The sequence below is a fragment of the Candidatus Nitrotoga arctica genome, assembly GCF_918378365.1.
GTDB classification, from domain to species: domain Bacteria; phylum Pseudomonadota; class Gammaproteobacteria; order Burkholderiales; family Gallionellaceae; genus Nitrotoga; species Nitrotoga arctica.
In genome coordinates, this window is sequence record NZ_OU912926.1 from 690,432 (window position 1) to 748,102 (window position 57,671).

The 57,671-nt window shown below is 50.3% G+C and carries 53 protein-coding genes and 1 pseudogene (2 of these 54 cut by a window edge); 43 read left to right on the forward strand and 11 right to left on the reverse strand.

Going from position 1 to position 57,671, the window contains the following annotated elements; translation table 11 throughout:
* The 7 genes from MKZ32_RS03210 to MKZ32_RS03240 form a co-directional block, all read left to right on the forward strand.
* Positions 1-3,098 carry the 3' portion of a molybdopterin-dependent oxidoreductase gene (locus tag MKZ32_RS03210; RefSeq protein ID WP_239795541.1) on the forward strand. The gene continues 412 nt to the left of window position 1, outside the view, so the window shows 3,098 of its 3,510 coding nt (coding positions 413-3,510); the start codon falls outside the window, past its left edge; the stop codon is at positions 3,096-3,098.
* A gap of 112 nt (positions 3,099-3,210) precedes the next feature.
* Positions 3,211-4,368 carry a 4Fe-4S dicluster domain-containing protein gene (locus MKZ32_RS03215; RefSeq protein WP_239795542.1) on the forward strand — a complete coding sequence of 386 codons (1,158 nt, stop codon included), beginning with the start codon at positions 3,211-3,213 and terminating at the stop codon, positions 4,366-4,368.
* A gap of 7 nt (positions 4,369-4,375) precedes the next feature.
* Positions 4,376-5,497, forward strand: coding sequence for an ethylbenzene dehydrogenase-related protein (locus tag MKZ32_RS03220; protein ID WP_239795543.1), 1,122 nt, complete (start codon positions 4,376-4,378; stop codon positions 5,495-5,497).
* Positions 5,498-5,564: 67 nt separating this feature from the next.
* Positions 5,565-6,305: a TorD/DmsD family molecular chaperone gene (locus MKZ32_RS03225; protein ID WP_239795544.1), complete on the forward strand. Its 741-nt coding sequence runs from the start codon at positions 5,565-5,567 to the stop codon at positions 6,303-6,305.
* 136 nt (positions 6,306-6,441) lie between these two features.
* Complete coding sequence (locus MKZ32_RS03230; RefSeq protein WP_239795545.1) at positions 6,442-6,651, forward strand: hypothetical protein; 210 nt, start codon at positions 6,442-6,444, stop codon at positions 6,649-6,651.
* Between the two features lie 201 nt (positions 6,652-6,852).
* Entirely contained in the window at positions 6,853-7,812 is a 960-nt protein-coding gene (locus tag MKZ32_RS03235) for an Mrp/NBP35 family ATP-binding protein (protein ID WP_239795949.1), read from the forward strand.
* Between the two features lie 91 nt (positions 7,813-7,903).
* On the forward strand, positions 7,904-8,359 hold the full coding sequence (locus tag MKZ32_RS03240; protein WP_173053174.1) for a tetratricopeptide repeat protein: 456 nt from the start codon (positions 7,904-7,906) through the stop codon (positions 8,357-8,359).
* A 419-nt stretch (positions 8,360-8,778) separates the two neighbouring features.
* Here the strand turns inward: MKZ32_RS03240 and MKZ32_RS03245 are convergent.
* Positions 8,779-9,155, reverse strand: a pseudogene (locus MKZ32_RS03245) (helix-turn-helix domain-containing protein); the annotation flags it as partial.
* 234 nt (positions 9,156-9,389) lie between these two features.
* On the opposite strand from MKZ32_RS03245, the gene MKZ32_RS03250 reads away from it, so the two are divergent.
* From MKZ32_RS03250 to MKZ32_RS03315, 14 genes are all read left to right on the forward strand, one after another.
* The gene (locus MKZ32_RS03250) at positions 9,390-11,168 is read left to right on the forward strand and encodes an ABCB family ABC transporter ATP-binding protein/permease (protein WP_239795950.1); all 1,779 of its coding nucleotides are present in this window, start codon (positions 9,390-9,392) and stop codon (positions 11,166-11,168) included.
* 306 nt (positions 11,169-11,474) lie between these two features.
* A complete protein-coding gene (gene leuC, locus MKZ32_RS03255) occupies positions 11,475-12,878 on the forward strand; it encodes a 3-isopropylmalate dehydratase large subunit (RefSeq protein WP_239795951.1) in 1,404 nt (467 codons plus the stop codon).
* Positions 12,879-12,901: 23 nt separating this feature from the next.
* Positions 12,902-13,048: an entericidin A/B family lipoprotein gene (locus tag MKZ32_RS03260; protein WP_239795952.1), complete on the forward strand. Its 147-nt coding sequence runs from the start codon at positions 12,902-12,904 to the stop codon at positions 13,046-13,048.
* Positions 13,049-13,050: 2 nt separating this feature from the next.
* The gene (gene leuD / locus MKZ32_RS03265; protein WP_239795953.1) at positions 13,051-13,689 is read left to right on the forward strand and encodes a 3-isopropylmalate dehydratase small subunit; all 639 of its coding nucleotides are present in this window, start codon (positions 13,051-13,053) and stop codon (positions 13,687-13,689) included.
* A gap of 34 nt (positions 13,690-13,723) precedes the next feature.
* Positions 13,724-14,809, forward strand: a complete 1,086-nt coding sequence (gene leuB, locus MKZ32_RS03270; RefSeq protein WP_239795954.1) for a 3-isopropylmalate dehydrogenase — start codon at positions 13,724-13,726, stop codon at positions 14,807-14,809.
* Positions 14,810-15,094: 285 nt separating this feature from the next.
* A complete protein-coding gene (locus MKZ32_RS03275) occupies positions 15,095-16,117 on the forward strand; it encodes an aspartate-semialdehyde dehydrogenase (protein ID WP_239795955.1) in 1,023 nt (340 codons plus the stop codon).
* Between the two features lie 74 nt (positions 16,118-16,191).
* Complete coding sequence (locus MKZ32_RS03280) at positions 16,192-18,798, forward strand: motility hub landmark protein FimV (RefSeq protein ID WP_239795956.1); 2,607 nt, start codon at positions 16,192-16,194, stop codon at positions 18,796-18,798.
* Between the two features lie 477 nt (positions 18,799-19,275).
* Positions 19,276-20,037 carry a tRNA pseudouridine(38-40) synthase TruA gene (truA, locus tag MKZ32_RS03285; protein ID WP_239795957.1) on the forward strand — a complete coding sequence of 254 codons (762 nt, stop codon included), beginning with the start codon at positions 19,276-19,278 and terminating at the stop codon, positions 20,035-20,037.
* A 250-nt stretch (positions 20,038-20,287) separates the two neighbouring features.
* Entirely contained in the window at positions 20,288-20,917 is a 630-nt protein-coding gene (locus tag MKZ32_RS03290) for a phosphoribosylanthranilate isomerase (RefSeq protein WP_239795958.1), read from the forward strand.
* Positions 20,883-22,094: a tryptophan synthase subunit beta gene (gene trpB / locus MKZ32_RS03295; RefSeq protein ID WP_239798083.1), complete on the forward strand. Its 1,212-nt coding sequence runs from the start codon at positions 20,883-20,885 to the stop codon at positions 22,092-22,094. Before MKZ32_RS03290 ends, trpB begins: the two co-directional genes overlap by 35 nt.
* A 29-nt stretch (positions 22,095-22,123) precedes the next feature.
* Positions 22,124-22,924: a tryptophan synthase subunit alpha gene (gene trpA, locus MKZ32_RS03300; RefSeq protein ID WP_239795959.1), complete on the forward strand. Its 801-nt coding sequence runs from the start codon at positions 22,124-22,126 to the stop codon at positions 22,922-22,924.
* Between the two features lie 192 nt (positions 22,925-23,116).
* A complete protein-coding gene (gene accD / locus MKZ32_RS03305) occupies positions 23,117-24,025 on the forward strand; it encodes an acetyl-CoA carboxylase, carboxyltransferase subunit beta (protein ID WP_239795960.1) in 909 nt (302 codons plus the stop codon).
* Between the two features lie 139 nt (positions 24,026-24,164).
* Positions 24,165-24,914, forward strand: coding sequence for an MBL fold metallo-hydrolase (locus MKZ32_RS03310; protein WP_239795961.1), 750 nt, complete (start codon positions 24,165-24,167; stop codon positions 24,912-24,914).
* 340 nt (positions 24,915-25,254) lie between these two features.
* Entirely contained in the window at positions 25,255-25,683 is a 429-nt protein-coding gene (locus tag MKZ32_RS03315; RefSeq protein WP_239795962.1) for an MltR family transcriptional regulator, read from the forward strand.
* 47 nt (positions 25,684-25,730) lie between these two features.
* On the opposite strand, the gene MKZ32_RS03320 is transcribed toward MKZ32_RS03315, so the two are convergent.
* Positions 25,731-27,092, reverse strand: coding sequence for an IS110 family RNA-guided transposase (locus MKZ32_RS03320; protein ID WP_239795878.1), 1,362 nt, complete (start codon positions 27,090-27,092; stop codon positions 25,731-25,733).
* 474 nt (positions 27,093-27,566) lie between these two features.
* Here MKZ32_RS03320 and MKZ32_RS03325 point away from each other — a divergent pair, with 474 nt between their 5' ends.
* A complete protein-coding gene (locus MKZ32_RS03325) occupies positions 27,567-27,755 on the forward strand; it encodes a hypothetical protein (RefSeq protein WP_239795963.1) in 189 nt (62 codons plus the stop codon).
* Positions 27,740-28,054, forward strand: a complete 315-nt coding sequence (locus tag MKZ32_RS03330) for a type II toxin-antitoxin system RelE/ParE family toxin (RefSeq protein ID WP_239795964.1) — start codon at positions 27,740-27,742, stop codon at positions 28,052-28,054. Before MKZ32_RS03325 ends, MKZ32_RS03330 begins: the two co-directional genes overlap by 16 nt.
* A gap of 25 nt (positions 28,055-28,079) precedes the next feature.
* Here MKZ32_RS03330 and MKZ32_RS15610 read toward each other — a convergent pair whose 3' ends face one another.
* Complete coding sequence (locus MKZ32_RS15610) at positions 28,080-28,268, reverse strand: hypothetical protein (protein WP_420887753.1); 189 nt, start codon at positions 28,266-28,268, stop codon at positions 28,080-28,082.
* A gap of 169 nt (positions 28,269-28,437) precedes the next feature.
* Between MKZ32_RS15610 and glmS the strand changes: the two genes are divergently transcribed.
* A complete protein-coding gene (gene glmS / locus MKZ32_RS03335; RefSeq protein ID WP_239795965.1) occupies positions 28,438-30,264 on the forward strand; it encodes a glutamine--fructose-6-phosphate transaminase (isomerizing) in 1,827 nt (608 codons plus the stop codon).
* A gap of 54 nt (positions 30,265-30,318) precedes the next feature.
* Positions 30,319-31,101 (forward strand): ParA family protein, encoded by a 783-nt coding sequence (locus MKZ32_RS03340; protein ID WP_239795966.1) that lies wholly within the window; start codon positions 30,319-30,321, stop codon positions 31,099-31,101.
* A 35-nt stretch (positions 31,102-31,136) separates the two neighbouring features.
* Here MKZ32_RS03340 and pyrC read toward each other — a convergent pair whose 3' ends face one another.
* A complete protein-coding gene (pyrC, locus tag MKZ32_RS03345) occupies positions 31,137-32,168 on the reverse strand; it encodes a dihydroorotase (protein ID WP_239795967.1) in 1,032 nt (343 codons plus the stop codon).
* Between the two features lie 42 nt (positions 32,169-32,210).
* On the reverse strand, positions 32,211-33,077 hold the full coding sequence (gene rsmI, locus MKZ32_RS03350; protein ID WP_239795968.1) for a 16S rRNA (cytidine(1402)-2'-O)-methyltransferase: 867 nt from the start codon (positions 33,075-33,077) through the stop codon (positions 32,211-32,213).
* A 133-nt stretch (positions 33,078-33,210) separates the two neighbouring features.
* On the opposite strand from rsmI, the gene MKZ32_RS03355 reads away from it, so the two are divergent.
* From MKZ32_RS03355 to ubiB, 7 genes are all read left to right on the forward strand, one after another.
* A complete protein-coding gene (locus MKZ32_RS03355) occupies positions 33,211-33,654 on the forward strand; it encodes a YraN family protein (protein ID WP_320412259.1) in 444 nt (147 codons plus the stop codon).
* Positions 33,627-34,325, forward strand: a complete 699-nt coding sequence (locus MKZ32_RS03360) for a BON domain-containing protein (protein ID WP_239795969.1) — start codon at positions 33,627-33,629, stop codon at positions 34,323-34,325. The genes MKZ32_RS03355 and MKZ32_RS03360 overlap by 28 nt, the downstream gene beginning before the upstream one ends.
* Positions 34,326-34,489: 164 nt before the next feature.
* Positions 34,490-34,891 carry a gamma-butyrobetaine hydroxylase family protein gene (locus MKZ32_RS03365; protein WP_239798085.1) on the forward strand — a complete coding sequence of 134 codons (402 nt, stop codon included), beginning with the start codon at positions 34,490-34,492 and terminating at the stop codon, positions 34,889-34,891.
* Positions 34,888-35,622 carry a bifunctional demethylmenaquinone methyltransferase/2-methoxy-6-polyprenyl-1,4-benzoquinol methylase UbiE gene (ubiE, locus tag MKZ32_RS03370; RefSeq protein WP_239795970.1) on the forward strand — a complete coding sequence of 245 codons (735 nt, stop codon included), beginning with the start codon at positions 34,888-34,890 and terminating at the stop codon, positions 35,620-35,622. Before MKZ32_RS03365 ends, ubiE begins: the two co-directional genes overlap by 4 nt.
* A 220-nt stretch (positions 35,623-35,842) precedes the next feature.
* Entirely contained in the window at positions 35,843-36,688 is an 846-nt protein-coding gene (locus MKZ32_RS03375) for a Tim44 domain-containing protein (protein ID WP_239795971.1), read from the forward strand.
* A 2-nt stretch (positions 36,689-36,690) separates the two neighbouring features.
* Positions 36,691-37,275: a ubiquinone biosynthesis accessory factor UbiJ gene (locus MKZ32_RS03380; RefSeq protein ID WP_239795972.1), complete on the forward strand. Its 585-nt coding sequence runs from the start codon at positions 36,691-36,693 to the stop codon at positions 37,273-37,275.
* Positions 37,276-37,467: 192 nt separating this feature from the next.
* On the forward strand, positions 37,468-38,985 hold the full coding sequence (gene ubiB, locus MKZ32_RS03385) for a ubiquinone biosynthesis regulatory protein kinase UbiB (RefSeq protein ID WP_239795973.1): 1,518 nt from the start codon (positions 37,468-37,470) through the stop codon (positions 38,983-38,985).
* A 101-nt stretch (positions 38,986-39,086) separates the two neighbouring features.
* Here the strand turns inward: ubiB and MKZ32_RS03390 are convergent, their stop codons facing one another.
* The 3 genes from MKZ32_RS03390 to MKZ32_RS03400 all read right to left on the reverse strand — a co-directional run bounded on the left by MKZ32_RS03390 (position 39,087) and on the right by MKZ32_RS03400 (position 41,362).
* Entirely contained in the window at positions 39,087-39,491 is a 405-nt protein-coding gene (locus tag MKZ32_RS03390) for a transposase (protein WP_239795974.1), read from the reverse strand.
* A gap of 205 nt (positions 39,492-39,696) precedes the next feature.
* Entirely contained in the window at positions 39,697-40,140 is a 444-nt protein-coding gene (locus tag MKZ32_RS03395) for a helix-turn-helix domain-containing protein (RefSeq protein WP_239795975.1), read from the reverse strand.
* 217 nt (positions 40,141-40,357) lie between these two features.
* Positions 40,358-41,362 carry a class 1 fructose-bisphosphatase gene (locus MKZ32_RS03400; protein WP_239795976.1) on the reverse strand — a complete coding sequence of 335 codons (1,005 nt, stop codon included), beginning with the start codon at positions 41,360-41,362 and terminating at the stop codon, positions 40,358-40,360.
* 532 nt (positions 41,363-41,894) lie between these two features.
* Between MKZ32_RS03400 and MKZ32_RS03405 the strand changes: the two genes are divergently transcribed.
* From MKZ32_RS03405 to MKZ32_RS03425, 5 genes are all read left to right on the forward strand, one after another.
* Positions 41,895-43,832: a transglycosylase SLT domain-containing protein gene (locus MKZ32_RS03405; protein WP_239795977.1), complete on the forward strand. Its 1,938-nt coding sequence runs from the start codon at positions 41,895-41,897 to the stop codon at positions 43,830-43,832.
* Between the two features lie 4 nt (positions 43,833-43,836).
* Entirely contained in the window at positions 43,837-45,048 is a 1,212-nt protein-coding gene (locus MKZ32_RS03410) for a multifunctional CCA addition/repair protein (RefSeq protein WP_239798086.1), read from the forward strand.
* Between the two features lie 160 nt (positions 45,049-45,208).
* Positions 45,209-45,553, forward strand: a complete 345-nt coding sequence (locus MKZ32_RS03415; RefSeq protein WP_239795978.1) for a hypothetical protein — start codon at positions 45,209-45,211, stop codon at positions 45,551-45,553.
* A gap of 544 nt (positions 45,554-46,097) precedes the next feature.
* Positions 46,098-46,355, forward strand: coding sequence for a type II toxin-antitoxin system Phd/YefM family antitoxin (locus MKZ32_RS03420; RefSeq protein ID WP_239795979.1), 258 nt, complete (start codon positions 46,098-46,100; stop codon positions 46,353-46,355).
* Positions 46,352-46,627: a type II toxin-antitoxin system RelE/ParE family toxin gene (locus MKZ32_RS03425; protein ID WP_239795980.1), complete on the forward strand. Its 276-nt coding sequence runs from the start codon at positions 46,352-46,354 to the stop codon at positions 46,625-46,627. The genes MKZ32_RS03420 and MKZ32_RS03425 overlap by 4 nt, the downstream gene beginning before the upstream one ends.
* Positions 46,628-46,730: 103 nt before the next feature.
* On the opposite strand, the gene MKZ32_RS03430 is transcribed toward MKZ32_RS03425, so the two are convergent.
* Together MKZ32_RS03430 and MKZ32_RS03435 are read right to left on the reverse strand one after the other, a co-directional pair.
* The gene (locus MKZ32_RS03430; protein WP_239795981.1) at positions 46,731-48,902 is read right to left on the reverse strand and encodes a UvrD-helicase domain-containing protein; all 2,172 of its coding nucleotides are present in this window, start codon (positions 48,900-48,902) and stop codon (positions 46,731-46,733) included.
* Positions 48,903-48,975: 73 nt separating this feature from the next.
* A complete protein-coding gene (locus MKZ32_RS03435) occupies positions 48,976-49,863 on the reverse strand; it encodes a phosphoribulokinase (RefSeq protein WP_239795982.1) in 888 nt (295 codons plus the stop codon).
* A 191-nt stretch (positions 49,864-50,054) separates the two neighbouring features.
* On the opposite strand from MKZ32_RS03435, the gene leuS reads away from it, so the two are divergent.
* The 6 genes from leuS to MKZ32_RS03465 all read left to right on the forward strand — a co-directional run bounded on the left by leuS (position 50,055) and on the right by MKZ32_RS03465 (position 57,190).
* Positions 50,055-52,847 carry a leucine--tRNA ligase gene (gene leuS / locus MKZ32_RS03440; protein WP_239798087.1) on the forward strand — a complete coding sequence of 931 codons (2,793 nt, stop codon included), beginning with the start codon at positions 50,055-50,057 and terminating at the stop codon, positions 52,845-52,847.
* A gap of 17 nt (positions 52,848-52,864) precedes the next feature.
* Positions 52,865-53,377: an LPS-assembly lipoprotein LptE gene (locus MKZ32_RS03445; RefSeq protein ID WP_239795983.1), complete on the forward strand. Its 513-nt coding sequence runs from the start codon at positions 52,865-52,867 to the stop codon at positions 53,375-53,377.
* A gap of 16 nt (positions 53,378-53,393) precedes the next feature.
* Entirely contained in the window at positions 53,394-54,407 is a 1,014-nt protein-coding gene (gene holA, locus MKZ32_RS03450) for a DNA polymerase III subunit delta (protein ID WP_239795984.1), read from the forward strand.
* 5 nt (positions 54,408-54,412) lie between these two features.
* Entirely contained in the window at positions 54,413-54,751 is a 339-nt protein-coding gene (gene cutA, locus MKZ32_RS03455; RefSeq protein WP_239795985.1) for a divalent-cation tolerance protein CutA, read from the forward strand.
* 148 nt (positions 54,752-54,899) lie between these two features.
* Positions 54,900-56,741 (forward strand): protein-disulfide reductase DsbD, encoded by a 1,842-nt coding sequence (dsbD, locus tag MKZ32_RS03460; protein ID WP_239795986.1) that lies wholly within the window; start codon positions 54,900-54,902, stop codon positions 56,739-56,741.
* A 134-nt stretch (positions 56,742-56,875) separates the two neighbouring features.
* Positions 56,876-57,190, forward strand: a complete 315-nt coding sequence (locus MKZ32_RS03465) for a hypothetical protein (protein ID WP_239795987.1) — start codon at positions 56,876-56,878, stop codon at positions 57,188-57,190.
* Positions 57,191-57,565: 375 nt separating this feature from the next.
* On the opposite strand, the gene MKZ32_RS03470 is transcribed toward MKZ32_RS03465, so the two are convergent.
* Positions 57,566-57,671, reverse strand: the final stretch of a protein-coding gene (locus MKZ32_RS03470; RefSeq protein WP_239795988.1) for a HesA/MoeB/ThiF family protein. It continues 644 nt past the right edge of the window; only the last 106 of its 750 coding nucleotides appear in the window; the start codon falls outside the window, past its right edge; the stop codon is at positions 57,566-57,568.

Here is a 57,671-nt window from a genome sequence, read left to right on the forward strand (position 1 = left end):
CGATGGTCAGAACCGGCTTCAAGGCTTGGGCAGAAGCGGGTTATCCGCGGACGGGCGCAAACGGCTTCCCGGATCAAAAATATCTGCAACGCGGCAAAGAACCCTTCATCAAACTGCCCTGGACCGAGGCTTACGCATTGGCAGCAGGCGCATTGGAGAACATTGCCCGGACCTATTCCGGTGACAAAGGTGCTGCGTTACTGACGCGCCAAGGCTATGACCCCGAGATGATTGCGTCGATGCACGGCTGCGGCTGTAAGACCATGAAATTCCGGGCCGGGATGGCCGCCTTGGGCGTGTTAAGAATCTATTCGCTCAAGCGGTTTTCACAAGGATTGGCGCTATTGGACGCCTATGTCAGAAATATCGGACCCGACGAAGCGAGTGGCGCCAAAGTATTGGACAGCTATTCCTGGCACACCGATCTGGCGCCCGGATGTCCGATGGTGACCGGTCACCAGATGCTGGATTACGAGTTCATGGTCTATGAGCACGCCAAGCTGATTGTCTTCTGGGGAAACAACTTCGTCTGTACCAAGATGCCTGACCTTCATTGGGTCAGCGAGTCGCGGCTCAAAGGCTGTCATATCGTCGACATCTCCATTGATTACCACGCGACCTCGAACAAGGCGGATGACGTCATTATTCTTCGGCCCGGTACCGATCCGGCGCTGGGTCTGGGGGTGTGCCATCTGCTCATCAAGAATAATCAGTATGACGAGAATTATCTGAGAGCCAATACGGACATGCCGCTGTTGATCAGAACGGATAACTGGAAAAACCTGAAGGCTTCGGACATTATCGCGGACTACAAGCTGGCGGACCTGACGCACCATCTTAAGGTGATGAAGCCCGGTGAAAGTCCGACGATGCCGCCGGCGTTCCAAGCCACGGCCTTTGTTTCGGAAGAAATCCGCAAGTTCTGGGGCGACAATGTAGTCTGGGATAGAAAGACCAACAAAGCCGTACCGCTGACCCGGGATGAATGCGGCGCGCGCTATGCGGCGAAGGGCGTCGACTCGGCCTTGACCGGCGATTATGAAGTGACCCTGGTCGACGGCAAGAAGATCAAGGTTACGACGGTATTCCAGTTGCACAAAGAATACCTGGAGGAATACACGGCCGAGAACACCTCGATCATGACCGGCGTTCCAATGGAAGCCATCGTTGACCTGGCCAACCTGTTCCACAAGCACAGAGGGCAAGGCATTATCAGCACCGGTGCGGGAACCAATCACTACTTCAATTCGACCCTGAAGGATCGTGGCTTCATGTTGTTATCGGCCCTGAGCGATAACGTTGGCCATATTGGCGGATGTACGTTTGGTAACTACGTGGGTAACTACCGGCAGTCCGTCTTTGGCGGGTTTGGTCAGTACCTTCTGGAAGATCCGTTCAATCCTGAACTGGATGGCCGTAAGATGGTCACCAAAATGGCTCACTATACCGATGACGAATCTGCCCATTACTACAACTATGGCGATCGGCCCTTAAGGAACGGAACCCGGTTGCTGACGGATCCTGGCCATATGCCGGCACCGACCAAGGTTCTGTGGCAAGCGAACTCCAACTCCTCACTGGGCAATGCCAAAGGTCACTACGACATGGTCGTCAATACCCTGCCGAGATGGGAAGCGATATTTTACAGTGACTGGAACTGGACTGCCTCTTGTGAATATTCCGACATCGTCTGGGGTGTGGACTCGTGGTTGGAAAACAAGCATACCGACATGGCCTGCTCCTGCTCCAACCCGTTCCTGACCGTTTCCCCGATCACCCCGCTGAGGCGGTTCCAGGATACCGTAGGCGATGCCGAAGTGCCTGCCGGAATCTTCAGAGCCTTTACCGCGCTGACCGGTGATCAACGGTTTGCCGACTACTTCAAGTTTGTGGGCACCAACCCTGCCGGCAATCCGGCGGATCGGGATTCCGAAGTTTATGGTCAACGGGTTCTCAACGCCGGCTCCGCCACCCGCGGGATGGTTTTTGCTGAGATCCGGGAAAAAGCCAAGCGAGGCGTTCCGACCATCTTCATGGCCAGAACCTATCCGAGAATCAGCGGCTGGGAACAAACGGCTGAAGGCGGCGGCTTGCCTTGGTACACCAAGAGCGGTCGGTTGGAATTTTACATGGATGACCCGCGGTTGATTGATGGCGGCGAGAATCTCACCGTCTATCGCACCCCGATTGATTCAAGCCACTACGAGCCGAATGTCATCGTCGGTAACAGCCGCGCGTTTGCATTGATGGAAACCCCCGAGATGCGTGGTCTGGAAAGAATGGGCAACAGCCTTAAAATTGCCGAAAACCGGCAAGGGCGGAACGTCATCCTGACGACCAAAGAACTGATGGCGACCACCCATCCGCTGCGGCCGCACGGCTATGAGTTCTGCTTCAATTCGCCCAAGTACCGGCACGGCGCTCACACCACCCCGATTGATACGGACTTGATGACCCTGTGGTGGGGACCGTTTGGCGACATCTACCGTCATGACAAGCGTCAACCGTCCGTGGGTGAAGGATTCGTGGACGTTAACCCGCTCGACGCCAAGCGCTTCGGTATCGATGAAGGCGACTATATCTGGGTGGATGCGGATCCCGGCGACCGTCCTTACAAAGGCTGGAAAGAAGGTACACCGGAATACGCCCTGGCCCGGTTCATGGTCAGATGCAGATACTTCCCCGGTATGTCGCAAGGCTCCATGCGGATGTATTACAACGCCTATGCCGCCACGTATGGCAGTATGGAAGGTGCGCGGACCCGGGCGGATGGATTGGCGAAGAGCCCAAGGACCAACTATCAAGCCATGTTCCGCTCCGGAAACCATCAAAGCTGCACCCGCGCGTGGATCAACCCGACCAATACCACGGATACCGTGGCCAACAAGAAGGTCTTTGGACAGGAAATTATTATCGGGATGCAGAATGACGTCCACTGCGCCAATGGTTCTCCCAAGGAATCGTATGTGAAGATCGAGCTGGCTGAAAAAGGCGGCGTCAACGGGGGTGTTTGGCATATTGCCGCTAAAGGCTACCGGCCGACCTATGAGAGCCTTCAAATGAAGACTTATCTCCAGGGCGGGTTTACAAGCAGATAATTACGCCTCCAGGGCGGTTTTATCAGCAGATAATGACGGGTGTGCAGCCGCCGCCCTGAAGCAGGGCGGCGTTCTTGAAATTGTGAAATAATTTTGTAAATGGAGATCTACAATGGCAAAAGTTAGAAATTGGCAACTGGGCAGGGAAATGGATTACCCCTACGAAGAAAACAGGCCAGGTCGGCAAGTATCCATGTTATTCGACTTGAATAAATGTATCGCCTGTCAGTCTTGTACCATGGCGTGCAAAACGACCTGGACGGCTGGTAAAGGCCAGGAAACGATATTCTGGAATAACGTGGAATCGAAGCCTTATGGATTCTATCCGCTTGCTTGGGATGTGAAGGTTTTGGCCCTCCTGGGAGAACAGGCGCAACCCTGGTCAGGCAACAAATACAACGGCACGACGATCTTTGAAGACCTGGGCATGAATCAACGGATCAAGGGTTATCTGCCCGATGAAATGGACTATGCGCATCCGAACCTTGGGGAAGATGAGTGCCTTAAAATCCTGGATGGTGAAGGGGATTATATCAAGGGTCCGACGCATAAGAACTGGGGTTTCTTCTTCCCGCGGATATGTAACCACTGTACCTTCCCCGGTTGTTTGGCAGCGTGCCCGAGAAAGGCGATCTACAAGCGGCAAGAAGATGGGATCGTTTTGATTGATGCGTCCCGCTGCAGAGGATACAGAGAATGCGTTGCAGCTTGTCCTTACAAAAAGTCGTTCTACAATGACACCACACGGACCGGTGAAAAGTGCATATCGTGCTATCCGAAAGTAGAGGCTGGGTTGATGACGCAATGCGTTACTCAATGCATCGGAAAGATCCGTCTCTTTGGTTTCAAGTCAGCCGATTACGATAAGATCACCAGCAAGCAAGTCCGGGAAAACAACCCGATCGATTTCCTGGTGCACGTGAGGAAGATTGCACTGCCGATCTATCCCCAGTTCGGTACCGAGCCAAACAACATGTACTTGCCGCCTGTCCATGTTAACCCTGATTTCCTGGCCCAAGTATTTGGCCCCGGCGTTGAGAACTCCATCAAGCAATACCGGAATGCTGGCAAGGACAAGGAGCTTCTAGCCGCGTTGTTACTCTTTGGAACGACCGAACGGATCTGCGACACGTTCAAGCTTGAGGGTAATGAGACGGTTGGTTATGATCCACAAGGAAAAGAGATTATCCGGGTTCCCTTGACTGAACCTGTTTATATCAGGCAGGTCAAGAACTTGAAGACCGGCGCATTTCTTACCAATAACTCATAAGGGGCGGATGATGAAAAAACTATTAATAGCCGCGTCACTTCTGATGATCCCGGTTGCGACTCCTGCTTTTGGGAGTGATGCTGCGCACGGGCCAGCGCACGATTTGGCGATTCCAATTATTGCGGTTGATAATCCTGGCCAGTATGGGGGCCACGCGTTTCATGGTTCCTTCAAAAGGCTCCCACCCGTTCGTCTGGATGGGGGGGAAACGTATAATGAGGGCGTCATCAAGTCCAAAGCAGTCAAGGGAGAAATCCCGATGGACCCGTTGAACCGGACCTGGCATCAGGAAGATCCAGTCAGGGAAACCTCTTATAATCAGTACAATCAGAGCTGGGAGCACGCCCCGGCCACGATCTGGAGTGATGCTTCGGCCACTGAAGTTCCCATGGGGCCGCAGAACCTGGTGATGCCGGGTTTGGTCGTGGCTTCCGTGCCGCTGGTGAAGATCAAGTCTATCCATAATGACAAGGATATTGCCTTCTTGTTAACGTGGTATGACTCAACCAAGTCTGAAACAGAAGTAATGGAAGACAAGTTCTCTGATGCGATCGCCATTATGTTCCCGGTGAATGCGGGATCGGAGCCCTCCTTCATGATGGGTGACGAAGAGAATCCTGTTCACATTGTTTACTGGAAGGCCGCCTGGGAAAGAGATATCGAGTTTGGATATCAAGACGTCAGAGATGCTTACCCCAATTACAACTATGATATGTATCCGGAAGTGATCCCGGCAATTGGTCAAACAATTGATACCCCTATCAGACGTTATAATGAAGGTCAAAGGCAATATTTGGCGGCCTTTAAGCTCAGAAATCTCAGCAGAGTTGACCCTGAGAGGTTAACACCGGTGGAAGAGCTTAATGCTGTTGGCTTCGGAACATTGACGCGGCAGGCCACCAATAATGCAACCGGCAATGGCGTCAGACGGTTTGGCTACTGGTCGGTTGTCATCAAACGTCCTTTAAACTCCGGTGATGTTCAGGACTCCGTGCTTAAGCCTGGATCCAAGACCATGATGGCGATCGCTGCCTGGGATGGCAAAAATCACAATAATGGCGCTGGCGGCAACAGGGGGCCACGCAAGAACTATTCAAACGGAGGCTGGATACCGCTTGAAATTGAATAGTCGTAATTGATTGACATGAGGGGGGCGGCGTTAAAACGCCGCCCCACTTTTTATTTAAGGGGATAGAATGTTAACGACGAAATCGGAAACAGAGTTGGCCCTCGCGAGGGCAGATGTTTACAGGTTTTTATCAATGGCCTTTGTCTATCCAGACAAAGATAGACTCGCCACGTTGCACGAACTTGCCTCCGATATGGATAGTTCAATCAGCCTGCTTCCTTATGATATGAAGGAAGAGTACCAGGCCTTTACCAGTCTGATCGAGACCGTCGACGTGACCGCGCTCCAGCCGGATTTTACCGAGATGTTTTTAACCCGTATGTTTTGCCCGTCGAGTGAAACCACCTATGGGAAAAACAGTTTCAACCAGCCGAATATTCTGGGCGACATCAGTGGCTTCTATAAAGCCTTTGGCTTTGTCATGAAAGACGATGCCGGGGTTTCATTTGATCAGATAACCGTCGAGCTTGAGTTCATGAGCTTTCTGGAATTAAAGATCGCCTATGCCCTGGATCAGGCGATGGAAGAGAATATCGATATCTGCCTGTCGGCGGAAAGAAGGTTCCTTGAGCAGCATATCGGGAAATGGACGGGCGTGTTCGGTGAAAATCTGGCGGCGAGAGCGAATGAAGCCTATTACCGAAACCTGGGCCTGTTGTTATCAAAATTCATGGGGTCGGAACTTAAATTCTTTGGCATTGAAGTGGACAGCAGAATAAAAGAATTGCCCAAATCGGATTATGAGGGGCCGGTGGATTGTCCTCAACAGACCGGCACCGAAATGGATGAACCTTTGCCTCTTCATTAGAGGAGTGTTATTCGTGTCATTTAAATTGTGTATAGTAGTAGGGTGCTCAGTTGTATGTCGTGCTTATGTCATTTTGTAGATCTTTTTTTGAAAAAAATGTATCGTACTGTCCGATCGCTGAATTAAGGAGTTATTCATGGACAATGGCAATGTGATGGGAAGGCGCAAATTCTTTAGCAGATTTTTTCCTGCTCTTACAGAAACGATCGTTGAAAAAACTAAAGACGAGACAAAAATATCGACCAATTCGAGCGTTATCAGACAAACGCCTACCCTCGATAAGATCGAAGTGGCGGAGGGAGTCCAGGAGGATGTCGGAAGAAAGTACCCTTGGGTCGGGATGTGACCTCATTTATGGATATGAAGGGGTCGCATGCTGAGAAAGCTACATATAATAAAGTCAAAATGGGTTGTCAACCTTGAGCAATGTGTTGGCTAAGATGATTATTGAAATAATTGTTTAGTCATTAAATAACCAGAGAGCGATTGAAGATGGGGTGATCAACCCCATCATGAAGATAATTATTTATATCACGAGAATGTTTAAATGACGAAAACTATTGAAATAAAGAACATGAGAGACACCCGGACGGTGGCTGCGCCAGCGAAGGACTGCGGATATTTTCATGGCTGTCAAACATGTGACGAAAATGATACGTGTAAGCTGGACCGTGCTGCTCATAAAAAATGGTTGATTAATAAGCGGATGGCGGATATCAAGTACAAAGTTCTTGTCGGTAGTAACAAGGGCGGCGTGGGCAAAAGTACCACCACGGTTAACCTCGCCTGTGCCTTGGAAAAACTGGGTTACAAGGTTGGCTTGGCGGATGCCGACCTTCATGGGCCAAATATTCCAAAGATGCTTGGGATTGAGAATGTAAGACTTCGCGGGGATAAAGACGGCATCGCCCCGCACATCATGCCTGCGGGGTTAAAGGTTGCGTCTTTGGGTTTGTTGATAGAAGACCAGAACGAGCCAGTTGTCTGGAGAGATGCAGTAAAGTACGAATTTATCATTGAACTCCTTGGGAATATTACCTGGGGGAAGCTCGACTTCTTGATAATAGATCTACCACCCGGCACGGGGAATGAACATATTACGATCATGGATTTTATTCCCAATCTGGATGGGGTTGTTGTTGTAAGCACTCCGCAGGATGTTGCGCTTCTTGACGCAAGGAAAATGATCTCTTTTGTAAAAGAAAGAAATACACCCATTATCGGAATTGTTGAGAACATGAGCGGTTTGATCTGTCCACACTGCAGTGGTGAGATTGACGTATTCAAGAAGGGCGGAGGAGAACGGGTCGCGAGTGAACTGGGCGTGCCATTTATTGGCGCGATCCCGCTCGATAGCGAGATAACCATTTGTGCGGATAAAGGAGTCCCCGTTGTGCAGGCTTATCCAGAATCTCCTTCAACCAAGGCATTTATGGCGGTTGCCGAAAGATGCGCGATATTTTTAGGCGCTCATCCAGAACAGGAGAGCGGCGGCGGGGCTGCGTAAAGTTTTTGAAGGTATTGTAAAAACATTCCAAAATTGAAGCACGAGAGAATAATAGAACAGGTTAACAGTAAAACCGTGTAGGAAAGTAAATATGAGTGAATCAAACGATTTTAAAGAGGGGCTGAATTTTTTCCTGAGTAAAGACTATATCAATGCGGAAAAGTGTTTTAGAAAAGCTGCAGAGCAGGGAGATCCCGAGGCACAGTTCTGTCTTGGTGATATGTACAATAATGGTTATGGGGTCGCAAAGGACGAGCGGAAAGCTGTGGTTTTATTTCGTAAGTCTGCAGAGCAGCGATTTGCGCCATCACAAATTAATTTAGGTATTATGTACTCTCAAGGGAGTGGCGTTGAGCAGGACCTTATTGAAGCGTTTATGTGGCTAAATATTGCTGGTCGAGCAGTCGATGAAGAAGGGGGGGATCTTGCTCTCGATGAGGAGGGAAGGGATCTTCTTGGGGTTGTGGAAGAACAAATGACGGCCGGTCAAATTACGGAAGCACTGCGACGATCAAGTGTTTGGATGAAAACGAATCAATTACTCTAAATTGGGTATCCACTTCATGCACGTATTGATGACTTGCAATATTAATGATAAAGCTGTAAGCGGGTGGGTTGACGGCAACGGTTTGTTGAGCCACGCGGTAAAAGAACAGTACGCTGTTGTTTGATTGGCCGTGGTTGAAGCGAAATATGAATGCATCGAGAGGCAATAGAGATGCTTTTGTTGAACGCCGCCGTGGGCGGTTTGGAGCAGCCACCGCTTGAGTAGAGGTATAGCCCATGAACGTGCGGTATAACATTATGTGTATTAGCTCAGACATAATCTGACAGTTACCGGATTTTCGGGTGTCTGTCAGATTAAATTTGGTTTAGGGAGACGCTGATTAATTCAAAATTTCGCGGAATTTCGCGCGTAACCAATTGATTCTTAAATATGTGAAATTTTGAAACGCGAATTAATCAGCGCTTCCTTAGATTTCTTCCATTCCAATCAAGTTTGTGCCGCAGCCAAATAAAGCGGATGCCACTACCTGCAACAAATACTCTGTGTTTACGTCATTCATTGCTGGTGCTGTGCTGACCATGTGCAGGAAGTCTACTGCATAACCGATGACAGCTTGTTCTGTGCCTTCGTTAACACGGTTCTAAAGATTAGGTACACGGCGCTCGCGATGGATGAGTCCTTCTGAACCTTCGGTTTCAACAAGTTCTTGATAGCGATAAAACGTGTTTCTCGACACGCCCATAATCTTGCAGGCTTTAGAGACGTTTTGAAGTTCTGAAGCAAGATTGAGCCATCCTGCTTTATGATTAATGATTGGGTTGCTCGTATGAAGCATGAGCGTTACCTTTCTTTAAATTTGATTACGGATTCGACACCCATATCAAACTTGGTAACGCTCACTTTTACAGGTGCATTGTCAGATCAGATTTTTGACTACAACTTAATGTATAGGTCTAAGCAGGAATCACCAAGAAATTGGGGAGTGGGAGTACGGTGGGGTCGCGATATTGTGGAATCGTGCATTGCGTGACACGGTTACAATGCGCCTATTCATCTCCTTCCCATCATAATGCGCCCTCGTTCTGCTACCTCAACTCCTGCACCTCGTGGCGATTGGAATATCATTCGCATTCTTTTGCCTTACCTGCTGGAATTCAAGGGTCGTGTTGCGCTAGCGTTGTTGCTGCTGGTGCTGGCTAAACTGACTAACGTGGCGGTGCCGCTGTTGCTCAAGGAAATCGTGGATGCTCTGGATAAGCCCAAGGCAATGCTGTTGGTACCGGTGTCACTCGTGGTTGGCTATGGTTTGTTGCGACTCTTCAGCACACTGTTTGGCGAGTTGCGCGACGCAGTATTTGCCAAAGTAACCCAGCGTGCCATACGGCGCGTAGCACTCAAACTGTTTGTTCATTTGCATAGTTTAAGTCTGCGCTTCCATTTAGAGCGGCAGACTGGTGGCGTATCGCGTGATATTGAGCGTGGTACGAAAGGAATCAGCTTTTTACTCAATTTTATGCTGTTCAGCATTCTGCCGACGCTGCTGGAAATCGGCCTGGTCGCAGGAATCCTGTTTTATAAATACAACGCGTGGTTCGCGGTTATCACTTTCATCACGCTGATTGTGTATATCGTTTTTACCTTATTCATTACAGAGTGGCGCATGATATTTCGCCGTACCATGAATGATATGGATTCAAAGGCAAACACACGCGCCATAGACAGCCTGCTTAACTATGAAACGGTAAAATATTTTGGTAACGAGGACTATGAAGCACGACGCTACGATGAACACATGAGCAAGTGGGAAACCTCGGCCGTGAAGAATCAAACTTCCCTGGCAACGTTGAATGCCGGGCAGAGCGCTATTATTGCCATCGGCATGACCGCGTTGATGCTGCTGGCATCGAACGGTGTGGTAAAAGGTGAGCTGACCCTGGGCGACTTGGTTCTAATCAACGTCTTCATGTTGCAACTTTATATGCCACTGCATTTTCTTGGCTTTGTTTATCGTGAGATAAAGCACTCTCTGGTGGACATGGAAAAAATGTTCCGCCTGCTCGATGAAAACCGTGAAATACAGGATGCGCCAGATGCGGTTGCGCTGAAGGTTGATCAAGCTGCAGTACATTTTGAGCAGGTGTGTTTTTCTTACGAACCAAAGCGACAGATTTTATTCGATATCAGTTTTGATATTCCGCCTGGACATACGGTCGCCGTGGTGGGCTCAAGCGGAGCGGGCAAATCTACCTTGTCACGGTTGCTGTTCCGTTTTTATGATGTAAATTCAGGATGCATCCTGATAGACAATCAGGACATTCGCAAGGTAACGCAGGCCAGTTTGCGTGCGGCGATTGGCATCGTGCCACAAGACACCGTGCTGTTTAACGATAGCATTTATTACAATATAGCTTATGGCCGTCCCGAAGCCACGCGTGAAGAAGTGTTGCATGCGGCGCAGTCGGCCCATATTCACGCTTTTATACAATCGTTACCGGATGGTTACGACACCATGGTGGGTGAGCGTGGATTGAAGTTGTCTGGTGGAGAGAAGCAGCGTGTGGCGATTGCGCGCGCTATTCTTAAAAATCCTGCCATCCTGATTTTTGACGAGGCGACTTCTGCGCTGGATTCAAAATCCGAGAAGGTGATTCAGAATGAATTGCGCAACGTCGCATATAATCGAACCACACTGGTTATCGCTCATCGCCTGTCCACCATCGTTGACGCAAATCAGATATTGGTAATGGACGGTGGGCGCATTGTTGAGCGTGGTACGCACCGTGAGTTGCTGGCGAAACAGGGCGTATATGCGCAAATGTGGGCTCTGCAACAGCAAGAAGAAGAGTGACCCAAATCTTATTGCCCTTTGATTCATTTTTGCCCAGTTTTTTCAAAAGTGAATTAGCCGGAGCGTCTTTATTTCAGGCCATTGTCACTATGTCTGACGCGTGGTTTAACCTGTTCAATTAATAGCTTGTCCAATGTAGCCTTAATAGCGTGGAACTGTGGCTGATTTCATGCTATTCCCCATCGTTCAGGATCGATTTTCATTGGAAATACAGCTCTTTTTCTAGGTTCTTGTATCGAAGAGGCTGTCCGTGGCGGACAGCCCACATGCTGTGGCATAATCACGCGCTATAAAACGAAAGCGAGCATGGGTACACAAACTCTTTACGACAAACTTTGGAATAGCCATTTGGTTCACGAAGAGCCCGATGGCACCACGTTGATTTATATCGATCGCCATTTGGTGCATGAAGTGACCAGTCCACAGGCATTTGAGGGCTTGCGGCTGGCTGGGCGCAAGCCCTGGCGTATAGCTTCCATGCTCGCCGTGGCGGATCACAATGTACCAACTACAGATCGCACGCAGGGTATTGCCGATCCGATTTCACGACTGCAAGTGGAGACTTTGGACAGTAATTGCGATGAGCTTGGTATTACCGAGTTCAGGATGACGGATGTGCGCCAGGGCATCGTGCATGTTATTGGACCGGAGCAGGGCGCGACCTTGCCGGGTATGACCGTGGTATGTGGTGACTCGCACACCAGTACGCATGGTGCGTTTGCTGCGCTGGCGTTTGGCATTGGTACATCGGAGGTTGAGCATGTGATGGCGACACAATGCTTGCTGATGAAAAAAGCTCGTGCCATGCAAGTGGTGGTGGAGGGCACGCTCGGTAAGGGTGTCACTGCCAAGGACTTGGTGCTGGCGGTGATCGGCAAAATTGGTACGGCGGGGGGAACGGGCTATGCGATCGAATTTGCCGGTAGCGCGATCCGAGCGCTGTCTATGGAAGGGCGAATGACAGTATGCAACATGGCCATCGAAGCAGGCGCCCGTGCCGGTATGATAGCGGCGGATGACACCACGATCAGCTACCTCAAGGGTCGGCCTTTTGCGCCACAAGGTGAATTATGGGACAAGGCGGTAGATTACTGGCGTACTTTGCATAGTGACGATGGTGCGCAGTTTGACAAGGTGATACGACTGGATGCTGGGGATATAAAACCGCAAGTAACTTGGGGTACCTCGCCGGAAATGGTGGTGGCGGTGGATGGTAACGTACCTGATCCAGCATGGGAGAGCGACCCCGTGAAGCGCAGCAGTATTGATCTTTCTTTAAAGTATATGGGATTGCAGCCGAATACGCCGATTACTGAGATTCAGATTGACAAAGTATTTATCGGTTCATGCACCAATGCTCGCATTGAGGATTTGCGCGCTGCGGCAGAGGTGGTGCGTGGCAAGCATGTTGCTGCCAATGTCAAGCTGGCGATGGCGGTGCCTGGTTCTGGGCTAGTCAAACAGCAGGCTGAGCGTGAGGGTTTGGATAAAATATTTGTCGAGGCGGGTTTCGAATGGCGCGAGCCAGGATGCTCTATGTGCCTTGCGATGAATGCGGACAAATTGGAGCCAGGTGAACGATGTGCTTCAACTTCCAACCGCAATTTTGAAGGACGGCAGGGGCCGGGCGGCAGGACACATTTGGTAAGCCCTGAGATGGCAGCAGCAGCAGCTATTGCCGGCCATTTTGTAGATGTCAGAAATTTTTAGAATTATTTTGCGTATAGGAGGAAATGAGAATGTTTAAAATGGTGTTGGTGTTGTCCTTGGCTATGGTAACAGGATGTAATACCGTAGGAGGATTTGGCAAGGATTTGTCCAAAGTCGGCGGCTCGATTGAGAAAACAGCGGATGAGGTAAAGAATAGCAATGGAAAATAGTAATGGATAAGTTTATCCGTGTTGATGGCATGGTTGTACCGCTTGACCGTGCCAACGTGGATACGGATGCGATCATCCCCAAGCAATTTTTGAAATCGATCAAGCGCACCGGTTTTGGTCCCAACCTGTTTGACGAGTGGCGCTATCTTGACCACGGCGAACCGGGCATGGACAATTCCAAACGGCCACTCAATCCGGATTTTGTGTTGAACCAGTCGCGTTATCATGGTGCGCAAATTTTGTTGGCCCGTGAGAATTTCGGTTGTGGCTCATCGCGTGAGCATGCGCCGTGGGCGCTGGATGATTACGGCTTCCGCGCCATCATCGCCCCTAGCTTTGCAGACATTTTCTGTAATAACTGTTTCAAAAATGGTTTATTGCCGATAGTGTTGGATACTGCGAGCGTAGATGACTTGTTTCAGGCGGTGACCGCGACGCCGGGCTATCATCTGAAGATTGATCTCGAGCAGCAAAGCATCATTGCGCCGAATGGGATGGTGTATCGCTTTGAGGTGGATGCCTTTCGCAAAAATTGCTTGTTGAATGGGCTGGATGACATTGGGCTAACCCTGCAGCATGTGCGAGAGATCAAGGAATATGAAGCACGGCGTAAACCTGAAGCACCCTGGTTGTTTACCTGAATCAATTCCTTAGGCCGAGAAGAAAGCTGAGTTTATGAAAATCGCTATATTGCCGGGTGACGGCATTGGGCCAGAAATTATTGCACAAGCTGTTAAGGTGCTAGAAGTCTTGCGACGCGAGGGGCTACCGGTGGAGCTGGAATACGCACCTATCGGAGGTGCGGGATATGATGCATCAGGCGATCCGCTACCGGATGCTACGCTGAACTTGGCACAGCAGTCAGATGCCGTATTGCTCGGAGCGGTGGGGGGCTATCAATATGACGCACTGCCGCGCTCGCTACGTCCGGAGCAAGGTCTGTTGCGCATTCGTAAAGGGCTCAATCTGTTTGCTAATTTGCGTCCAGCGCAGCTGTACCCGGAATTGGCAAATGCGTCTCCACTGCGCCTAGAAGTGGTGTCTGGGCTAGACATCATGATTCTGCGGGAATTGACTGGTGATATTTATTTCGGCCAGCCGCGTGGCATTCGGACGCTCGATAATGGTGAACGGCAAGGTTTTGATACCATGGTATATAGTGAATCTGAGATCGCCCGCGTAGCGCATGTTGGCTTCCAGATTGCCATGAAACGCGCCGGTGAAAATGGTGTGGGGAAAGTTTGTTCAGTGGATAAGGCTAATGTGCTGGATACGAGTATGTTGTGGCGTGAAATAGTGACTGAGGTAGCAAAGGAGTATCCGGCAGTCGAGCTGTCACATATGTATGTGGACAACGCTGCGATGCAACTGGTGCGGGCGCCCAAGCAGTTCGATGTAATTCTCACCGGTAATATATTTGGTGACATCCTGTCGGATGAAGCCTCCATGTTGACTGGCTCTATCGGCATGTTGCCTTCCGCTTCGCTGGATGCGAACAACAAAGGTTTGTATGAACCTTGTCACGGCTCCGCACCGGATATTGCACGCAAAAATATTGCCAATCCGTTGGCAACGATTTTGTCATTGGCAATGATGATGCGCTATACATTTGCTCGCGTAGATATCGCACAACGCATCGAATCGTCTGTGCGCAAGACTCTGCAGCGGGGTTTGCGTACTGCGGACATTGCCGAGGCGGGTATGGAGAAAATTGGCACGGATGCGATGGGCGATGCTGTGGTTGCGGCGTTGTTAAATTAATTTAATGAGATAAACCACTGGCTTTGCTAAAGGATTCCTCAAGGTTGGCTTAAACGTCATTGTATTGAAACTTTTGTTTCTTTTATGCAAGTAGGCGTCTCAAGATGAACAGAGTATTGGAGTCTGAATCATATTGAGATGGGACTGTAAATATCATGTAGTTTTTATTCCAAAGAGGTAGAGGCGAGCGATATTTGGGCAACACATGGGTTACCAGCGCCTTTGATATGATCCAGCAATTGACCTCGGGCTCTGCCGGGGGTAATTAATCAAGAGGATGGAAGCATGAACAAGAAATACGATGTCGCGATATTGGGTGCGACGGGTGCTGTTGGCGAAGCAATGCTGTCAATTCTGGAGCAGCGCAACTTTCCGGTCGGTAAGCTTTTCCCTCTGGCTTCCAGTCGTTCTGCCGGTTCTACAGTGACATTCCGCAATCAGGAAATTACGGTTCAGGACGTGGAAGATTTCGATTTTTCGCAGGTGCAGATCGGCTTGTTTTCCGCTGGTAGCAGTGTGTCGGAAAAATATGCGCCGATCGCTGCGGCAGCTGGTTGTGTGGTGATCGATAATACTGCGCAATTCCGCTACGAGGACGATATTCCGCTTGTGGTGCCGGAAGTGAATCCGCATGCCATTGCGCAATATAAGAACCGGGGCATTATTGCCAACCCGAACTGTTCCACCATCCAAATGTTGGTGGCGTTGAAACCTATCCATGACGCAGTAGGCATAGAGCGCATTAATGTTGCCACGTATCAGGCCGTCTCTGGCACTGGCAAGGAAGCCATTGAGGAATTAGCGGAGCAGACACGTGCTTTGTTTAACCATCAAGAAGTGAAGACCGAGGTTTATTCTAAACGCATCGCATTTAACGTGCTGCCGCACATTGATGTGTTCATGGATAACGGTTATACCAAAGAAGAGATGAAGATGGTGTGGGAGACTCGTAAGATCATGGAAGACGAGACCATTATGGTGAATGCTACTGCTGTGCGGGTGCCAGTGTTCTATGGCCATTCAGAGGCCGTGCATATTGAAACACACAAGAAAATCACAGCTGACGAAGCGTGCGCTTTGTTGGAAAAGGCGCCAGGTGTGCAGGTGATGGATAGGCGTGAGCCTGGAGGCTATCCTACTGCCATCGAAGCAGCAGGACAGGATGCGACTCTGGTAGGGCGTATCCGTGAGGATATATCACATCCGCGTGGTCTTAATCTGTGGGTGGTGAGCGATAATGTACGGAAGGGCGCAGCACTTAACAGTGTGCAGATTGCCGAGATTTTGATTGAGACGTATTTAGCGTGAGCTTTTAGCTTGCGCTGATAACTCCATGATGTTATGTTGTTCATGTTAAATAAAATCTTTATAAAGGTGGCAGTGTGCTGAAATCACTCGTCAAAGTATTGGGTCTAGCTATCAGTTTAGTTTTGTCTGGTTTTTCTTATGCGATTAGCATGGGCGATATTAATGTGGCCAACACCTTGGGTGAGCCCATGAATGTGTTGATAGAACTAGGGACGGCCAGCAAAGATGAAATAAGTAGTCTGTCTGCGCGCTTGGCTCCGCCCGAAGTATTCAAGAATGCGGGCTTGGATTATCCGTCCGGGTTGCCTCCTTTGAAATTCAAAATTGAGACGAATGCTAATGGCGAACCTTACATTAAGATAACTTCAGTGCAACCGATTAACGAGCCATTCGTTAATCTATTGGTGGAATTGACTTGGTCATCTGGCAAGCTGCTGCGAGAATACACTTTCTTACTTGATCCGCCAGGTTATGTTCCAGTACAACCGCAGCCAGCAGAAGTAAAACCAGTAGAGCCAAGCATTGTTGATGTGTCCGAGCTTGAACCAAAAGGTAAGGAAGAGGTAATTGAATCTCCGTTGCCAAGCACTGCATTAATGGTGGATGAAAAGCAAGCTGTTGACGAAATACCTGTCGTCGTTAATAAACCGAATGAAAGTAGTAACGTTGCTTCCGGTGCTATTAAGGTGAAACGCGGTGATACCTTGAGCAAGCTTGCACTTCAAATAAAGACTCCCGACGTTAGTCTGGAGCGCGCGCTAGTCGCTCTGTATCATACCAATGCCGACGCATTCGATGGCAAAAATATGAACCGTCTGAAAATAGGCAAAATCTTGCAGATGCCAGAGCAATCCGAGCTGGATAATCTGCCTCAGATGAAAGCTGTAAAAGAAATTCGCGCACAAGCTGATGATTGGCATGCCTATCGCCAAAAACTTGCGGCAGCCAGTGGACTTGTGACAGGGGATGAATCCAAGCAGGAAACCTCCGGTAAAATTAGTACCACTGTCTCTGATAACGCCCCCGCAGCCAAAGGATCCGCGAAGGAAGTAGTGAGATTGTCCAAGGGTGAAGCGCCCGGTGACAAAACCTCTGCAGGCGATAATGCAAGAACTTTGCAGAACAAGCTTCATGCACTGGAAGAAGAAGGGATCTCCAAGAGTAAGGCGCTCCAGGAAAGCAATGAGCGTGTTGTAGCGTTAGAAAAAAATGTCCAAGATTTACAGCGCCTGATCGATTTGAAGGGGCAGCCCCCCGCAGCGCAAGTGAAGCCTGTCCAGAATTCAGTTGAAGGTCAAGCTGCAACTAAATTGAATGAAGACCAACCGGGAGCTATGTCACAAGTCCCTGCTGTTACTTCACCAGTAACTAATGTTGCTTCTGAGGTTGTAGCTGTCAGCGCAGTTGCGACCGTCAGCCCGGTGCAACCAGTCAAGCCAATAACCAAACCCAAGTTGGTTGTTACGCAACCTTCCCTGTTGGAAGTGATACGTGGTCAACCACTTTACATGGCTGGCGGAGCGGCTGCGCTGCTGGGGCTGATTGGACTTGGTTATCTGGTGACCCGGCGTGGTAAGGACAGCGGGAAAAAAACTAAACTGGGTGATAAGTCGGTTGAGCATACGATAGGGTCCTCTAATCAAATACTTACACCTACAGCCTCTTCTCCGAAGACTGATGATTTTGCTAATGCCATTGCTACGACCAGCGGTATTAGCCAAACGCAGGCCGATGATTTCGATCCGATCAGCGGGGCAGACTTGTTCTTGAGTTTTGGTCGTGATGAGCAAGCGGAAAAAATTCTGAAAGAGGCCCTGATCAAGAATCCGACTAATCATCAGATCCATCTCAAACTGTTATCCATTTATGCGAACCGTAAGGATGTGGGTTCATTCGCTACCATTGCGCGTCAGTTGCGGGATTCTGGAGATGCGAGTGCTTGGGAGCAAGCAGCCCTAATGGGCATCAAGCTTGAACCGAACAACCCAATGTATGGTGGTAATGTAAGTGCGGCAGTAGGGGAATCATTTGTTGCCACTCACGCCCCTGAGGTCATGCTTAATGAGGGCGGGGCAACAAAACCGCCATCTTCCTTGGATTTTGACCTCGACCTTGATTTTGATGCACCGAAAGCATTAACAGATACCGCTGAGACAAGTAAGTTTGGCTCTATTTCAAAAAGTACAACGATGGATTTTGATGTGACTTCCAGCCATGCAAAATTGCCTGTGTCAAGCACTGATAAAGTCGGAACTACTCCAATAAATTTGGATGATTTTATGCTAGATGTGCCAGCTAATCCTGCTCTAACCCCGGCAATGACTACTCCGACGAACGCCAATGAACCTATTGATTTCGCGCTGGACTTCCCTTCTACAGATACAAGTGCGGATAAACTTGAGGTTTCCCCTGTGAAAGCTGTGCCCAAGGAAATAATGGATATCGGTTTGGGCGATATCAGTTTGAATCTGGATAAACCTGTCGTTTCTGCTCCTGCTCTGTCAGCTGAGGAAAGGGATGCACAATGGCACGACGCCGCTACCAAGCTTGATCTCGCTAAGGCCTATCAGGAAATGGGGGATGCTGCAGGCGCACGTGAAATTTTAGAAGAAGTTGTACGCGAGGGGAATGAGCAGCATCGAATGGCTGCTGAAGCACTGCTACGGCAACTACCTGTATAGTTTAATATATATACATCGAACGGCAGCCCGCATTTGTGGCTGCCGTTTTCATTGAGTCGACATTATTCGGCGGGATTGCGGCCATCAGTGTTCGAGTTTGTTTGCTTATCGTCATCTGCATACAGCCCCGTGGCACTAAATTAGCTTCAGCAGACAATCTGCGCGATTGATTTTTTAAATCCGGCTTTCTAGAAGTGCTCATTACTATTCTTAATGAAATGGATTTATATGGTTTCCTAATCTGTCGTGCTTATCTCCCTTTGGGTTTGTCTCGGTATTTCTATTCAATCATTACGAACTACAGAATTGCTGTTTGTAGGTTTTCCGCTGTTAGCAGTGGCCTTCGTTTTGTCCGCTACCTGCTTGATACACTGTTGCGCCGCACGTGCTGGATTGTGCTATCGTTGCTCCATCATTCACAATGCGTGATGGCATGATACTAACTATAAGCTGTGCTCTGCTTGTGTTAGCGCTGCTGTGAGAATCGCACTTGGTGTGGAATACGACGGTAGCCAGTATTTTGGCTGGCAAAGTCAAGCCAGTGGCCATACGGTGCAAGATGCATTGCAAGTTGCTTTGAGCGGCATTGCCAACGAGCTTATTTCAGTCATCGCAGCTGGGCGTACTGATACCGGTGTACACGCGCTGGAACAAGTAGTGCACTTTAATACCAACGTAGAAAGACCACTGACTGCTTGGGTACGTGGCGTCAATGCCTTGTTGCCGAATAGCATCGCAGTATTGTGGGCACATCCTGTGCCGGAAGAATTTCATGCACGTTTTTCTGCCCAGGCACGTAGTTACCGCTATCTGCTTATCAACCGCTCAGTGCGCAACGCCTTGCAGCATGGTAAAGCAGGCTGGTTTCATGCGCCACTGAATGTGGAGAAGATGTGTGAGGCCGCTCAGTATTTATTGGGGGAGCATGATTTTAGTGCACTGCGCGCCGCGGAATGCCAAGCCAAATCACCCATCAAAAACTTGGCGCAACTCGATATTCAAAAGCAAGGCGATACCATAATTTTCAATCTCAGCGCCAATGCTTTCCTGCACCATATGGTGCGCAACATCGTTGGTTGTCTGGTATATATTGGAAAAGGTAAGCACCCGCCGCAGTGGATGCGCGAAGTACTGGAGGGTAAAGAGCGTAGTCTTGCTGCACCAACCTTTGCACCAGATGGCTTGTATCTGTACCGGGTTACTTTCGATGCAAAATGGAAATTGCCACAACTTGAGTAGGGTGCGCTTACGCGCTACATTCAAGGGATACCTGTTCGTTGCGTCATGATTACCTTGGCTTCTTTTGTAAAACATTTAATGATGTGTCAGTATCTTTTCATACGTTGAAATTCTAATTAGAGCTGAGAGCCCTCGTTTACCAACCCGCTGCTCAGGACCGATGGATCGAAAATATTTAGATTGAAATTTAGTCAATCGCTTGAATGCATTACAATGCGGCCTCGATTTATTATCAGCCCGTTTCATTACTATGATTCGTATTAAGATTTGCGGTATCACGCGTGTGGAAGATGCGCTGGCTGCCGCGTACAGCGGTGCAGATGCACTCGGACTGGTGTTCTATGATAAAAGTCCGCGCTATGTAACGCTGAAGCAGGCCGCTCTACTGGCGGCTGCGATTCCGCCGTTCGTGACGCTGGTGGGGTTGTTTGTGAATGCCAGCGCAGAAGCGGTGCAAGAGGTATTGCAGCAAGTACCGTTGGATGTATTGCAATTTCACGGGGAAGAAGAACCAAAGTTCTGCGCGCAGTTCGATCGCTCTTATTTGAAGGCGGTGCGAGTCAAATATGGGGTGGATTTGGTACAATGTGCGGCGCGTTATAAAGATGCGCAGGGTTTGTTGCTTGATGCATTCATCGAAGGCACGCATGGCGGCACGGGGGTATCCTTTGACTGGACAATGATTCCGCAAAATTTGCCCCTTCCTGTAATTTTGTCCGGGGGCTTGCACGTGAATAATGTGGCGGATGCAATCAAGCAGGTGCGGCCTTGGGCCGTGGATGTTTCCAGCGGTGTGGAAGCTGCGAAAGGAATTAAGGATGCAGCGAAAATCGCCGCATTCATCAATGAGGTTAAGAAAATTGGCTTACAACTATCCTGACAGCACGGGTCATTTCGGACCTTACGGTGGTATTTATGTTGCCGAAACTTTAATGGGCGCGCTGGATGAGTTACGTGTCGCGTATGAGCATTATTCTGTTGATCCTGAGTTCAAGGCCGAGTTTGCCTATGAGCTAAAGCATTATGTCGGGCGTCCCAGCCCGATTTACCATGCGCGGCACTGGTCGAAACGGCTGAATGGCGCGCAAATTTATCTGAAGCGTGAAGATCTTAATCATACCGGCGCGCATAAGGTGAATAACACCGTAGGACAGGCGCTGCTGGCTAAGCGCATGGGCAAGCCGCGTGTGATCGCCGAGACCGGTGCGGGCCAGCACGGCGTAGCGACGGCTACCGTGGCGGCACGTTACGGCATGGAATGTGTAGTGTACATGGGCGCGGAGGACGTTAAACGTCAAGCCACTAATGTATATCGCATGAAGCTCTTGGGCGCCACTGTCGTGCCAGTAGAGAGCGGCTCCAAAACACTTAAGGATGCGCTCAATGAGGCGATGCGCGATTGGGTCACCAACATCGAAAATACTTTCTACATTATAGGCACTGTGGCTGGGCCGCATCCATATCCGATGATGGTGCGCGATTTTAATTCAGTGGTAAGCAAGGAATGTATGGTTCAGATGCCGGAATTGGCAGGACGTCAGCCGGATGCGGTGATCGCCTGCGTGGGCGGAGGCTCGAACGCCATGGGCATTTTTCATTCTTACATCGATGTGCCTGGTGTGCACCTTATCGGTGTGGAAGCGGCGGGCAGCGGCATTGCCAGTGGTCAACACGCAGCCGCACTGACTGCGGGTAAGCCGGGCGTGCTGCACGGTAATCGTACTTATTTGTTGCAGGATGAAAACGGTCAAATCATTGAAACACACTCTATTTCCGCCGGGTTGGATTATCCGGGCGTCGGCCCAGAACACGCATGGCTTAAAGACAGTGGGCGGGCGCAATATGTAGCTATTGAGGATAGTGAGGCGCTACAAGCTTTTCATGATCTATGTCATTATGAAGGCATTATTCCGGCGCTGGAATCCAGTCATGCTTTGGCTTATGCGGCCAAGATCGCACCAACGATGGGGCATGATAAAGTCCTGCTGGTCAATCTATCCGGACGCGGCGATAAGGACATGGCGACCGTAGCGCGGGCTTCTGGTATTGAACTGTAACTTTCCTGGAATTACCTTGCAGGTACCTCATGTCACGCATTCAGACCACATTTGAAAAACTTAAGCAACGCGGCGGTAAAGCGTTGATTCCCTTTATTACGGCAGGTGACCCTAACCCACAAATTACTGTTCCGCTGATGCATGCGCTGGCAGAGGTGGGTGCAGACATCATTGAAATTGGCGTGCCATTTTCCGATCCAATGGCGGATGGCCCAACTATACAGCGCTCTTCGGAGCGAGCACTCAAGCATGGCGTAACGTTGCATGACGTACTCGATATGGTGGCGAAATTTCGTGCTAGGGATGCAAGTACGCCCGTAGTGCTGATGGGTTATGGCAATCCTATTGAGGCAATGAGCTGGGAACGCTTCGCCACGCGCTGCGCGCAAGTGGGAGTGGACGGCGTGCTAACGGTGGATTTTCCGCCGGAAGAAAGCCACGAGGCGTTTGGTCACTTGCATCGGCATGGCGTGGATCCCATTTTTTTGCTTGCGCCTACTACATCCGATGAGCGTATCGCGCAGGTGGCCAAGCTGGCGCGCGGTTACGTATATTACGTGTCGCTTAAGGGTGTGACTGGGGCAGGGCATCTGGACTTGTCAGCTATAGCACAGAAAATTCCGCACATTCGACAGCACATCGGCCTGCCTATCGGCGTGGGCTTCGGTATTCGTGATGCAGATACAGCACGAGCGGTGTCAAAGCTGTGCGACGGCGTGGTAGTTGGCAGCCGCATCGTGCAGGAAATTGAGGGTTCGAACGAAGAATCTGTAATCTCCAATGTTTCAAGGCTGGTTAAGGAATTGCGCTTGGCAATAAATCAGGCCTAGGGTGTCTCGCTGGCCTTTAGAACACAAGGTTTTGTTCTGTCGAGTGTGTGAGTAACTACACTGCTTTCTCCACATTGATGCTTATCAAAGAAGTGCGGTTCGAAAGGTTGGGCGCCTGTCCCGCTCGTAAAAATTCTGCGCAATTATCATGCGACAAATGCACGTTCGGATTAAGGATTTAAGGAGGATTGCATGAGTTGGTTTCAAAAATTATTGCCCCCAAAAATTAAGCGTAGGGAGTTGGGGGAAGAGAGCAAGAAGAATGTGCCAGAAGGACTGTGGCACAAATGTCCATCATGTCAGGGGGTACTGTACTACTCTGATTTGGAGAAAAACAAAAGTGTTTGCCCCAAGTGCAATCATCATCACCGTGTTACCGCGCGCACTCGGCTGAACTGGCTCTTAGATGCGGAGGGGCGTTTCGAGATTGGTGCTGAAGTGCAGCCGCTGGATACGCTGAAATTTAAAGATAGCAGAAAATACAGTGAACGCCTGACGGCGGCGCAGCGGGACACTGGTGAGAGTGATGCGCTGGTGGTAATGCAGGGAAGTGTACATGCCATCCCGCTGGTGGCGGCAGTGTTCGAATTCAGCTTCATGGGCGGCTCCATGGGATCGGTAGTGGGAGAACGCTTCGTGCGCGGTGTGCAGCTTGCTACCGAACAGAAAGCCCCTTTCGTGTGTTTTGCCGCCAGCGGGGGGGCGCGCATGCAAGAAGGATTGTTATCGTTGATGCAAATGGCAAAAACCTGTGCCGCGCTGACCCAATTGAGTGCAGAAAAACTGCCATTCATTTCGGTGCTGACCGATCCGACTATGGGCGGCGTGTCCGCCAGTTTTGCTTTCATGGGCGATGTAGTAATTGCTGAACCCGGCGCAATGATCGGCTTTGCCGGTGCGCGGGTGATTCAGCAGACAGTGCGCGAGACGCTACCGGAAGGCTTTCAGCGCGCGGAATTTTTAATGGAACATGGTGCTATTGACATGATTGTGGATCGTCGCCAAATGCGCGACCAGCTCGCTACGCTAATTACGCTGCTTACCAAGCAGCCGACGGTCATGGCAGTGGAGGGCGCCAGTGCAAACTTTGCCATAGATTAGTGTAGTACTTCACTCCTGATAAAACTTATAAAATCTACGAAACTTCACGAAATAATGCTTTTTCACTCACGTGAATTCGTATGGTCAAATTTTTGTCATTTGCAACTCTATGTGAAACATTTGAGTTAAACACACCACCATGATCTTTCGTCAGTTGTTTGAGCCGTTATCAAGCACCTATACCTATTTGCTGGGCTGTGAGGAAACGGGGCAAGCTGTTCTCATTGATCCAGTTATCGTCTCGGTCGATCGTGATCTTGCCGAAATCAGTCGGCTTGGATTGACGCTGGCCTATAGTCTGGATACCCATATTCATGCAGATCACATCACCGCCGCTCGCGAATTAAAATCAAAAGTAGGAAGTAAAATTGCGATGCCGGCTTTTGATCGATTGCCTTGTGCAGATGTGGGAATTGAAGAGGGAACGCCGTTTAACGTGGGTAGCATCCAATTGCAGCCGTTGCATACCCCTGGGCATACTGACGGACACTTTTCCTATTTGATGGGCGACCGAATATTCACCGGTGACTCGTTGCTAATCGAGGGATGTGGCCGCACCGACTTTCAGAATGGCGACGCAGATGCGCTATACAAAAGCGTCAGAGAAAAGCTGTTTTCCTTGCCGGATGAGTGTCTCGTTTATCCCGCTCATGATTACAAAGACAGGCGCGTTTCTTCCATCGCGCAGGAAAAAAAACGTAATCCTCGCTTGGGTGAAGAGTACACGCTGTCGCAATTCAAAGATATTATGGCGAACCTCAATTTGCCATACCCCAAGTTCATTGATTTTGCAGTGCCAGGCAATAAACTGTGCGGCGTTTGCCCAGATCATCTGCCTGAAAATCTTGAGAAATATTGTGGTCATATGACCGTTAGTCCGCAAGGATAACGGGCACCGAATTGAAAAGACGGGAGCGGTGAGAGGTTGGGCTTCATTTCATTCAACCTAAGCTACCGAGCTGAGAACCAGCTTGAGCTTCCGTCCGTAAAATTTTAGACTGTCCTAAAATTAAATTTCAGCCGAATAAACGGTTAAGGCGATGAAAATAGTGAGGTGTTGGTGATGCTCGGCAATACTTGCCGATATAGGCAGCATTGTGGGCTTATGAAATGTTTTCTATATTACGTTAGGCATTATCATGGCTACCTTTTTCTCAGACGAAGCAATTGAACGCTCCTTGGCGCTTGTCACAGAGCTACAATAGCAAACTGATCGAGGCGTAGCAATCGTGGGCGTGGCTTGGGTCGAGGAGGCGTTAGTAGCTGCAATTCAGGCCTTTCTCGAAAAAGACAAATCTGCCTGGGATCGCCTTTTTCGCAAGAGTGGACCGCTGTCGTCTCTCTCCGCGAAGATTGATCTTGCGAGACTCCTAGGAATGACGAGCAACGCAATTTCATCTGATTTGCACATTCTGCGAGAGGTTCGCAATGAGTTTGCACACTCTCTTTTTGACAAGGACAATGCCTCGCTCTCGTTCATAACTCCTAGAATTAAGGACAAGTGCTTGGCATTGCGCTGCATACGGCACGAGAGTAATACAGAGCCCCGTACCGTATTCATTAGTGCCTGTGCAATGCTGAATTCGGATTTCTATATGCACGAATTCTTCGGAGTTCCATTGGTTGACGGTGGGCGCGTTACAGTTTATGGCGAATGATGCCTCTTAAGAAACACCTCCCAACCAACTGATTTTAAAAAGTAGAGTTAAGCGGGCTGTTCATTGACGACGAGTTTCATCCCCATTTTTTCAGCGCGCTGGGCTAGTTGCCGCAACACTCTTTCGCGATAGCGTTCTTCGTAGTAGTCCTGCCCTTGGTCGGTATATTCTTCTCCCTTGGTAAGCATGGTGTAAATCAGGCGTGCCAACTTGTGCGCGGCGGCGGTTACGGCTTTAGGTTTGTCCATGCGCCCGCACATCCTGCGGAAATATGCGCCCAGCGCCGACTGGCTGCTGCGCAATGCTGCTGCGGCCAATCTCAAGGCTTGGGCCGCCCGGTTGGCTACGCGCTTGGTCTTGCCGCTCATCACTTTGCCTCCGGTAATCTTGGTGCCGGGGCATAGCCCCAGCCAACTCGCGAAGTGCCCTGCCGTGGGGAAGCGCGACATGTCCGCCCCGGTCTCGGAGATCACCGCAAGCGCGGTGGTGACGTCGATGCCGTCGATGCGCGTAAGATCAACTCCGCACATCCTGAACAATTGCGTGCGCAGATCAAACTTCGGCGCGTTGCGGGCGCGACCACGCTTCTTTCCCTTCGCTGGTTCGCCGTCATGAACTTGCAGGCTTTGCAATTGCCCCTCGATCTCACGGTCGCACTCGGCTAGCTGTGTGCCGATGAAATCGAACATATCCAGCGCTTGCTTGAGCGCAAACAGATGCTCTGCGCGCCAGTTGCCTTGCAGGCTTTTTGCGATTTCGTCAGCGGTAGCGCGAATGCGCACATTCTTCATTGCGGCCAGCACTTGACCGTCGCGCTCGCCAGCGACAATGGCGCGCAGAATCTTTTGCCCCGTCTCGCCGACCACGTCCGAGATGACGTTGGTGAGCTGGATGTTCATCTGCGTGAGCGCCTTTTGCATGCGCTGCACATGCGTGCCCTGGCTTCTCAAAAGCATCCCGCGCTGGCGCCATAGAGAGCGCAATACGCACACGGCTTCGGTAGGACGAAATGCGCCGCGAAGCAAACCGTAGGTCATGAGTTGCTGCAACCATTGGCAGTCCAGCACGTCAGACTTGCGGCCCGAGACATTTTTGACGTGGCGCGCATTGACCAGAAACACTTTGAAGCCGCGCGATTCCAGAAGCTCGAACAAAGGGATCCAGTACACGCCCGTGGATTCCATCGCGACCGTGTCCACCCCGCAAGCGTCGAGCCAGTCGGCCAAGGCGTTGAGGTCAACCGTAAAGCTCGAAAACTCCCGGACAGGCTCGTCGTCCCTGTCCGGCGGCACAGATACGTAATGGGACGAACTACCGATATCGACTCCAGCCGCATGGGGATGGGTGATCGTTAAAGGCTCTCTGGATTTGCCGGGTTTGATACTGATTTTTTGCTTGCGTTGCACCATGATTATCTCCATCATTCGTTTTGGAATGTGGTGCCACATCGGGTACGTCGTCAAGCTCACTCTCTTAAACGGGATATCGGCCAAGCGTCCCAACAACGCCAAGCCAATTCACCAATGTCGATGACGTCACCCATGACCACGCTAACCCTCGGGCAATATGCACCATTGCTATTCCGGTCTTCCGTGGCACCTCATTCCACTTTGCCACATTCGGAGAGCGACGTGTTTCTTCGGCGCGATTTGCGGCACGGGGCCGATTACTACGCTAACCCTTCGGTTACCTCAAAGCGCGGTAGGTTGGGTTGAATGAAATGAAGCCCAACATCTTACCGCACACCAGATGAGAACAAAGGGTACAAATCTGGACATCCCGCTTTTTGTCTAACGCTACATTCGAATGACACGCTCTAAAAGCGGCGTGCCCCTCAATTTGAACGGTATGAGTTCAATGAAACAAAACGATCGGAGGTCAAAATGAACGCAGCAAAGGAAAAGATACGGGAGCTACTTGAAAAGCTGCCCGAAGATTGTACGGTTGAAGACGTGCAGTATCATCTTTACGTTTTGGAAAAAATTCAGCGCGGTATATCTCGGGCGGAGTCCGAAGGCGTCATAACACAAGAAGAAGTTGAAAAGCGGCTGAGCAAATGGACTACCGAATAGAGTGGTCACCTGAAGCGACCGAGGATATCGAAGCAATCGCAGAGTTCATTAGCCGAGACTCTGAATTTTACGCGCGAGCGGTGGTGTCCAAGATATTGTCGGTTTCCAGAACCCTCGCAGATTTCCCATATATTGGTCGCGCAGTGCCTGAGCTTGGCGACGAAAATATCCGGGAGCGGTTCGTGTACAGTTATCGACTTGTGTATTGCATCGAACAAGAAAAGATTTTAGTGGTGGCTGTTGTTCACGGAAAGCGCCTATTGGAGTCCATATCCAATCGCTTTACGGATACAAACTAAGGGGGCATACCTGGCGGCGCGCCCCTTAGCCCAAATATGGGGGCCTACTCTTGCCAAGCTTTCCATCGATGATTTTGAGAGTAGGAAAAATTCCTTGAATTCTGCTCGGTACCAATCTGATCCATACGACCAGCCGATGCTCATTCTTGAATTCATGGGCCGTGCCCATGCTCGCCACAATCGCCTTGGCCTTGATCAGTCCAATATCCGCTATCTCAGCAAATTTTCAGTCCGCTTTACACATCCCCTGAAACAAGGAAATACTGGAACTAGACGGGATCAGTCGCGACTTTATAGATGTCATAAAATTATAAAACATTCGAGTTAGGCACAAGTCTCATTCTTGCTACAATTAGCGCTTGTAATAAATAACGGAATTAATTATGTGTGGAATAATCGGGGCAATAGCGCAGCGCAATGTCGTTCCTATTCTTTTACAAGGGCTGCAACGCCTGGAATATAGGGGTTATGACTCAGCTGGATTGGTGGTCGTCGAGAACAATGAGTTGCAACGCATTCGCAGCACCGGACGCGTTGCGGAATTAACCACACGAAGCGCTGCTACCAGCGGTCATATCGGTATTGCCCATACGCGTTGGGCCACTCACGGCGTGCCCAGCGAACGTAACGCGCACCCGCACTTGAGCAGCAATCTCATTGCCGTAGTGCACAATGGCATTATCGAAAACTACGAAGAGCTACGCACGCGCCTGACGGCGCAAGGCTCCGTATTTACATCCGACACTGACAGCGAAGTCATTGCACATCTTATTAATAGCTACTATGCGCGCGGCAATAGCTTGTTGGTTGCAACTCAGGCGGCGCTTGCGGAATTGGTGGGCGCTTATGCTATTGGGGTAGTGGCAGCGGACAATCCGAGCCAGCTAATTTGTGCGCGCAAGGGTAGCCCGCTATTGTTGGGAGTGGGAATTGACGAGCATTTCATCGCATCGGATGTATCAGCGCTGTTGCCGGTGACAAAAAATGTGGTGTATCTGGAAGAGGGCGACGTGGCCGAAGTAAGTTTGCACGGTTACCGGATTTTCGATGCTAAGGGCCAAGCGGTGGAACGTCCGGTACACGTCAGTAAACTGTCTAACGCAAGCATGGAGCTGGGCGAATATCGTCACTACATGCAGAAGGAAATTCACGAGCAGCCGCAAGCGCTCGCGGACACGTTGGAAGGAGTATGTAACAGCCAGTCGCTGATACCCGGCATTTTCGGTGCCGAGGCCGCTGCTGCGTTCGAACAAGTTGAAAGCATCCTTATTCTCGCTTGCGGCACCAGCCACCATGCGGGGCTAGTGGCGCGCTACTGGCTCGAAGAAATTGCCGGCATTCCATGTACCGTGGAAATCGCCAGCGAATATCGCTATCGCGTAAGCGTGCCCAATCCCAAGTCGCTAGTCGTTACTATTTCTCAATCGGGTGAAACCGCCGATACTCTGGCTGCGCTCAACCATGCTAAGGCATTGGGTCACCCACATACTCTTTCCATCTGCAATGTACCGGAAAGCGCGCTGGTCAGGCTCTCCAAGCTACATTTCCTGACGCGTGCAGGGCCGGAAATTGGTGTCGCCTCAACCAAGGCATTTACTACACAATTAGCGGCTTTGTTCCTGCTTACTCTGGTTCTCGCCAAGCAGCGGGGAAGGTTGAGTGCAGAAAAAGAACAGCGCCACTTACATGCGCTACGCCATTTGCCCAGCGCGGTTCAGTTGGTATTGAAACTTGAACCTGATATTGCGCAGATGGCCGAGCGTTTTACCGACAAGCGCCATGCCCTGTTCCTAGGGCGTGGACTGCACTATCCTATCGCACTGGAAGGTGCACTTAAGCTAAAGGAAATATCTTACATTCACGCTGAAGCTTACCCCGCTGGTGAATTAAAGCACGGGCCACTAGCCTTGGTGGACAAGGACATGCCGGTTATTGCCGTTGCTACTAACGATGCATTGCTGGAAAAGCTCAAATCCAACCTGCAAGAAGTACGCGCACGAGGTGGAGAGCTGTATGTATTCGCCGATGCGGGCACGCGGTTTCATTCGAGCGAGGGCGTACACTTAATGCAAATGCCCGAGCATGCCGGATATTTGAGCCCTATTCTGCACACCATTGCGCTGCAACTGCTGGCATATTACGTGGCATTGCAAAAGGGAACTGATGTCGACAAGCCGCGCAATCTGGCCAAATCTGTCACTGTAGAGTGATGAGTCAGCGAGTTATGCTTGTTTCGCATCCGCCCATTACGGGGTTTTTCCAGAATGGCGGTTATCACTGTATTCAATCAGAAGGGCGGGGTGGGCAAAACCACCACCTGCCTCAATCTTGCCGCTGCGCTGGCCATGGGGCAGCGGCATCCCATCGCTCTTGATCTTGACCCTCAAGGGCATTTAAGCTTGGCCTCTGGGCTGAAAGATGCCACTTTATCTGATGCTGGCATGGCTGCCTTTTTTAGGCTGAACACTCCGCTTGCCAAACTTCTGCGCGATACGCCAGCGGGTTGGCAGATCGTCTCCTCCTCGCTCGGGCTGTCCAAGATCGACGCGCTGTATGGCAGCGATCCCAAGGCTGCTACCCTATTGAAAAAAGGTCTGAGTGAAGATTTGGCACTCACCGGTGCGCCGATTCTGATTGATTGTTGCCCCATGTTGGGAGTGCTCACGCTTAACGCTCTGCTCGCCTCGGATCGAGTGCTGATTCCGGTTTCGGCGGACTTTCTCTCGCTGCAAGGTGTGCATCTTCTGGATTCCGCACTTAATGTATTAGAGGTCAAACTTAAACGTTTATTCGAGCGCCGCATTGTGGTGACCCGATTCGATGCGCGGCGTAAGCTTTCGTATGAAATTTTCGACAAACTTCGGGACCGTTACGGTTCAGTGGTATGCAATACACGCATTAGCGAAAACGTTGCGCTTGCCACCAGCCCTATGCATGGTAAAGATGTCTTCGCTTACGCCCCACATAGTCCTGGCGCGGCGGATTACAAGGCGTTAACCGCAGAGTTGATAAATAGCGGATTTTTTGAAGAAAGAGTGGCAGTTTGATTTCAACCTGGATGCCTTAAATATCCAAGCCATCCTCACCCCACCAGCTTCCATTTCATCATTTCATTTGCTCTCAATGGCACTAATTGATGCTCTCCAAACCCAATTGTTGCTGGCACTTGCCATTCCTGCTTACACAAGGTCACGCTTTGAGTGTTATGCGGCAAACGATAAAAGTCAGCGCCGTAAAAACTGGCAAAACCTTCCAGTTTGTCTAGCGCCCCGACCTGCTCGAAAACTTCTGCATATAGTTCGAGGGCGGTGTGGGCGGTGTAAATGCCGGCGCAGCCGCAAGCGGACTCTTTAGTATGCTGTGCATGCGGGGCGCTGTCGGTACCGAGGAAGAACTTTTTGTTGCCACTGGTGGCCGCCGCAAGCAATGCTTCACGATGTGTTTCGCGCTTCAATACTGGCAGGCAGTAATAGTGCGGATGGATGCCGCCACTGAGCATGGCATTGCGGTTGTATAGCAGGTGGTGCGCGGTGATAGTGGCAGCGATATTATCTGGCGCGCTTTGCACAAAATGTGCGGCGTCTATCGTGCTGATATGTTCGAACACCACGCGCAAATCGGGTAGGTCACGCAGTAGCGGTTGCAGCACGCGGGCTATGAATACTGCCTCGCGATCGAACACGTCTACCGCTGTATCGGTTACTTCGCCATGCATAAGCAGCGGCATACCACAATGTTGCATTTCTTCCAGTGCGGGATAGGTTTTGCGGATGTCAGTGACGCCCGAATCGGAGTTGGTGGTGGCGCCCGCAGGATAATATTTAACTGCATGCACTATGCCGCTTTGTTTTGCTGTACGAATCTCTTTCGCCGTAGTGTTGTCGGTTAGATATAGCGTCATTAACGGTTCGAAATGCGAACCTGTAGGTAGCGCAGCGAGAATGCGCGCGCGGTAGGCCTGCGCCTGTTCGGTAGTTGTAACCGGTGGGCGGAGGTTGGGCATGATGATGGCGCGGGCGAATTGGCGTGCGGTGTCGGGCAGAACGGAGTGCATTAACGACCCATCGCGCAAATGCAGGTGCCAGTCGTCAGGGCGGGTTAGTTTCAGTTCCATGGCAGATTTTTATCCGAATGTAAAAACGAGGTAAGTCCTGTATTAAGCTGAGGATTTGAGTGATAGGGCGCGTTGGTACAGTTCGTTACGCCCTGCTCCAGTAATACGCACGGCGAGCTGTACTGCCTGCTTGAGCGGCAATTCGTGCAACAACTCCGCCAATACATGTTCAGCGTCTGCATTTAATCCTTCCTGTTGCGCTGCCATGCCGGAAATCAACAATACGAATTCGCCTCGTTGGCGGTTGGGATCACCATTCAGCCAAACCAGTGCCTCGGCGAGGGAGCATCGTTGAATGCTCTCGAAAAGCTTGGTGATTTCGCGCGCAAATACAATTTGCCGGTCACCACCGAAAACGCTTTGCAGGTCAGACACGCATTCCAGTATGCGATGCGGGGCTTCGTAAAATATCAGGGTATAGGGTAAGGCGATCAGTTCTTGTAACGCGCGGCAACGTGCAGCTGCTTTATTGGGCAGGAACCCATAAAACAGGAAGTGCGGTGCGGGTAGGCCGGCGGCGGATAGGGCCGCTAATGCGGCGTTTGCTCCAGGGATGGGGGTCACGCGGTAGCCAGCGGCACGTACTTCTGCCACCAATATTGCACCGGGGTCGCTTATCGCTGGCGTGCCTGCATCAGATACCAGGGCAACCGACAGACCGCGGGCCAGCAGCGCGATCACTTTTTCTGCCGCCGCCCGTTCGTTATGCTGGTGCAATGCCATTAACCTATTTGCCGCAATGGAATAATGCATCAGCAGATTCGAAGTATTGCGCGTGTCTTCAGCAGCAATGGTATCAGCAGATATCAGTACATCCAACGCCCGCAAACTGATATCTCGCAAATTCCCGATTGGGGTGGCAACCACATATAATGCGCACTCTAATTTTTGTTTTTGCCCGCTATGCACTGCACTTCCTCTTATTGTTGCTTGTTAGCCGCCGTACTATACGTGAGCGTGGATGGCTGTGCCACTCCCAAAAAATGCATCAGGCCAAAAAATGCATCAGGTTCGCCAGTCTCTTTTTGGATTTCTGACAAGGATGATTTGTTTGCAGGCCAACCCATCAATTAAGCCTGAAATGGAACGTTTTTATGCGCTCGTTGTCAACATTTGTCATCTGATGCAGAAATCAGTGTCGCTGAGTACACGTGGGGTTCAGGCCGAAAGGTTGGCGGAACAATTTTTGCAACGCCATGGCCTCAAGTTGTTGCAACGAAACTATAGCTGCCGTTATGGCGAAATTGATCTTATTCTGCAAGATGGCGATACAGTGGTATTTGCCGAGGTACGTTTGCGTAGCCGTGGCGATTTCGGCGGTGCTGCGGCCAGCATTAATGCGGCCAAGCAGGCTCGACTGATACACACTGCTCAGCATTACCTGGCCACATTGAGCCGTACCCCGCCTTGCCGTTTTGATGCGGTGTTGTTTGATACGCTGGATAGCGCTCGACCGGAATGGATCAAGAATGCTTTTACCGCCTGATTTCGGGTAACATCCGCATTCATCGCAACGGATTTTGGGCGCTGTGGACTTTGATCAGCAGAAACCGTCCGCACTTCGACGACATATTAGTGAGAGGGAACATGCGTTATTTAAATTACCTATTATTGGCTATCGTGCTAGGCGCGGTGCAAGGGTGTCTTCCGATAATTGCTGCGGGTGTCGGCGCGGGTGCGTTAATGTCGTCCGATCGCCGTACTGCCGGCATTATTCTCGAAGACCAAAACATCGAGAACAAGGCACTCAATCAAATAAATGTCCAATATAAAGATACTGTGTATGTGAATGTCACCAGTTTCAATCGCCGTGTGCTCATTACTGGCCAGGTGCCTAACGAAACAGTTAAAGCTGATGTTGAAAAAATAGTTTCAAGCTTGACGAATGTAAAAACTGTAAATAACGAACTACAGGTGTCCTCCCTTACTGATTTATCCTGGCGTAGTAATGACGGCTTTATTACTAGCAATATTAAGCTGCGCTTTCTCAATAACAGCCGAGGATTTCAGCCTGAACATGTAAAAGTAATTACCGAAAACAGCTCAGTATTCCTGATGGGCTTGGTCTATCACAAGGAAGCTGAAGCCGCTGCCGATATCGCGAGTAGCTCGCGTGGCGTGGAGCGCGTAGTTAAGGTGTTTGAATACCTCGATTAAGGGCCGGTTGCTTAGCTCGCTATGTTTATAAGTATCAAACAGAAAAAAATTTCTGAGCAAAAGCTTTGTGCAAGAATAGCTAAGGCGGCATGGAACACAATGTTCTATTGCTGCACCAGCTTTTTATTATTACGCTGCCGAACAAAATACGTGTGTCAATTTTAATGACCATGCTCACTCCCACCGAAATTACCCTGCATCAACAATCGAAGCTGCTGGAAATAGCCTTCGATGACGGTTCACGCTACCGCTTGCCGTATGAGTTTCTGCGTGTGCATTCGCCTTCTGCCGCAGTTCGTGGGCACGGGCCGAGTCAGGAGGTGCTGCAGGTCGGCAAGCAAGATGTGAACGTGATTGACGTGCAGCCCGTAGGTAGCTACGCCATCAAACTGACTTTCGATGATGGCCACAATACCGGCCTTTATTCTTGGGATTACTTGAATGAGCTCGGGAAATATCAGGATGCGTTGTGGCACGAATATTTAAGGAAATTGGCAGAAGCGGGAGAGAGCCGTGTTCCACATCATTCTGTAGATATACTCGATAAATCCGAGGAAGTAAAATGAACAAAACAACTCATTTCGGTTTCGCGACTATCCCGGAAATAGAAAAAACAGAGCGCGTAGCCAAGGTATTCACATCCGTCGCCACCAAATATGATGTGATGAACGACCTTATGTCAGTTGGCCTGCATCGGCTCTGGAAGCGCTTCGCCATCCAGGTCAGTGGCGTACGAGTGGGAGAGCGAGTGCTGGATGTGGCGGGTGGATCTGGAGACCTTTCCCGTCAGTTTGCCAAGCGTGTCGGTAACAGTGGCCAAGTTTTGCTCACTGACATTAACAAAGCGATGTTGCGCGTCGGCCGTGACCGCTTGATTGATGATGGCGTAAATACACCTGTTGTACAGTGTGATGCGGAAAACTTGCCCTTTCCGTCTAATTATTTTAATTGTGTCAGTATTGCTTTCGGCCTGCGCAATGTGACTCACAAGGATGCTGCGCTACGTGAAATGCAGCGTGTGCTTAAGCCCGGTGGCCGCTTGCTGGTGCTGGAGTTTTCCAAGGTGTGGAAGCCGTTGGAGCCGCTCTATGATGCTTACTCGTTCAAATTGCTGCCAAAGTTGGGCGAACTGATCGCCAAAGATGCCGACAGTTATCGCTACCTGGCGGAATCTATCCGTATGCACCCTTCACAGGAGGAGCTTAAGCGCATGATGGAAGAAGCTGGGCTCTCTCGTGTTGAATATTTCAACCTTAATGCTGGAATTGTGGCCTTACACAGGGGTTATAAAATTTAATCAGGATGTTTCACAAACTTTTGCAGCGTACTCCACATACTTTATTCAACTTGCCCAAGGCAAGCTGAGAAAGTTGAAGTTCGGATTTAATATCAAAATATTTTTAAGGACAGTGCCAAGCTGGTTCGAAAAAGGAACCTTTACATTTTTCAGTACACTAAGGTTGTAGTGTTATACTTTATTCGCTTTTTTTGTTGTTAACTATTAAATGAGGTAGCCCATGAAACGTTTTCTATTGTTGTTAACTTTTGCCCTAGCTAGTTTCTCCATGCTAACTGTAACCGCCGAAGCTAAGCGCATGGGCGGGGGTGGCAGCATTGGTCAGCAACGCACCATGAGTCCGCAGCAAGCGTCCAAGGCACCCGCTGCCGCCCCTGCTCCGGCAGCGCCTGCGGCAGGTAATAAATGGCTTGGTCCCTTGGCTGGTTTGGCAATAGGTGCTGGTTTGGGCGCAATGTTCGCCGGGGGTCTGGGCGGGTTAGGTGGCGCAATGGGTGGTATTCTGATGGCGCTTCTGGCCGCAGGTTTGGTGATGTTCCTGGTTTCCCGGTTTCGTAAATCTCGGGGGCAGCAGCCTGCCATGCAATATGCAGGTAGCGGCACATCATCCTACCAGCCAGAATCGAGGCAGCAGCCATTTGTAGGCGGTAGCGCTGCTAACCCTGCTCCTCAAGTCAACAGCAGCAGTAATATTCCGGCAGATTTCCCGGCTGAAGCTTTCCTGCGTAGCGCTAAGACTTCATTTATCCGCCTGCAGGCCGCAAATGACCGCAAGGATCTAAATGACATTCGTGAATACACTACGCCCGAAATGTTCGCCGAAATTTCCTTGCAGTTACAGGAACGCGGCGATGCACCGCAAAAAACAGATGTACAGACAATTAACACTCAGATTGTTGAGGTGGTCAATGAAGGTGACTATGCCATTGCTAGTGTGCGTATGAGCGGCCAATTGAGCGAAAATAATGGCGTGCCCGAGAATTTCGATGAAATTTGGCATGTGCAGAAGAACCTGCGCGATGAAAAGGCAGTCTGGTTGCTATCCGGGATCCAGCAAGTAGCTTAAATATGTTGTTTCAGCCGACCGCTGCTGCCCTTAACCACTTGCTCACTCAAAGTGGTTGGGCATTGCAGCGGTTGGTAGTTCATGCAGGCAAGACGGCGCGCTTTACCATCGCGCCGTTTGTTTTTTCATATAATATTCAAAATGATGGCACGCTACGCGCCTCAGCCGCCGATGTAAGCGCTGATGCAAGCTGCACTATTCCACCTTCATTGTTACCGCGTCTGGCAGTGCATGATGAAACGGCTTTCGCACAAATTGAAAGTTGTGGCGATACCGCGCTCCTCACCGAAATTTTTTATCTTAGTCGTCATTTGCACTGGGATGCAGCAGAAGACTTAAGCCGGGTGACTGGTGATATTGCTGCCGAACGTATCGTGCAATTTGCCAAGACTGGCCAGCAATATATACACGATACTGCATTCAACTTGTCGCAAGCACTGGCAGAATACTGGACAGAAGAATACCCGCTGCTTACCAAATCCACTCATGTTGCGGATTTTGTGCAACAGACCGACAAGCTGCGCGACGACGTAGCGCGGCTGGAGCAACGCATCAACCGATTATCTAATCCTGAAAATTCTTGCTAGTCTTTGATACTATGCTGCAATGCATTTAGCTGTTCTTTGAAATTTACAAATCTGATTTTCTTTCCAGATGTTCAGAGGCTGCGCTAGGGCAGTTTTTGGACGAGTGAAAAAATCAAGCAGTGAGTATAATTTCTAACATTCGGCCAACATCTCGCTTGGACCGCAGAATAATCAAATCTTCGTAAAATTTTCATGCGCCTGTTACGCCTGCTAAAAATAATTTTTGTCGTACTGCGCTTCGGCTTGGACGAATTTCTTCTTGCGCATTCACGCACGCGCTGGCTGCTGGTACCGATCAACTTGCTGCTATTCGCACGGGATACCTCTGCACCGCGTGCAGTGAGATTGCGACATGCATTGGAGAACTTGGGTCCGATCTTCGTAAAATTCGGGCAAATGCTGTCTACCCGCCGCGACCTGATTCCTGTCGATATCGCCGATGGGCTCGCAAAATTGCAAGACCAGGTGCCGCCCTTTCCTTCTGCACAAGCTGTGGCTTTATTGGAGGCCACCTACAATAAAAAACTTAATGAAGTATTCCGCAGTTTTGAGGAAATCCCCATTGCCAGTGCCTCGGTGGCTCAAGTACATTTCGCCGTGCTGCCGAATGGACGCGAAGTCGCAATAAAAATCCTGCGTCCGGGCATTGCACGTGTTATCGCGCACGACATCGCATTGCTTGATATCTGCGCGAGTTTAATTGAACGCTGGTGGGAAGACGGCAGGCGGCTTAAGCCGCGCAAAGTGGTAGAGGAATTCGAGAAGCATCTGCACAACGAACTTGACCTGATGCGGGAAGCCTCCAGCGCCAGCCAATTGAAACGCAACTTTGCCAATTCCAAATTGTTGCTAGTTCCGGAAATTTATTGGGATTGGTGTACAGATGAAGTGATGGTGATGGAACGAATGAAAGGCCTTCCCGTCAATCATGTGGATGCGCTGCGTGCGGCCGGTATTGACCTCCCTACGCTGGCAGCCAATGGCGTGGAAATTTTCTACACCCAAGTTTTTCGCGATGGCTTTTTCCATGCTGACATGCACCCGGGTAATGTGCAGGTGGACGCAGATGGCCGCTACATTGCACTGGATTTCGGCATCATGGGCACCCTCACCGATTCCGACAAACATTATCTCGCACAGAACTTCATTGCTTTCTTTCGGCGCGACTATAAACGCGTGGCGGAAGTGCACATAGAATCCGGCTGGGCGCCTGCGGCTACCCGGGTGGATGAGCTGGAGGCTGCCATCCGAGCTGTGTGCGAGCCAATCTTTGACCGGCCCTTGCGTGAAGTTTCTTTCGGACGGGTCTTGCTGCGCCTGTTCCAGACCTCGCGCCAATTCGGCATTGAAGTCCAGCCACAGCTCGTACTGTTGCAAAAAACCTTGCTTAATATCGAGGGACTGGGCTTGCAACTCGATCCTGAATTGGACCTGTGGAAGACTGCCAAGCCCTGGCTGGAACGTTGGATGAGCGAGCAAATTGGCTGGCGCGGTTTTCTTAATGCTCTAAAAATAGAGGCGCCACACTATGCCATTCTATTACCGCAACTACCACGTTTGTTGTACCAAACTTTGAATGAAAAACCTGGAGTGCAAATTGCAAACGTATTGCGCGAATTAGTGGCTCAACAAAAACAAATAAACCAACTGGTTATATTAGTTGCGTTAATTTTATTCGGGTTTAGTGTTTTGTATTTTATTCGCGGTTAGGCAGAGTATTTTGATTGAATAATTCTTCAGTTAACTTAGGGCACATCTAAAATAGAGGTTATCAGGGACGATTAAGATTAACTAGTATAACAACCCATTAATTACAAAACATAATGTCTAGCCATTTTTGTATCTGCATCCTGCCGAGTGAACGTCCACTCAATGCCACGTTGCTCCATGTTACGGCGCAACTGCCAAGCATTCACTTCGGCGGTGAGCGTAACACGGTCTGGCAGGCGTCGATCAAGGCACTGGCGGTCAAGAATACCGATTTCGATTTCAGCCATGTTGAGCCAACTGGCATGTTTCGGCGTGTAGTGAAAGACTACACGTCGCAGCAGTGCCTTTGCTTCCTTGGCACCGAGCACTTCCTCGAAGCACTTGCGAAAGTGGGTGTTGAGATTGTCCATCACCAGATGGATACGCTGCGCCGTGACATAAACCTGCTTGTGATCACGACCGTCCGCCGACCTCCTTTTGGCTCGACCGCCACGAACAGGTTGCAAGTACCGGCGCGGACATACTCGTAATCCTGCTTCGCGGACGAGTTGGGCTGGGTTGGCAAAGGGGGCCGCGTATCCTTGAGCAGCTGCTTGCTCTTCTCGTCCAAACAGACCACGGGTTCTTCCGCCCGGAACGGACGGGCATAAAGATCGAGCAGGTCATACATTCGCTGCCGGTATTCTTCGGTCAAAGCGCCAATGCACCACATCACCTTGCACCATGGCTTGAGACAGTTTTTTTTAGCAGCCGGCGAATAGTCTCGCGGCTGATCGGACCAATATCCGCCTGCCTCTGCGCTGCCTGTTCCAGCAACTCGAGCGTCCAGCGCCTGGCACCTTCCGGCGGCTCCGAGCAGGCCAGAGCGGTAATCTTCGCCTCGACGTCGGTAGCAAACTGCCGAGGCTTGCCGGGACGCGCGACATCGCACAGTGCATATTCGGCACCATCCTCCAGATATGCGCTTCGTGTCCGCCAGATGGCGGTTCGTCCAACGCCGAGAACTGCCATGATCTGGGCTTCGGGGATCCCGCGATCAAGGGCAGATAAAATATGTGCCCGATTGACTTCTCGGGCATGGTGCAAACCCTTTGTACGATATGTCTCGATCAACTCACGATCCTCGTCGGTAAGATACAGTTCAGTCTGTCGCATGGCAGGCTCCTCATCATGGGGTGGGTATGCGACAGTATAATATATGTTTCGTTATTTATGAGTTTAGATACTAGTGTAGTGTTTTCGAAATGCGAAGGTGCTGACTATCTCAACCCGAACTGTCCTGTTAATTAAACAAAACTGCTTAAAAACCAAGCGGGCGAGGCAGCCCGCTTGGTTTTGATCGTAAGTCAACGGCGGCATTCACTCAATTGTGTCACGCTCCTTTGTGATAACCCACCACGCGCTCTACTTCATTCTTCGAACCAAGAATCACCGGTACACGTTGGTGCAAGCCCGTCGGCTTGAGTTCCATAATACGTTCGCGACCCGTGGAGCACACCCCTCCTGCTTGTTCCACGATGAAAGACATTGGATTAGATTCATATAGTAACCGCAACTTGCCCGCCTTACCCACTTCCTTGTTGTCGAATGGATACATAAAGATACCGCCGCGAATCAGAATGCGATGCACTTCCGCAACCATCGAAGCTACCCAGCGCATATTGAAGTTCTTTTCTCTTCCCCCTGGGGTTTTACCCTTTACGCATTCATCCACATAACGTTGCACCGGAGCTTCCCAGAAACGCTGGTTGGACATGTTGATGGCGAACTCCTGGGTATCGGCCGGAATGGTCATGTTCGGATGAGTCAGCATGAATTCCCCAATGTCATTGTTCAGCGTGAAGCCATTTACGCCATGTCCAGTAGTGAGCACTAACATTGTGGAGGGGCCATATAGTGCATAACCAGCGCAGATCTGCTGGGTACCCGGTTGCAAAAAATCTTCTGCGGACGGGTTTGTTACTCCTTCGGGACAACGAAGAATTGAAAAAATCGTGCCAACGGAAATATTTACATCAATGTTAGAGGAGCCATCCAGCGGGTCAAATGTCAGCAAGAACTTACCTTTTGGATATTGCGCAGGAATGGGGTAGATGTCATCCATTTCTTCAGATGCCATAGCGGCAAGATGGCCGCTCCATTGGTTTGCTTCGATGAAAATGTCATTGGTTATGACATCCAGCTTTTTTTGCGTTTCACCTTGGATATTTTCGCTACCTGCACTTCCCAGCACGCCAATCAATGCGCCTTTGTTTACACTATGGGCAATTTGTTTGCATGCCATAATGATGTCGCTGAGTAATCCAGTGAAATCACCATTTGCACCCGGTAATTGCCTCTGTTCTTCGATAATGAATTGCACCAAGTTTTTGCTCATGTGTTTTCCTTGCCTTAATTAATAGAATTTTTGAATTTCAGGATTTTACAGGTTTTTGCATTCTCTCTCCACGCCTATATGAGGATACTTAGCTTTGCATTTACAACAATAATAAAGGCAATATGAGACGTCTTGATCATTAAATATCTTTTGGCAAAAAACTTGTAAACCTTTTTCAAAAAATAGTATCTCAGGCTATTCATGCACAGAAATATTTCCCTTCGTACCTTGTGCTTGAAAAATATTGCTTGAAGACATTTACAGCTTCACTAAAATTGCTTTAACGGAAAGGGGCGATGCGTGGCTATCCGCATCTGCTAAAATATTGAGCCTGTGTAGGTTTGAAGAGTTATTTAATCCGGAATCAATGCTGACAAAAAGCCTCGCCAAATTCAAGTTTTGGGCATTGGCCACCGATAGTAGGAGAGTGCACTCGCTGCAATATAAATGGGGAAATCGCCTGCAAGGGAAAATTTCAAAATCAGTCGAGAATATGACGGCTAAACGGAATTTTATAAGGGCATCATCATCCATGCGTTTTCAAAACACTTTTGTATTTGCATTACTTTTTATTCCTGTTTTGGCGGTCGCAAATCAGGATGCGGATTTTCTCGCCGCGCGTGACGCATTTCGGATGGGTGATTTAGTGAAGCTTGATCGCATGGTCGTGCGATTAAAGCACTCCCCGCTAGAACCCTATCTAGCTTATTACCAGTTGCGTATGCGACTAGAGACTGCGAGCGCCGCCGATATTCAGGCATTTCTGGCGCGTCCTGATGATACCCCGGTGATTAACCACATGCGTGCGGAATGGTTGAGACTGCTTGGGAAAAGGCAGCAATGGGAAGAATTTGCGGCGCAATATCCACGCCTGGTGAGCGGGGAGGTCGATCTGACCTGTTATGCCCTGCGATCGCGTCAACGTCTGCAAGAAGAACAAGTGCTGCATGAGGCACGCAACCTATGGTTAACTAACAGCGCGGAAATGCCGGAAAGCTGCGCTCCATTGTTTGATGCGGCAATTGCCAGCGGTATCATCAATGCAACGGATGTATGGCTACGTTTGCGCTTGGCACTGGAGGCCGGTAATGTGACGCTGGCTAAACAGCTCTCGGAGAGGTTGCCTGCCAAGCGCGTCCTTTCTTCATCCGAACTGGATAGTGCCGCCACTGATCAGGTGCGTTATCTTGCCACGGTCAAGCTGGATAATGCCTCCGAAGCACAACGCACGGTGGCGATGTTTGCCTTGCTACGGCTGGCCAAGCAATCGCCGCAATTAGCTTATTCACAATGGGAAAAAAAAGCGGCATATTTTACTGCGGATGAGCAGTATTATTTTTATGGGTGGTTAGGTTACGAAGCGGCACGCAAGCGAGATACGCGCGCGTTGGAATGGTACAAGGCAGCTGGTGAGGCTCCCCTGACCGGGCCGCAGCTGGCATGGCGTGCCCGAACCGCGTTGCTTACGCAGAACTGGCATGAAGTTTGGACGAGCATTAATGCCATGACGCCGCAACAACAGCGCGAGGGTGTGTGGCGTTATTGGAAGGCGCGTGCTCTGAAAGCATGGGGAAGTCTGCCGGAAGCGAATGTGCTGTTTGCCGAATTGAGCAGCGAACATAACTTTTACGGTCAACTTGCTGCTGAGGAGATCGGAGTAGCTCCTGCCGCAACGATGCCTGCCAGTTATCAGCCAAGCAAAGCGACAATAAATGCAATGCTGGCACAGCTCGCCGTCCAACGTACACTGGCGTTATACCGTATGGATTTGCGCACTGACGCGGCTAGAGAATGGGCATGGGCGGCACGCAAGCTTGACGACCAACAGCTGTTGGTGGCAGCTGAAATTGCGCGCCGTAACGGGATGTATGACCATGCCATCAACACCGCTGATCGTACCGTGCAGATACATGACTTCACCCTGCGCTATCTCGCACCTTACCGAGAGGTATTACAGGGCTACATTCGCAAGAATGAACTGGAAGAAGCCTGGGTGTATGGCTTAATACGGCAGGAGAGTCGTTTCGTCTATCAAGCTAAATCGCCAGTAGGCGCGACAGGGCTTATGCAGATCATGCCTGCCACGGCGCGTTGGATAGCGCAAAAAATAGGGATGAAAAGTTATCGTCAGGCACTTGTGAATCAACTTGATACTCATTTCAAGCTTGGTACGTATTACATGAAATCGGTGCTGTCGTCACTCGACAACAATCCAGTGCTGGCCTCTGCCGCCTATAACGCCGGCCCTTCACGCGCCCGCAAATGGCGGGGGGAAAGCACATTGGAAGGAGCCGTTTACGCCGAAAATATTCCCTTTGATGAAACGCGCACTTATGTAAAGAAAGTTATGAGCAATACCATGTATTACTCCCAGCTTTTCGGCCAGCCGCCGCGTTCCCTCAAACAACGTTTGGGTGTGATTACGGCAAAGAATGTAGTTAACCAGCAGGCTATCTCTGATGAAAGATAACGGCCTGAAAATATACAGTGTTGGCGGCGCTGTGCGCGACGAACTGCTCGGTCTGCCAGTGAATGACCATGATTGGGTGGTGGTGGGTAGTACACCGGAAGACATGGTGACGCGCGGCTATAAGCCGGTGGGCAAGGATTTTCCGGTTTTTCTGCATCCTGACAGACATGAGGAATATGCGCTGGCCCGTACCGAGCGTAAAACTGCCCCCGGCTATAGGGGTTTCGCCATTCATGCCGCGCCGGACGTGACGTTGGAGCAAGACTTGCTGCGCCGAGACTTTACCATTAACGCCATTGCACGCGATCAAGACGGCAATTTAGTTGATCCCTATAACGGCATCGCCGACTTGCGAGCCGGGATTTTACGCCATGTTAGTTCGGCGTTCAGTGAAGACCCGGTGCGGATTCTGCGCGCAGCGCGTTTTGTGGCGCGTTTTGGTTTCAACATAGCGCCGGAGACGTTGTCGTTGATGCGCGCAATGGTGGCAAATGGTGAAGTGGATGCGCTGGTGCCGGAAAGGGTGTGGCAAGAACTGGCGCGTGGCCTGATGGAAAAAGTGCCGTCACGTTTTTTTTTCACGCTACGTGATTGCGGTGCGCTCGAGAAAATCCTGCCGGAAGTAGACGCGCTGTTCGGCGTGCCACAGCCGCCTAAATATCACCCGGAAATCGATTGCGGCATACACACCATGCTGGTGCTGGACGATGCAGCACAACATGACTACCCGTTGGAAGTACGTTTTTCTGCGCTCACGCACGACCTCGGCAAGGGGAATACGCCAGCGGAAATTTTACCGCGCCACATCGGCCACGAGATACGCAGTGTCGATTTGTTGCGTACCTTGTGTGTGCGTCTGCGCGTAACAAACGAATGCCGCGACCTCAGCCTACTGGTGGCACGCTATCACGGTAATGTGCATCGTGCTCCCGAGCTGCGCCCCGATACCATTGTCGCCATATTGCAGAGTTGCGATGCGTGGCGCAGGCCAGAGCGCTTCGCGCACCTGTTGCAGGCATGTGCTTCGGATGCGCGGGGGCGGACCGGGCATGAACAGGATGCTTATCCGCAGGCGGATTACCTGCTGCGAATGTTACGGGCGACGCAGACGGTGAATGCAGGGGAGATTGCGCAGCAATGTGAGGATAAGAATGCTATTGCTGACAAAGTGCGTGAGGCACGGATTATGGCAGTGGAGCGGGTAATTAAAGGTTGAATTTCTCACCTCGAATCTGTAGTGGATTTAGTTTTTCGATGTTGTAACATTATGGATGCATGAAGGGGACGCTGCCATTTGTGTGTGCTGAAGATGGAAATAAAAGGGTAGCGTCCCAGGATGTCTAGTTTACGTTAGAGCCTACAACAGGAGTACCGCAATGCCTGATCTTGCAACAATTGGCTCGGCACTGAGTAGCATCAAAATTGCAACGGATATCGTTAAGTTCTTGCGCGGAAGCGATTTGTCGCTTGAGCGAGCAGAACTGAAACTTAAGCTTGCTGACCTTCTAAGTTCACTCGCCGACGCAAAAATTGAACTAATCGAAGTTCAAGAGACATTGGCAGGAAAAGACAAAAAAATTGCCGAACTTGAGGATGCCTTTCACAAGAAAGATTCCCTTGTACGGCAATACGACGCATATTACACAGCCGATGAAAATGGCAAACCTACCGGAGTACCTTACTGCTTACGTTGCTGGGAAAACGACCATAGACAAAGGTAGCTAGTGCGCGCATCAAGGGACTATCGCACTCGAGTGTGCACCTCTTGTGGTCATCAATATGAGGGACGCCTCGCTGGAGACATTCAGCCTCCGAAAGATGAACAACCCGCCTAAGCAAACTAAGTTATGAACGTCACATAATTGTAGGTTATACAACAAGCCAAAGTTATTGAGTTTCGCTATCACGGCTACTTGCGTCTTGTTGAACCTCACGCTTATGGCCAAGACAAAGACGACGATGAAACTCTTCGCTGTTATCAAACGTCTGATGGGAGCGAAGTGGTGAGCGTATTGGGGCTGGAAGCTCCTTAAAGTTCGTAGAAGATAAAGGGGGGACATTACCTTTTTTGGCATATCCAATGGGGTCGGCACGATATTTTATTTGTCGAGGTGTACGCTATGCAGCAGCGCCGATTCAGGCCGCAGCCATCGCTTGAAGTCTACCTGTTGTTTAAAGAAGACAGCAACGTGCTCAGTTTGATTAATCGTACGATATAGCGCACTATTTGTCGCATTGAAAAACAACTTCCTAAGGAGATAAGCTATGTCGCATCTGACGGCCAATGATCTAAAAACAAAAGGGGTAGCTGCTATCGAGTCTGTGCTGGCCGAGCATTCCGAGGCGATTGTTTCGGTGCGTGGCAAGGAGCGTTTCGTGGTGATGGATATTGCGCAATATCATTATTTGCGCGAGTGCGAGTTGGAGGTGGCGCTGGCTGAAGCCCGTGCCGATCTGGCGGCAGGACGATTTGTGCAGGAGTCGCCAGAAGAGCATTTGGCACGGGCGAAATCCGCCGCATGAGCTATCGCTTGGTTTTTACCGAGCAATATACAAGGCGTGCGGTGCGTTTTCTCAAGCGGCATCCCGATCTGGAAAAGCAGTATCTTAAAACCCTGCAACTACTTGAGTTGAATCCCTACCACCCTTCATTGCGCTTACATTCCTTGAGTGGAAAACTGCAATCATTGCATTCAGTTTCCATCAATCTTTCTTATCGCATTACGCTGGATTTGCTGATTCAGGATGAGCAGATTATTCCTGTGAACGTGGGCGACCACGATGCGGTGTATTGAATGACTGCACCCCTTGTGCATCTGGCCATTCTGCATGGTTAGAGAATATGACGTCCAACCCGTATATTAACCAAGCCGGAGATGTGGACATATCTGGCCGTTATTAAAGTGGAGTGAGCTTCGCGTATTCCAGCGCCAGCCACTTGGTACCGGCTGTGCGAAAATTCACTTGTACGCGCATATCTGAATCACCACCTTCAATGTTGACTATGACCCCTTCGCCAAATTTGGCGTGATGCACTGCCTGGCTAATATGCCACGGAGAATTTTGTGCGCCAATACTCTTTTTCCCCCCAAGCCCTTTCATGTTCATAGGGGAGGTGGGGGTGAGAGAGCTTGAATAACCAGAAGAGCTAAAGTTATTGCGTGTCGTTATACGTGGCGTGATCCAGTGCAACAACTCTTCCGGCAGCTCGCGCAAAAAACTGGACATCAAGTTGTAATTTACCTGCCCATGCAACATGCGGCTCTGTGCAAAGGTGAGATAGAGCCTGCGCCGCGCGCGCGTGATAGCCACATACATCAGGCGGCGTTCTTCATCCACACCAGCATCCGCCATGCGGCTGTTGTGGTGCGGGAATAAGCCCTCTTCCAGCCCGCTCATGAACACAGTATGAAATTCCAAACCTTTGGATGAGTGTACTGTCATCAGGTGTAGCGCATCCGCGTTAGCTTCCGCCTGACTTTCACCTGATTCAAGCGCGGCATGAGTGAGGAAGGAAGTAAGACTGTCGTCCTCATTCTCATGTACAAACAGGGTCGCGGCATTGATCAGTTCATTGAGGTTTTCCAGCCGTTCCTGAGCCTCGCGTTGTTTGACACCTGTTTCATTTTGATAATGAACAAGCAACCCGCTGTGCAGAATTATATGATCGATGACTTCCGGCAACGGCAGTTCACGCGTGGCACTGGCCATCATTTCGATTAAAGTTACAAACGTCGCCACCTTGCCACCCGTCTGTTTTGCCACTTGCCACAGGTTGACATTTTGCGCGCGCGCCGCTTCCTGCAATTGTTCGATAGTGCGCGTGCCAATGCCGCGCGTGGGAAAATTTATAATGCGCAGCAGCGCGTTATCATCACCCGGGTTTTGTATCAGGCGTAGATAAGCCAGCGCATGCTTGATTTCCTGTCTTTCGAAAAACCTCAGTCCGCCATACACGCGATAGGCTACCCCCGCTGACACCAATGCGTGTTCGATGACGCGCGACTGAGCATTGGAACGGTATAAAACGGCCATCTCGGCCAGATGAATGCCTTCGCGGTTAAGCTGGCGCGCCTCGTCAACGATGAATTTGGCTTCTTCCTCATCGGTGGGTGCCTCGTACACGCGTAATGGCTCACCTTTGTTTTCCGAGGTCCATAAATTCTTGCCAAGACGGCTGCGATTATTCTTGATTAGTGCATTGGCGGCATCAAGGATGTTGCCGTGCGAGCGATAGTTCTGCTCCAGTTTGATCACACTCTGCACATGAAAATCGCGCGTCAGTTCCTGCATATTGCCGACATTCGCCCCCCGAAACGCATAAATAGATTGGTCGTCGTCGCCCACCGCAAACAAGGCATTGTGTTGCCCAGCCAATAATTTGAGCCATTGATATTGCAAGCGGTTGGTGTCCTGAAATTCATCCACCAAAATGTGGCGGAAGCGAGCCTGATAATGCTCCCGTAATGGTTGATTGCGGGCCAGCAATTCATAGCAACGCAATAGCAACTCAGAAAAATCCACTACGCCTTCACGCTGGCACTGCTCATCATAAGCAGCAAAAATTTCCACCTTACGGCGGGTGTAGGGATCAAAGGCTTCCACCTCGTGCGCGCGCAGGCCCTGTTCTTTATTGCCGCTGATAAAGTTCTGAACCTCGCGCGGTGGATATTTTTCGTCATCCACATTGAGCACTTTCATTAACCGCTTGATGGAAGCAAGCTGGTCGGCGCTATCCAGAATCTGGAAAGTCTGCGGCAACATGGCTTCGCGGTGATGAGCGCGCAACATGCGGTTACACAGCCCATGAAAAGTCCCCATCCATAGCCCGCGTATGTTGATCGGCAGCATGGCGGACAAGCGCAAGAGCATCTCCTTTGCCGCCTTGTTGGTGAAGGTGACAGCTAGAATGCCATGCGGGCTGACTTGCCCGGTGCTGATCAGCCAGGCAATACGTGTGGTGAGCACGCGTGTTTTGCCGCTGCCCGCACCGGCCAGGATTAGCGCCGATTGTTCCGGTAGGGTAACGGCAGCGCGCTGTTCTGGATTAAGGCCAGAAAGAAAATCCATTCGGGATATCCGTAAACAAAACGGGGAACCAGAAACTATGCCTGATTCCCCGCCAACATCAAATTATAAAAAGTTATTTATTTCTGTTCTGCAGCATCTCATGCATGATTGGAGCCAGAATCACTTCCATCGCAAAGCTCATTTTGCCGCCGGGTACCACAATGGTATTCGAGCGCGACATGAATGAACATTGAATCATGTCAATAAGATATGGAAAATCCACGTCCGTGGGATCGCGGAAACGAATCACTACAAAACTTTCGTCCGGTGTCGGGATATCACGTGCAATGAAAGGGTTGGAAGTGTCAACCGTAGACACGCGCTGAAAGTTAATATCAGTACGTGAAAATTGTGGCGTGATGAAGTTAATATAGTCCGGCATGCGGCGCAGGATGGTATCTACCGTCGCTTCAGCGGAATAGCCACGTTCAGCTTGATCACGATGGATTTTCTGTATCCACTCCAGATTGACGATGGGAACCACGCCGATGCTCAAATCAACATGCTTGGCTGCATCCACGGTATCTGTCTTCACCATGCCGTGCAAACCTTCGTAAAACAGCAGATCGGAACCGGCGGCAATATCTTCCCACGGCGTAAATTGACCAGGGTTCAAGCTGGTGTTTAAGCGCGCATTCAGCTCCTTCGCTTCAGCATCGCTATGAATGTAATAACGGCGTTTACAAGAACCGGTTTTCCCATATGACTTGAAGGTCTCTTCGATTTTGTCGAAATGGTTGGCTTCGGGTCCAAAGTGGCTGAACGAATGATTGCCTGTTTTGCTAGCTTCAGCCACGGCTGCCCGAAATTCCAGGCGATCCAGGCTGTGCAGGCTGTCACCCTCAATCACGGCGGCATTTATGTGCTCACGGCGGAAAATATTTTCAAAAGCGCGCTTGGCGGTAGTAGTGCCGGCGCCCGATGAACCGGTCACAGCAATCACGGGGTGCTTGCGGGACATAGTAAAACTCTCCTGAAGGATATTAAAAAATTTATTTCGGCGGCATTCTAGCAGAACCCCGCACCCCGAGACATCTTAACGTACCAACATTGGCAGTCTTATTTGTCAGTTCGCGTCTGTCAGTTCGCGCGCAGCTTGGGCAGGATTATGCCGGTATAATGTCGACTGGACGAACTAACGCAGAAATTAAAATGCAACAGGATTATAAACCGAAAAATATCGAAGTTGTCGCGCAACAATATTGGAAGGAGAAATTGACCTTCCGCGCGAAGGATCAATCTGAGAAGCCCAAATATTATTGTCTGTCGATGTTTCCTTACCCCTCCGGCAAGCTGCACATGGGGCATGTGCGTAACTATACTATCGGTGATGTGCTATCGCGTTATCACCGCATGAAGGGCTTTAACGTAATGCAACCGATGGGCTGGGATGCCTTTGGCCTGCCCGCTGAGAATGCCGCCTTGGCCAATAACGTACCGCCCGCCGCGTGGACTTATTCCAATATTGACGTCATGCGCACGCAGCTACAGAGCTTGGGACTTGGCGTCGACTGGTCGCGCGAAGTGACGACTTGCAAACCGGATTATTACCGTTGGGAACAATGGTTGTTCACGCGCCTGTTTCAGAAAGGGCTGATTTACAAAAAGACGTCTTCGGTGAACTGGGATCCGGTCGATCACACAGTGTTGGCCAATGAACAGGTGATTGATGGGCGCGGCTGGCGTTCCGGCGCGCTGGTGGAAAAACGCGACATCCCGATGTATTTCATGCGCATTACTCAATATGCCGAAGAGTTGCTTGCCGATCTGGACCAGTTGGAAGGCTGGCCGGAACAGGTCAAGACCATGCAGCGCAACTGGATCGGCAAGAGCTACGGTGTGCGCTTCGCTTTCCCTTATCAACTGGATGGCAAGCAGGACAAGTTGTGGGTATATACCACACGTGCCGACACCATCATGGGCGTCACTTTCGTTGCAGTTGCTGCTGAGCATCCTCTGGCAACTCGCGCTGCACAAGGCAATCCCGTGCTTACTGTATTCATCGAAGAATGCAAGCATGGCGGCGTGGCGGAAGCCGATATCGCAACGATGGAAAAGAAGGGCATGGACACTGGCTTGAAGGTCACCCATCCGCTCACCGGCGAACAAGTGCCGGTATGGATAGGCAACTATGTACTGATGGGCTACGGCGAGGGCGCGGTGATGGCAGTGCCCGCGCATGACGAACGCGATTTTGGCTTTGCCAAAAAATATGGCTTGCCGATCAAGCAAGTGATTGCCAAAGGCCGTGACGATGGCTTTGGTGACGGTAGCGGATATGGCGGTGGCACAGCTTCAGGAGTTGGGTCTGAAGACGGTAGCGGAGCGGGTAGTGGTGGTATCGATACTCCATTCGCTATTGTTCGATGGCAAGAGTGGTATGGAAGCAAAGTAGTGGGTGTTTGCATTAACTCAGGAAAATATGACGGCCTCGGTTATACCTCAGCCGTAGACTCCATCGCCGCCGATCTCGCTGTCAAAGGTCTGGGCGAAAAGAAAGTGCAGTTCCGCCTGCGCGACTGGGGCATCTCGCGTCAGCGTTACTGGGGCTGCCCGATCCCGATCATTCATTGCGTACATTGCGGCGATGTTCCGGTGCCGGATGAGCAATTACCTGTTTTATTGCCGGAGAACGTAACGATTACCGGTGCGGGTTCACCGCTGGCGAAGATGCCGGAGTTCTACGAGACCACTTGCCCGCAATGTGGCGGCGCGGCGAAGCGCGAGACCGACACCATGGATACCTTCGTCGAATCGTCCTGGTATTACGCGCGCTACACCAGTCCCGGTTGTACCACGGGCATGGTGGACGAACGTGCCCAGTACTGGTTGCCTGTTGATCAATATGTCGGTGGTATTGAGCACGCCATCCTGCATTTGCTGTATGCGCGTTTCTTTAACAAGCTGATGCGCGATGAGGGGTTGTTCGGCGAGACTGCCCTTACCTCAGTATCACAGGGAAAAGAAGAGCAAACGCTACGGCCAAAATCCGTTGATGAACCGTTTACCAACCTGCTCACGCAAGGGATGGTGATCGCGCCGACTTTTTTCCGCGAAGGGGTGGCGGGCAAAAAACTATGGATCAATCCTGCCGATGTGGATATAGACACAGACTCACGAGGACGCCCGGTTGGCGCCAAGTTGCGCGCCGACGGCCAGCCGGTTGTTATCGGCGGCACAGAGAAAATGTCCAAATCCAAAAACAACGGCGTAGATCCACAGGTCATCATTGACCAATATGGCGCCGACACTGCGCGCTTTTTTATAATATTTGCAGCGCCGCCCGAGCAAACCCTGGAGTGGTCTGACGCCGGTGTGGAAGGTGCATTCCGTTTTCTGAGACGGGTATGGAATTTTGCTTATTCAAATAAAAACGAGATTGGGGTTTATCAAAATCGCAGCAAACAAGAGTCCGACGAATCTTACTTGAAGGCATTGAATAATGAACAAAGGGATGTTTACAGAGAGATGCATGTAGCACTTAAACAAGCAAATTTTGACCTGCAGCGCTTGCAATTCAATACTGTGGCATCAGCTTGCATGAAAATTTTGAAAGCGTTAGAGCAACAAATGGTCATAGTTACGCCTGACATGAATACAAAAGTGGTTGCCATCACAAAGGGATTCAGTATCCTGCTGCGCCTGCTTTCCCCTATTGCACCGCACATTACGCAAACACTCTGGCAAGAATTGGGTTACGGCGATGATATTTTGTCCGCTCCTTGGCCAGAAGTGGATGAAGCTGCATTAGTACAAGATGAAATCGACCTGATAATTCAAGTCAATGGGAAGTTGCGCGGTAAATTGCGCGTAGCAAAGGATGCCGATCATGCCATGCTCAAACAGCTGGCTTTAACCTATCCGTCCGTAGAAAAATTATTAGCCGGCCAAGCTGCCAAAAAAATCATCGTGGTGCCTGGGCGCTTGATCAACGTAGTAATCTAACCTATGGAAAGATGCCAATGCGCACAAATCTGCTGATATTGCCGCTGTTAATACTAACGTTGCTGTTGGCTGCGTGCGGCTTTCATTTGCGCGGACAAGGGGGGTTTGCGTTCCCATTTCAGACATTATTCATATTGTCACCTAATGCCAATGCGCCCTTCATTATTGATTTAAAACGTGCTGTGCAGTTATATAACGTCAAGCTCGTTGATTCGTCCGAAAACGCGCAACTGACTCTGCATATCGTTTCCGAAACTATGAGCAAGCAGATACTTTCCTTGAGCGATGCCGGCCGTGTGCGCGAATATCAATTGAATTATCGTGTTTCGTTGCGTGCTTACGATATCAAACTGGATGAATGGGTTCCCGCAGATGAAATCGTGCTGCAGCGTTATTTATCGTATGACAACACACAGGTTCTTGCTAAGGAAATGGAGGAAACGCTGCTTTATCAAGACATGCGCAAGGACGCGGTTCAGCAGATATTACGTCGCTTGAGTCTTGCCAAGGCGCCGCCATCGCCACAATGAAGCTAGCTCATCTACCATGAAGCTTTCTGGGGAGGATTTGTCGCATCATCTTGCCCAGGGGCTTGCGCCGCTGTATGTTATTCACGGCGAGGCGTTGCTGCTCGCTATCGAGGCGGCCGATGCCATCCGCGCTGCAGCGCGCGCGGATGGCTATATCGAGCGTGAAGTACTAATCGCTGAGCCGGGCTTCAAGTGGGCAGAGTTGCGTCATAGCGCGCAAAGTTTGTCGCTCTTTTCCACGCGAAAATTGGTGGATCTGCGTATTCCATCCGGCAAGCCGGGTGTGGAAGGTGCCCAGGCCTTGCAGGATTATTGCCAGAAATTGAACGTCGACACAGTTACGCTGGTATCGCTGCCACGATTGGACAAGACTGCCTTGGGCAGCAAATGGTTCAGCGCGCTGTCAGCGCAGGGGGTGATCATTGCCACCGAGGAAATTGCCCTGAATGCACTGCCGACCTGGATTGCGAGCCGATTGAAACGGCAGAATCAATCCGCTGATGCGGACACTTTGGCGTTTCTCGCGGAGCGGGTGGAAGGCAATCTGCTGGCGGCTTATCAGGAAATCCAAAAGCTTGCCCTGTTATTCCCCGCCGGGCCATTATCTTTCGAACAGGTGAAGGACTCCGTAATGGATGTGGCGCGCTACGACGTGTTCAAGCTGTCCGAGGCTATGCTGGCGGGTGATGTAGCGCGATATGCGCACATCCTCGATGGCTTGCGTGTTGAAGGCACGGCTGCCGTGCTGATACTGTGGGCGTTGGCCGAAGACATTCGTACGCTGAGCAAGGTGTTACGCGCTATGCAGGACAGTGGCAATTTGTCTTCCGCGCTACGCGATGCGCGTGTATGGGGCGTACGCCAAAAGCTCGTGGAACGCGCCGTGCGGCGTTTCAGCCCGGCTATAGCCGAGCGCGCCTTGCGTCAGGCCGCGCACGTGGACAAGGTGATTAAGGGCTTGCGCCGCGGTAACGTGTGGGATGAATTGCTGCAATTGGGGGTTCGTTGCGCTAATGTGAAAGCGGCATAAAGTTGATGGACGAAATTCTTCTAGTCTTAACCAATTTGCCGAATCGTGAGAGCGCCCAGCGCGTGGCCAATGCTTTGATTGAAAGTCGGGCCGCGGCATGCATCAACATGCTGGCGGAATGCACCTCGGTCTATCGCTGGCAGGGAGAAATAGAGACGGCTAGTGAGGTGCCGCTGCTGATTAAGACTACCCGTGCCGCTTACCCTCAACTTGAGGCCGTCATCCGTTCACATCATCCCTATGAACTTCCCGAGATCATTGCTGTCTCGATTAACGCAGGGTTGCCCGGCTATCTACAGTGGATCATCCAAGAAACATCTCCAGCCTCTGCCAGCCTCCCATGACAATGTGAGACTGGAAGGAGTAAAAGTGAAGGTTGTTTTGAATACAATTGCTCTTTTTTTAGCCATTTAGAGCCCTCTATTTTCATTGAGGCATTTTGTTCGTCAAATTACTGACTTACAGGTAACATCCACAAAGGTTTTGAAAGCGATGCGTCTCTTACTGTTGATATTGTTGTGCTTGGTTCCGTTATCCTACGCGGAAAGTTTTCTGGATCGCTTGCCGCTACTGGGTGGCGCGAAGCAAACTGTCATCTTGCATCCGGATAAGGCCTTCGGGCTGGAAGTCAGCGTGCGCGATGCATCCACCCTGCTTGCCAATTTCAAGATCACGCCCGGCTACTATTTATATCGTGACAAGGTTACCTTCACTATATCGGGCGATTCCGCAAAAATTGCGGGCGTAAAAATTACGAATGTGTCTATGCCAAAAGGGGAAATGAAGTCTGACCTCAATTTCGGTGACATGACAGTATTTCATCAGCCCTTCCAAGCGGTGATTACGCTGGAACGCAATAACAATACGGCTCAGGATATTACGCTGGCAGCCAGTTATCAGGGGTGCAAAGAAAACGATCTGTGCTATGCGCCGATAGATAAGCAGTTCAGCATCATGCTACCCAAGGCAAGTCTCGCAACAACAACGCCACAGATGCAAACTTCGCCGCAGGCGGCGCAAGGTGTTGCAATGCCTGATGATTCTGAAAGTACGCAGCTTGCCAACCTATTCAAGCAAGGTGGCTTTTGGCTGATCGTGACATTTTTCTTTGGTGCCGGGCTGCTGCTTGCTTTCACTCCTTGCATGCTGCCGATGATCCCCATTCTTTCTGGCATCATCGTTGGTCGCAGCTCACACCCCACCAAAATGCACGGCTTCCTCTTGTCGCTTGCCTACGTGCTCGGCATGGCATTAACCTATGCAGCGATTGGCGTGGCCGCCGGTCTGTCTGGTACGCTATTGTCCAGCGCGCTGCAAACGCCTTGGGCGCTGGGTAGCTTTGCTGCCGTGTTCGTGTTGCTGTCTTTATCGATGTTCGGCTTTTACGAGCTACAACTTCCTGCCGCTCTGCAAAGCAAATTGACCAATACCAGTAACCGCCTGCATGGCGGCCATCTGAGTGGTGTGTTCGTGATGGGTGCGCTATCTGCCGTTATCGTCAGTCCATGCGTCGCCGCGCCCATGGCGGCTGCTCTGTTGTATATCGGGCAGACGCATGACGCCTGGCTAGGCGGAACAGCGTTGTTCGCACTCGCAATGGGCATGGGCTTGCCATTGTTATTAATCGGCGCCTCAGCTGGTGCGCTATTGCCCAAGGCGGGTGCATGGATGGAAGCGGTCAAGCGCTTCTTTGGCGTGTTAATGCTAGCACTCGCGATCTGGCTCATTTCAACGCTGATCCCGTTGAGCATACAGATGTTGTTGTGGGCGGCGCTGCTAGTGCTTTCTGCCATTTATATGCACGCGCTGGATGCGCTGCCAAACAATGCCTCAGGTTGGCAGAAATTATGGAAAGGCATCGGTATTCTTGCGCTTCTGCTTGGTAGTGCCTACTTGATCGGTGCACTCTCCGGCGCACGCGACATCCTGCGTCCGCTGGCAGCACTGGGTAATGGCCAGGCGGAAGCGGCCTCGACTCTGCAATTTGTGCGGATAAAGAATGTGGCTGAACTGGATGCCCGAATTGCACAGGCGAATGGCAAGACTGTGATGCTGGATTTCTACGCAGACTGGTGCATATCGTGCAAGGAGATGGAGCGTTATACGTTCACCGATGCTAAGGTTCAGGCTAAACTAAAAAATGCTGTATTGCTACAAATCGACGTCACTGCCAATAGCGACGAAGATAAAGCACTGCTAAAACGTTTTGAGTTATTCGGTCCGCCCGCTATTCTATTTTTTGATGCACAAGGGCGCGAGCAGGATGTCCGCCGTATAATAGGGTATCAGAATGCGGGACAGTTTCTTCAATCGCTGAACTCTGTGGGGCTATGATTTTTAGATTATTGATTTCTATAGAATGGTGAGTTAAAGTAATTCGAAGTGTAAAATGCTAATGTTTCTACATGATTCCTGGATGCCGTTTGCTTAACACTGTTACTTAACATTTAATTTTTAAAGGATGCATTATGGCTGTAATAACCGAAAAAGAACTGACAGAATTACTGATTGGCATCGTTAATACTCAAGTCGCAATCATCCATGCATTAAAAGACCAAAAGGACTACCACGCAGTAACAAAAGTAGTAGGTAGCGTTGGCGTTGTTGCAGGGATAGAGGATGAAGGTACGACTGGTGGTCAAGATCCTGTGCGCCCACCGATGACTTTATCCACACTTCCGGCACATTTAGTTCTTAGAGCGCTGTCAGCTCGTGGTTCATTTCCACAGAATATGGAACAGCTTGCTCATCAAGAAATCGGCAAACTTTTTAATAAGTCATAACCGTCATTTTGGGTTTCTGCATTGTTGGCAATTCGAATAGATGCTTTTTAAAAATTAACTAATTAAATATTTAAAATAATCATTTAACCATCGAAACTGTTTTTTCTTCCTATAGCGTCACGCAATATAGATTTTGTGTAATTATTTATCCGGGATGGCAATTTTTCTATGCCAGCCCGGATAGATTATGGATCTAACGTAGCCATGTCGCTTTGTCTGTAAAATCCGGCAAAAATTATAGGATTCACGTTTTAGTCTCTAGGAACTGAAAAACGCTTCCTTACCCGCAATGAAAAATAAAAATATAGGGAACTTGTCAAAAACTCAGGCAGGCTATTTTCTATAAAAATAGGGGGTTTCTGTTAGACGCTATATTTATGGCGTGCCGCAAATTAGACAAGCTGGATCTTTTTTCAACTTAACGGTGCGCAGTTCCATATGCAGTAAATCTGTTACCAGCAATCTGCTACACAGTAGCGTG

What these genes read in the sequence shown, in the direction of transcription:
- MKZ32_RS03215 (WP_239795542.1), top strand. Translation starts at nt 3,211, where the DNA reads ATGGCAAAAGTTAGAAATTGGCAACTGGGCAGGGAAATGGATTACCCC.
- MKZ32_RS03220 (WP_239795543.1), top strand. Translation starts at nt 4,376, where the DNA reads ATGATGAAAAAACTATTAATAGCCGCGTCACTTCTGATGATCCCGGTT.
- MKZ32_RS03225 (WP_239795544.1), top strand. Translation starts at nt 5,565, where the DNA reads ATGTTAACGACGAAATCGGAAACAGAGTTGGCCCTCGCGAGGGCAGAT.
- MKZ32_RS03230 (WP_239795545.1), top strand. Translation starts at nt 6,442, where the DNA reads ATGGACAATGGCAATGTGATGGGAAGGCGCAAATTCTTTAGCAGATTT.
- MKZ32_RS03235 (WP_239795949.1), top strand. Translation starts at nt 6,853, where the DNA reads ATGACGAAAACTATTGAAATAAAGAACATGAGAGACACCCGGACGGTG.
- MKZ32_RS03240 (WP_173053174.1), top strand. Translation starts at nt 7,904, where the DNA reads ATGAGTGAATCAAACGATTTTAAAGAGGGGCTGAATTTTTTCCTGAGT.
- MKZ32_RS03250 (WP_239795950.1), top strand. Translation starts at nt 9,390, where the DNA reads ATGCGCCCTCGTTCTGCTACCTCAACTCCTGCACCTCGTGGCGATTGG.
- leuC (WP_239795951.1), top strand. Translation starts at nt 11,475, where the DNA reads ATGGGTACACAAACTCTTTACGACAAACTTTGGAATAGCCATTTGGTT.
- MKZ32_RS03260 (WP_239795952.1), top strand. Translation starts at nt 12,902, where the DNA reads ATGAGAATGTTTAAAATGGTGTTGGTGTTGTCCTTGGCTATGGTAACA.
- leuD (WP_239795953.1), top strand. Translation starts at nt 13,051, where the DNA reads ATGGATAAGTTTATCCGTGTTGATGGCATGGTTGTACCGCTTGACCGT.
- leuB (WP_239795954.1), top strand. Translation starts at nt 13,724, where the DNA reads ATGAAAATCGCTATATTGCCGGGTGACGGCATTGGGCCAGAAATTATT.
- MKZ32_RS03275 (WP_239795955.1), top strand. Translation starts at nt 15,095, where the DNA reads ATGAACAAGAAATACGATGTCGCGATATTGGGTGCGACGGGTGCTGTT.
- MKZ32_RS03290 (WP_239795958.1), top strand. Translation starts at nt 20,288, where the DNA reads ATGATTCGTATTAAGATTTGCGGTATCACGCGTGTGGAAGATGCGCTG.
- trpB (WP_239798083.1), top strand. Translation starts at nt 20,883, where the DNA reads ATGAGGTTAAGAAAATTGGCTTACAACTATCCTGACAGCACGGGTCAT.
- trpA (WP_239795959.1), top strand. Translation starts at nt 22,124, where the DNA reads ATGTCACGCATTCAGACCACATTTGAAAAACTTAAGCAACGCGGCGGT.
- accD (WP_239795960.1), top strand. Translation starts at nt 23,117, where the DNA reads ATGAGTTGGTTTCAAAAATTATTGCCCCCAAAAATTAAGCGTAGGGAG.
- MKZ32_RS03310 (WP_239795961.1), top strand. Translation starts at nt 24,165, where the DNA reads ATGATCTTTCGTCAGTTGTTTGAGCCGTTATCAAGCACCTATACCTAT.
- MKZ32_RS03320 (WP_239795878.1), bottom strand. Translation starts at nt 27,092, where the DNA reads ATGGTGCAACGCAAGCAAAAAATCAGTATCAAACCCGGCAAATCCAGA.
- MKZ32_RS03325 (WP_239795963.1), top strand. Translation starts at nt 27,567, where the DNA reads ATGAACGCAGCAAAGGAAAAGATACGGGAGCTACTTGAAAAGCTGCCC.
- MKZ32_RS03330 (WP_239795964.1), top strand. Translation starts at nt 27,740, where the DNA reads ATGGACTACCGAATAGAGTGGTCACCTGAAGCGACCGAGGATATCGAA.
- glmS (WP_239795965.1), top strand. Translation starts at nt 28,438, where the DNA reads ATGTGTGGAATAATCGGGGCAATAGCGCAGCGCAATGTCGTTCCTATT.
- MKZ32_RS03340 (WP_239795966.1), top strand. Translation starts at nt 30,319, where the DNA reads ATGGCGGTTATCACTGTATTCAATCAGAAGGGCGGGGTGGGCAAAACC.
- pyrC (WP_239795967.1), bottom strand. Translation starts at nt 32,168, where the DNA reads ATGGAACTGAAACTAACCCGCCCTGACGACTGGCACCTGCATTTGCGC.
- MKZ32_RS03355 (WP_320412259.1), top strand. Translation starts at nt 33,211, where the DNA reads ATGATTTGTTTGCAGGCCAACCCATCAATTAAGCCTGAAATGGAACGT.
- MKZ32_RS03360 (WP_239795969.1), top strand. Translation starts at nt 33,627, where the DNA reads ATGGATCAAGAATGCTTTTACCGCCTGATTTCGGGTAACATCCGCATT.
- MKZ32_RS03365 (WP_239798085.1), top strand. Translation starts at nt 34,490, where the DNA reads ATGACCATGCTCACTCCCACCGAAATTACCCTGCATCAACAATCGAAG.
- ubiE (WP_239795970.1), top strand. Translation starts at nt 34,888, where the DNA reads ATGAACAAAACAACTCATTTCGGTTTCGCGACTATCCCGGAAATAGAA.
- MKZ32_RS03375 (WP_239795971.1), top strand. Translation starts at nt 35,843, where the DNA reads ATGAAACGTTTTCTATTGTTGTTAACTTTTGCCCTAGCTAGTTTCTCC.
- MKZ32_RS03380 (WP_239795972.1), top strand. Translation starts at nt 36,691, where the DNA reads ATGTTGTTTCAGCCGACCGCTGCTGCCCTTAACCACTTGCTCACTCAA.
- ubiB (WP_239795973.1), top strand. Translation starts at nt 37,468, where the DNA reads ATGCGCCTGTTACGCCTGCTAAAAATAATTTTTGTCGTACTGCGCTTC.
- MKZ32_RS03395 (WP_239795975.1), bottom strand. Translation starts at nt 40,140, where the DNA reads ATGCGACAGACTGAACTGTATCTTACCGACGAGGATCGTGAGTTGATC.
- MKZ32_RS03400 (WP_239795976.1), bottom strand. Translation starts at nt 41,362, where the DNA reads ATGAGCAAAAACTTGGTGCAATTCATTATCGAAGAACAGAGGCAATTA.
- MKZ32_RS03405 (WP_239795977.1), top strand. Translation starts at nt 41,895, where the DNA reads ATGCGTTTTCAAAACACTTTTGTATTTGCATTACTTTTTATTCCTGTT.
- MKZ32_RS03415 (WP_239795978.1), top strand. Translation starts at nt 45,209, where the DNA reads ATGCCTGATCTTGCAACAATTGGCTCGGCACTGAGTAGCATCAAAATT.
- MKZ32_RS03420 (WP_239795979.1), top strand. Translation starts at nt 46,098, where the DNA reads ATGTCGCATCTGACGGCCAATGATCTAAAAACAAAAGGGGTAGCTGCT.
- MKZ32_RS03425 (WP_239795980.1), top strand. Translation starts at nt 46,352, where the DNA reads ATGAGCTATCGCTTGGTTTTTACCGAGCAATATACAAGGCGTGCGGTG.
- MKZ32_RS03430 (WP_239795981.1), bottom strand. Translation starts at nt 48,902, where the DNA reads ATGGATTTTCTTTCTGGCCTTAATCCAGAACAGCGCGCTGCCGTTACC.
- MKZ32_RS03435 (WP_239795982.1), bottom strand. Translation starts at nt 49,863, where the DNA reads ATGTCCCGCAAGCACCCCGTGATTGCTGTGACCGGTTCATCGGGCGCC.
- leuS (WP_239798087.1), top strand. Translation starts at nt 50,055, where the DNA reads ATGCAACAGGATTATAAACCGAAAAATATCGAAGTTGTCGCGCAACAA.
- MKZ32_RS03445 (WP_239795983.1), top strand. Translation starts at nt 52,865, where the DNA reads ATGCGCACAAATCTGCTGATATTGCCGCTGTTAATACTAACGTTGCTG.
- holA (WP_239795984.1), top strand. Translation starts at nt 53,394, where the DNA reads ATGAAGCTTTCTGGGGAGGATTTGTCGCATCATCTTGCCCAGGGGCTT.
- cutA (WP_239795985.1), top strand. Translation starts at nt 54,413, where the DNA reads ATGGACGAAATTCTTCTAGTCTTAACCAATTTGCCGAATCGTGAGAGC.
- dsbD (WP_239795986.1), top strand. Translation starts at nt 54,900, where the DNA reads ATGCGTCTCTTACTGTTGATATTGTTGTGCTTGGTTCCGTTATCCTAC.
- MKZ32_RS03465 (WP_239795987.1), top strand. Translation starts at nt 56,876, where the DNA reads ATGGCTGTAATAACCGAAAAAGAACTGACAGAATTACTGATTGGCATC.